The 51,901-nt window shown below is 54.2% G+C and carries 73 protein-coding genes (1 of these 73 cut by a window edge); 52 read left to right on the forward strand and 21 right to left on the reverse strand.

The window, feature by feature from the left end; genetic code table 11:
* The 4 genes from traJ to AB6T85_RS22260 form a co-directional block, all read left to right on the forward strand.
* On the forward strand, window positions 1–1,051 hold a 1,051-nt coding region (gene traJ / locus AB6T85_RS22245; RefSeq protein ID WP_369896733.1), incomplete at its 5' end, for a plasmid transfer ATPase TraJ.
* Entirely contained in the window at window positions 1,041–1,301 is a 261-nt protein-coding gene (icmT, locus tag AB6T85_RS22250; RefSeq protein WP_369896734.1) for an IcmT/TraK family protein, read from the forward strand. The genes traJ and icmT, both read left to right, overlap by 11 nt.
* A 26-nt stretch (window positions 1,302–1,327) precedes the next feature.
* Complete coding sequence (locus tag AB6T85_RS22255) at window positions 1,328–5,122, forward strand: LPD7 domain-containing protein (RefSeq protein WP_369896735.1); 3,795 nt, start codon at window positions 1,328–1,330, stop codon at window positions 5,120–5,122.
* Window positions 5,088–5,600, forward strand: coding sequence for a hypothetical protein (locus AB6T85_RS22260; protein WP_369896736.1), 513 nt, complete (start codon window positions 5,088–5,090; stop codon window positions 5,598–5,600). Before AB6T85_RS22255 ends, AB6T85_RS22260 begins: the two co-directional genes overlap by 35 nt.
* Here AB6T85_RS22260 and AB6T85_RS22265 read toward each other — a convergent pair whose 3' ends face one another.
* The gene (locus tag AB6T85_RS22265) at window positions 5,601–5,798 is read right to left on the reverse strand and encodes an Hha/YmoA family nucleoid-associated regulatory protein (protein ID WP_369896737.1); all 198 of its coding nucleotides are present in this window, start codon (window positions 5,796–5,798) and stop codon (window positions 5,601–5,603) included.
* Complete coding sequence (locus tag AB6T85_RS22270) at window positions 5,785–6,195, reverse strand: H-NS family nucleoid-associated regulatory protein (RefSeq protein WP_369896739.1); 411 nt, start codon at window positions 6,193–6,195, stop codon at window positions 5,785–5,787. Before AB6T85_RS22270 ends, AB6T85_RS22265 begins: the two co-directional genes overlap by 14 nt.
* Before the next feature lie 67 nt (window positions 6,196–6,262).
* On the opposite strand from AB6T85_RS22270, the gene AB6T85_RS22275 reads away from it, so the two are divergent.
* A complete protein-coding gene (locus AB6T85_RS22275) occupies window positions 6,263–6,976 on the forward strand; it encodes a DotI/IcmL family type IV secretion protein (protein WP_369896740.1) in 714 nt (237 codons plus the stop codon).
* Window positions 6,977–7,161: 185 nt separating this feature from the next.
* Here AB6T85_RS22275 and AB6T85_RS22280 read toward each other — a convergent pair whose 3' ends face one another.
* Complete coding sequence (locus AB6T85_RS22280) at window positions 7,162–7,350, reverse strand: hypothetical protein (protein WP_369896741.1); 189 nt, start codon at window positions 7,348–7,350, stop codon at window positions 7,162–7,164.
* Between the two features lie 39 nt (window positions 7,351–7,389).
* On the opposite strand from AB6T85_RS22280, the gene AB6T85_RS22285 reads away from it, so the two are divergent.
* The 14 genes from AB6T85_RS22285 to repA all read left to right on the forward strand — a co-directional run bounded on the left by AB6T85_RS22285 (window position 7,390) and on the right by repA (window position 21,131).
* Window positions 7,390–8,169 (forward strand): DotH/IcmK family type IV secretion protein, encoded by a 780-nt coding sequence (locus tag AB6T85_RS22285; RefSeq protein WP_369896742.1) that lies wholly within the window; start codon window positions 7,390–7,392, stop codon window positions 8,167–8,169.
* A gap of 10 nt (window positions 8,170–8,179) precedes the next feature.
* Entirely contained in the window at window positions 8,180–9,532 is a 1,353-nt protein-coding gene (traO, locus tag AB6T85_RS22290; protein WP_369896743.1) for a conjugal transfer protein TraO, read from the forward strand.
* Window positions 9,533–9,543: 11 nt separating this feature from the next.
* The gene (gene traP, locus AB6T85_RS22295) at window positions 9,544–10,248 is read left to right on the forward strand and encodes a conjugal transfer protein TraP (protein ID WP_369896744.1); all 705 of its coding nucleotides are present in this window, start codon (window positions 9,544–9,546) and stop codon (window positions 10,246–10,248) included.
* Window positions 10,249–10,271: 23 nt separating this feature from the next.
* Window positions 10,272–10,802 (forward strand): conjugal transfer protein TraQ, encoded by a 531-nt coding sequence (traQ, locus tag AB6T85_RS22300; protein WP_369896745.1) that lies wholly within the window; start codon window positions 10,272–10,274, stop codon window positions 10,800–10,802.
* A gap of 11 nt (window positions 10,803–10,813) precedes the next feature.
* On the forward strand, window positions 10,814–11,203 hold the full coding sequence (locus tag AB6T85_RS22305; RefSeq protein ID WP_369896746.1) for a DUF6750 family protein: 390 nt from the start codon (window positions 10,814–10,816) through the stop codon (window positions 11,201–11,203).
* 46 nt (window positions 11,204–11,249) lie between these two features.
* Window positions 11,250–11,744 carry a hypothetical protein gene (locus AB6T85_RS22310; RefSeq protein WP_369896748.1) on the forward strand — a complete coding sequence of 165 codons (495 nt, stop codon included), beginning with the start codon at window positions 11,250–11,252 and terminating at the stop codon, window positions 11,742–11,744.
* The gene (locus tag AB6T85_RS22315) at window positions 11,741–14,788 is read left to right on the forward strand and encodes a putative type IV secretion/conjugal transfer ATPase (RefSeq protein WP_369896749.1); all 3,048 of its coding nucleotides are present in this window, start codon (window positions 11,741–11,743) and stop codon (window positions 14,786–14,788) included. The genes AB6T85_RS22310 and AB6T85_RS22315 overlap by 4 nt, the downstream gene beginning before the upstream one ends.
* On the forward strand, window positions 14,788–15,996 hold the full coding sequence (traW, locus tag AB6T85_RS22320) for a conjugal transfer protein TraW (RefSeq protein WP_369896751.1): 1,209 nt from the start codon (window positions 14,788–14,790) through the stop codon (window positions 15,994–15,996). The genes AB6T85_RS22315 and traW overlap by 1 nt, the downstream gene beginning before the upstream one ends.
* Window positions 15,993–16,640 (forward strand): TraX-like protein, encoded by a 648-nt coding sequence (locus AB6T85_RS22325; protein ID WP_369896752.1) that lies wholly within the window; start codon window positions 15,993–15,995, stop codon window positions 16,638–16,640. The genes traW and AB6T85_RS22325 overlap by 4 nt, the downstream gene beginning before the upstream one ends.
* Complete coding sequence (locus AB6T85_RS22330) at window positions 16,637–18,814, forward strand: DotA/TraY family protein (protein ID WP_369896754.1); 2,178 nt, start codon at window positions 16,637–16,639, stop codon at window positions 18,812–18,814. The genes AB6T85_RS22325 and AB6T85_RS22330 overlap by 4 nt, the downstream gene beginning before the upstream one ends.
* 2 nt (window positions 18,815–18,816) lie before the next feature.
* On the forward strand, window positions 18,817–19,470 hold the full coding sequence (locus AB6T85_RS22335) for an ExcA (RefSeq protein ID WP_369896756.1): 654 nt from the start codon (window positions 18,817–18,819) through the stop codon (window positions 19,468–19,470).
* A 72-nt stretch (window positions 19,471–19,542) separates the two neighbouring features.
* On the forward strand, window positions 19,543–19,773 hold the full coding sequence (gene repC / locus AB6T85_RS22340) for an IncL/M type plasmid replication protein RepC (protein WP_369896757.1): 231 nt from the start codon (window positions 19,543–19,545) through the stop codon (window positions 19,771–19,773).
* A gap of 252 nt (window positions 19,774–20,025) precedes the next feature.
* Entirely contained in the window at window positions 20,026–20,076 is a 51-nt protein-coding gene (gene repB, locus AB6T85_RS22345; RefSeq protein ID WP_369896887.1) for an IncL/M-type plasmid replication leader peptide RepB, read from the forward strand.
* Complete coding sequence (gene repA, locus AB6T85_RS22350) at window positions 20,073–21,131, forward strand: plasmid replication initiator RepA (RefSeq protein ID WP_369896758.1); 1,059 nt, start codon at window positions 20,073–20,075, stop codon at window positions 21,129–21,131. The genes repB and repA overlap by 4 nt, the downstream gene beginning before the upstream one ends.
* A gap of 1,036 nt (window positions 21,132–22,167) precedes the next feature.
* Here the strand turns inward: repA and AB6T85_RS22355 are convergent.
* From AB6T85_RS22355 to AB6T85_RS22375, 5 genes are all read right to left on the reverse strand, one after another.
* On the reverse strand, window positions 22,168–24,255 hold the full coding sequence (locus AB6T85_RS22355; protein WP_369896760.1) for a conjugal transfer protein TrbC: 2,088 nt from the start codon (window positions 24,253–24,255) through the stop codon (window positions 22,168–22,170).
* 12 nt (window positions 24,256–24,267) lie between these two features.
* A complete protein-coding gene (locus AB6T85_RS22360; protein ID WP_369896762.1) occupies window positions 24,268–25,293 on the reverse strand; it encodes a DsbC family protein in 1,026 nt (341 codons plus the stop codon).
* Window positions 25,235–26,536, reverse strand: a complete 1,302-nt coding sequence (locus AB6T85_RS22365) for a secretion/conjugation apparatus DotM-related subunit (RefSeq protein ID WP_369896763.1) — start codon at window positions 26,534–26,536, stop codon at window positions 25,235–25,237. The genes AB6T85_RS22360 and AB6T85_RS22365 overlap by 59 nt, the downstream gene beginning before the upstream one ends.
* On the reverse strand, window positions 26,536–26,931 hold the full coding sequence (locus tag AB6T85_RS22370; RefSeq protein ID WP_369896765.1) for a lytic transglycosylase domain-containing protein: 396 nt from the start codon (window positions 26,929–26,931) through the stop codon (window positions 26,536–26,538). Before AB6T85_RS22370 ends, AB6T85_RS22365 begins: the two co-directional genes overlap by 1 nt.
* 105 nt (window positions 26,932–27,036) lie before the next feature.
* Window positions 27,037–27,387 carry a DUF1496 domain-containing protein gene (locus AB6T85_RS22375; RefSeq protein ID WP_369896767.1) on the reverse strand — a complete coding sequence of 117 codons (351 nt, stop codon included), beginning with the start codon at window positions 27,385–27,387 and terminating at the stop codon, window positions 27,037–27,039.
* A gap of 112 nt (window positions 27,388–27,499) precedes the next feature.
* Here AB6T85_RS22375 and AB6T85_RS22380 point away from each other — a divergent pair, with 112 nt between their 5' ends.
* The 6 genes from AB6T85_RS22380 (at window position 27,500) to AB6T85_RS22405 (ending at window position 30,902) form a co-directional block, all read left to right on the forward strand.
* On the forward strand, window positions 27,500–28,153 hold the full coding sequence (locus AB6T85_RS22380) for a CPBP family intramembrane glutamic endopeptidase (RefSeq protein ID WP_369896769.1): 654 nt from the start codon (window positions 27,500–27,502) through the stop codon (window positions 28,151–28,153).
* A 90-nt stretch (window positions 28,154–28,243) separates the two neighbouring features.
* The gene (locus AB6T85_RS22385; RefSeq protein WP_369896770.1) at window positions 28,244–28,501 is read left to right on the forward strand and encodes an AbrB/MazE/SpoVT family DNA-binding domain-containing protein; all 258 of its coding nucleotides are present in this window, start codon (window positions 28,244–28,246) and stop codon (window positions 28,499–28,501) included.
* Between the two features lies 1 nt (window position 28,502).
* On the forward strand, window positions 28,503–28,835 hold the full coding sequence (locus AB6T85_RS22390; protein WP_369896772.1) for a type II toxin-antitoxin system PemK/MazF family toxin: 333 nt from the start codon (window positions 28,503–28,505) through the stop codon (window positions 28,833–28,835).
* Window positions 28,836–28,943: 108 nt separating this feature from the next.
* Window positions 28,944–29,369: a LexA family protein gene (locus tag AB6T85_RS22395; protein WP_369896774.1), complete on the forward strand. Its 426-nt coding sequence runs from the start codon at window positions 28,944–28,946 to the stop codon at window positions 29,367–29,369.
* On the forward strand, window positions 29,366–30,631 hold the full coding sequence (gene umuC, locus AB6T85_RS22400) for a translesion error-prone DNA polymerase V subunit UmuC (RefSeq protein ID WP_369896776.1): 1,266 nt from the start codon (window positions 29,366–29,368) through the stop codon (window positions 30,629–30,631). The genes AB6T85_RS22395 and umuC overlap by 4 nt, the downstream gene beginning before the upstream one ends.
* Window positions 30,632–30,662: 31 nt before the next feature.
* Window positions 30,663–30,902 carry an Arc family DNA-binding protein gene (locus tag AB6T85_RS22405; RefSeq protein WP_369896778.1) on the forward strand — a complete coding sequence of 80 codons (240 nt, stop codon included), beginning with the start codon at window positions 30,663–30,665 and terminating at the stop codon, window positions 30,900–30,902.
* Between the two features lie 48 nt (window positions 30,903–30,950).
* Here the strand turns inward: AB6T85_RS22405 and AB6T85_RS22410 are convergent, their stop codons facing one another.
* A complete protein-coding gene (locus AB6T85_RS22410; RefSeq protein ID WP_369896779.1) occupies window positions 30,951–31,250 on the reverse strand; it encodes a chromosome segregation protein ParM in 300 nt (99 codons plus the stop codon).
* 273 nt (window positions 31,251–31,523) lie between these two features.
* Between AB6T85_RS22410 and AB6T85_RS22415 the strand changes: the two genes are divergently transcribed.
* Both AB6T85_RS22415 and AB6T85_RS22420 read left to right on the forward strand, forming a co-directional pair.
* A complete protein-coding gene (locus AB6T85_RS22415) occupies window positions 31,524–31,706 on the forward strand; it encodes a ribbon-helix-helix domain-containing protein (RefSeq protein WP_369896781.1) in 183 nt (60 codons plus the stop codon).
* 212 nt (window positions 31,707–31,918) lie between these two features.
* Window positions 31,919–32,110, forward strand: coding sequence for a hypothetical protein (locus AB6T85_RS22420; protein ID WP_369896783.1), 192 nt, complete (start codon window positions 31,919–31,921; stop codon window positions 32,108–32,110).
* A gap of 53 nt (window positions 32,111–32,163) precedes the next feature.
* Here AB6T85_RS22420 and AB6T85_RS22425 read toward each other — a convergent pair whose 3' ends face one another.
* Genes AB6T85_RS22425 through AB6T85_RS22445 form a run of 5 tightly spaced genes read right to left on the reverse strand, consistent with a single transcriptional unit; the run spans window position 32,164 to window position 35,107 of the window.
* A complete protein-coding gene (locus tag AB6T85_RS22425) occupies window positions 32,164–33,180 on the reverse strand; it encodes a M41 family metallopeptidase (protein ID WP_369896784.1) in 1,017 nt (338 codons plus the stop codon).
* Window positions 33,177–33,818 (reverse strand): hypothetical protein, encoded by a 642-nt coding sequence (locus AB6T85_RS22430; protein WP_369896786.1) that lies wholly within the window; start codon window positions 33,816–33,818, stop codon window positions 33,177–33,179. Before AB6T85_RS22430 ends, AB6T85_RS22425 begins: the two co-directional genes overlap by 4 nt.
* A gap of 4 nt (window positions 33,819–33,822) precedes the next feature.
* Window positions 33,823–34,221: a hypothetical protein gene (locus tag AB6T85_RS22435; protein ID WP_369896788.1), complete on the reverse strand. Its 399-nt coding sequence runs from the start codon at window positions 34,219–34,221 to the stop codon at window positions 33,823–33,825.
* Window positions 34,222–34,230: 9 nt separating this feature from the next.
* On the reverse strand, window positions 34,231–34,416 hold the full coding sequence (locus tag AB6T85_RS22440) for a hypothetical protein (protein ID WP_369896790.1): 186 nt from the start codon (window positions 34,414–34,416) through the stop codon (window positions 34,231–34,233).
* A complete protein-coding gene (locus tag AB6T85_RS22445; protein ID WP_369896792.1) occupies window positions 34,409–35,107 on the reverse strand; it encodes a type II toxin-antitoxin system RelB/DinJ family antitoxin in 699 nt (232 codons plus the stop codon). Before AB6T85_RS22445 ends, AB6T85_RS22440 begins: the two co-directional genes overlap by 8 nt.
* 183 nt (window positions 35,108–35,290) lie before the next feature.
* On the opposite strand from AB6T85_RS22445, the gene AB6T85_RS22450 reads away from it, so the two are divergent.
* Entirely contained in the window at window positions 35,291–35,527 is a 237-nt protein-coding gene (locus tag AB6T85_RS22450; protein ID WP_369896794.1) for a hypothetical protein, read from the forward strand.
* Window positions 35,528–35,746: 219 nt separating this feature from the next.
* Here AB6T85_RS22450 and AB6T85_RS22455 read toward each other — a convergent pair whose 3' ends face one another.
* Window positions 35,747–36,175: a hypothetical protein gene (locus AB6T85_RS22455; RefSeq protein WP_369896795.1), complete on the reverse strand. Its 429-nt coding sequence runs from the start codon at window positions 36,173–36,175 to the stop codon at window positions 35,747–35,749.
* A 680-nt stretch (window positions 36,176–36,855) separates the two neighbouring features.
* Between AB6T85_RS22455 and AB6T85_RS22460 the strand changes: the two genes are divergently transcribed.
* A complete protein-coding gene (locus AB6T85_RS22460) occupies window positions 36,856–37,599 on the forward strand; it encodes a DUF8608 domain-containing protein (RefSeq protein WP_369896797.1) in 744 nt (247 codons plus the stop codon).
* Between the two features lie 216 nt (window positions 37,600–37,815).
* Here the strand turns inward: AB6T85_RS22460 and AB6T85_RS22465 are convergent, their stop codons facing one another.
* Genes AB6T85_RS22465 through AB6T85_RS22475 form a run of 3 tightly spaced genes read right to left on the reverse strand, consistent with a single transcriptional unit; the run spans window position 37,816 to window position 39,487 of the window.
* A complete protein-coding gene (locus tag AB6T85_RS22465) occupies window positions 37,816–38,235 on the reverse strand; it encodes a hypothetical protein (RefSeq protein ID WP_369896798.1) in 420 nt (139 codons plus the stop codon).
* A gap of 23 nt (window positions 38,236–38,258) precedes the next feature.
* On the reverse strand, window positions 38,259–38,822 hold the full coding sequence (locus AB6T85_RS22470; protein ID WP_369896799.1) for a hypothetical protein: 564 nt from the start codon (window positions 38,820–38,822) through the stop codon (window positions 38,259–38,261).
* Window positions 38,819–39,487 (reverse strand): type II toxin-antitoxin system RelB/DinJ family antitoxin, encoded by a 669-nt coding sequence (locus tag AB6T85_RS22475; RefSeq protein ID WP_369896801.1) that lies wholly within the window; start codon window positions 39,485–39,487, stop codon window positions 38,819–38,821. The genes AB6T85_RS22470 and AB6T85_RS22475 overlap by 4 nt, the downstream gene beginning before the upstream one ends.
* A gap of 167 nt (window positions 39,488–39,654) precedes the next feature.
* On the opposite strand from AB6T85_RS22475, the gene AB6T85_RS22480 reads away from it, so the two are divergent.
* Genes AB6T85_RS22480 through AB6T85_RS22490 form a run of 3 tightly spaced genes read left to right on the forward strand, consistent with a single transcriptional unit; the run spans window position 39,655 to window position 40,494 of the window.
* Complete coding sequence (locus AB6T85_RS22480; protein WP_369896803.1) at window positions 39,655–39,981, forward strand: hypothetical protein; 327 nt, start codon at window positions 39,655–39,657, stop codon at window positions 39,979–39,981.
* A 10-nt stretch (window positions 39,982–39,991) separates the two neighbouring features.
* On the forward strand, window positions 39,992–40,294 hold the full coding sequence (locus AB6T85_RS22485; protein ID WP_369896805.1) for a hypothetical protein: 303 nt from the start codon (window positions 39,992–39,994) through the stop codon (window positions 40,292–40,294).
* Window positions 40,295–40,323: 29 nt separating this feature from the next.
* On the forward strand, window positions 40,324–40,494 hold the full coding sequence (locus tag AB6T85_RS22490; RefSeq protein ID WP_369896807.1) for a hypothetical protein: 171 nt from the start codon (window positions 40,324–40,326) through the stop codon (window positions 40,492–40,494).
* Window positions 40,495–40,562: 68 nt separating this feature from the next.
* Here AB6T85_RS22490 and AB6T85_RS22495 read toward each other — a convergent pair whose 3' ends face one another.
* Window positions 40,563–40,811 carry a hypothetical protein gene (locus AB6T85_RS22495; RefSeq protein WP_369896808.1) on the reverse strand — a complete coding sequence of 83 codons (249 nt, stop codon included), beginning with the start codon at window positions 40,809–40,811 and terminating at the stop codon, window positions 40,563–40,565.
* Window positions 40,812–40,927: 116 nt separating this feature from the next.
* Window positions 40,928–41,263, reverse strand: a complete 336-nt coding sequence (locus AB6T85_RS22500) for a hypothetical protein (protein WP_369896810.1) — start codon at window positions 41,261–41,263, stop codon at window positions 40,928–40,930.
* Between the two features lie 489 nt (window positions 41,264–41,752).
* On the opposite strand from AB6T85_RS22500, the gene AB6T85_RS22505 reads away from it, so the two are divergent.
* From AB6T85_RS22505 to AB6T85_RS22540, 8 genes are all read left to right on the forward strand, one after another.
* On the forward strand, window positions 41,753–42,133 hold the full coding sequence (locus AB6T85_RS22505; RefSeq protein WP_369896812.1) for a hypothetical protein: 381 nt from the start codon (window positions 41,753–41,755) through the stop codon (window positions 42,131–42,133).
* Window positions 42,130–42,726 (forward strand): type II toxin-antitoxin system RelB/DinJ family antitoxin, encoded by a 597-nt coding sequence (locus AB6T85_RS22510; RefSeq protein ID WP_369896813.1) that lies wholly within the window; start codon window positions 42,130–42,132, stop codon window positions 42,724–42,726. Before AB6T85_RS22505 ends, AB6T85_RS22510 begins: the two co-directional genes overlap by 4 nt.
* 47 nt (window positions 42,727–42,773) lie before the next feature.
* On the forward strand, window positions 42,774–43,091 hold the full coding sequence (locus AB6T85_RS22515) for a DUF7352 domain-containing protein (RefSeq protein ID WP_369896815.1): 318 nt from the start codon (window positions 42,774–42,776) through the stop codon (window positions 43,089–43,091).
* Complete coding sequence (locus tag AB6T85_RS22520; protein WP_369896816.1) at window positions 43,088–43,312, forward strand: hypothetical protein; 225 nt, start codon at window positions 43,088–43,090, stop codon at window positions 43,310–43,312. Before AB6T85_RS22515 ends, AB6T85_RS22520 begins: the two co-directional genes overlap by 4 nt.
* A 39-nt stretch (window positions 43,313–43,351) precedes the next feature.
* Complete coding sequence (locus tag AB6T85_RS22525; protein ID WP_369896818.1) at window positions 43,352–43,585, forward strand: hypothetical protein; 234 nt, start codon at window positions 43,352–43,354, stop codon at window positions 43,583–43,585.
* Window positions 43,586–43,703: 118 nt separating this feature from the next.
* A complete protein-coding gene (locus AB6T85_RS22530) occupies window positions 43,704–43,895 on the forward strand; it encodes a hypothetical protein (RefSeq protein ID WP_369896819.1) in 192 nt (63 codons plus the stop codon).
* A gap of 97 nt (window positions 43,896–43,992) precedes the next feature.
* Complete coding sequence (locus AB6T85_RS22535; RefSeq protein WP_369896889.1) at window positions 43,993–44,406, forward strand: hypothetical protein; 414 nt, start codon at window positions 43,993–43,995, stop codon at window positions 44,404–44,406.
* Window positions 44,403–44,597: a hypothetical protein gene (locus tag AB6T85_RS22540; RefSeq protein ID WP_369896821.1), complete on the forward strand. Its 195-nt coding sequence runs from the start codon at window positions 44,403–44,405 to the stop codon at window positions 44,595–44,597. The genes AB6T85_RS22535 and AB6T85_RS22540 overlap by 4 nt, the downstream gene beginning before the upstream one ends.
* A 163-nt stretch (window positions 44,598–44,760) precedes the next feature.
* Here AB6T85_RS22540 and AB6T85_RS22545 read toward each other — a convergent pair whose 3' ends face one another.
* Window positions 44,761–45,306, reverse strand: coding sequence for a hypothetical protein (locus AB6T85_RS22545; RefSeq protein WP_369896822.1), 546 nt, complete (start codon window positions 45,304–45,306; stop codon window positions 44,761–44,763).
* Window positions 45,307–45,448: 142 nt separating this feature from the next.
* Here AB6T85_RS22545 and AB6T85_RS22550 point away from each other — a divergent pair, with 142 nt between their 5' ends.
* The 12 genes from AB6T85_RS22550 to AB6T85_RS22605 all read left to right on the forward strand — a co-directional run.
* Complete coding sequence (locus AB6T85_RS22550; RefSeq protein ID WP_369896824.1) at window positions 45,449–45,874, forward strand: hypothetical protein; 426 nt, start codon at window positions 45,449–45,451, stop codon at window positions 45,872–45,874.
* A gap of 33 nt (window positions 45,875–45,907) precedes the next feature.
* The gene (locus AB6T85_RS22555) at window positions 45,908–46,156 is read left to right on the forward strand and encodes a helix-turn-helix domain-containing protein (RefSeq protein WP_369896825.1); all 249 of its coding nucleotides are present in this window, start codon (window positions 45,908–45,910) and stop codon (window positions 46,154–46,156) included.
* On the forward strand, window positions 46,149–46,736 hold the full coding sequence (locus AB6T85_RS22560; RefSeq protein ID WP_369896827.1) for a restriction endonuclease: 588 nt from the start codon (window positions 46,149–46,151) through the stop codon (window positions 46,734–46,736). The genes AB6T85_RS22555 and AB6T85_RS22560 overlap by 8 nt, the downstream gene beginning before the upstream one ends.
* Window positions 46,733–47,215 carry a hypothetical protein gene (locus tag AB6T85_RS22565; protein WP_369896829.1) on the forward strand — a complete coding sequence of 161 codons (483 nt, stop codon included), beginning with the start codon at window positions 46,733–46,735 and terminating at the stop codon, window positions 47,213–47,215. Before AB6T85_RS22560 ends, AB6T85_RS22565 begins: the two co-directional genes overlap by 4 nt.
* The gene (locus AB6T85_RS22570) at window positions 47,212–47,430 is read left to right on the forward strand and encodes a hypothetical protein (RefSeq protein WP_369896831.1); all 219 of its coding nucleotides are present in this window, start codon (window positions 47,212–47,214) and stop codon (window positions 47,428–47,430) included. The genes AB6T85_RS22565 and AB6T85_RS22570 overlap by 4 nt, the downstream gene beginning before the upstream one ends.
* Before the next feature lie 48 nt (window positions 47,431–47,478).
* The gene (locus AB6T85_RS22575) at window positions 47,479–48,231 is read left to right on the forward strand and encodes a tyrosine-type recombinase/integrase (protein WP_369896832.1); all 753 of its coding nucleotides are present in this window, start codon (window positions 47,479–47,481) and stop codon (window positions 48,229–48,231) included.
* A 229-nt stretch (window positions 48,232–48,460) separates the two neighbouring features.
* Window positions 48,461–49,441 (forward strand): plasmid segregation protein ParM, encoded by a 981-nt coding sequence (locus tag AB6T85_RS22580; RefSeq protein ID WP_369896834.1) that lies wholly within the window; start codon window positions 48,461–48,463, stop codon window positions 49,439–49,441.
* A gap of 2 nt (window positions 49,442–49,443) precedes the next feature.
* Window positions 49,444–49,878, forward strand: a complete 435-nt coding sequence (locus AB6T85_RS22585) for a plasmid partitioning/stability family protein (protein WP_369896836.1) — start codon at window positions 49,444–49,446, stop codon at window positions 49,876–49,878.
* Window positions 49,879–49,889: 11 nt separating this feature from the next.
* Entirely contained in the window at window positions 49,890–50,444 is a 555-nt protein-coding gene (locus AB6T85_RS22590) for a phospholipase D family nuclease (RefSeq protein ID WP_502092373.1), read from the forward strand.
* A 375-nt stretch (window positions 50,445–50,819) separates the two neighbouring features.
* A complete protein-coding gene (locus AB6T85_RS22595; protein ID WP_369896838.1) occupies window positions 50,820–51,065 on the forward strand; it encodes a sugar ABC transporter substrate-binding protein in 246 nt (81 codons plus the stop codon).
* Window positions 51,058–51,531, forward strand: coding sequence for a hypothetical protein (locus AB6T85_RS22600; protein WP_369896840.1), 474 nt, complete (start codon window positions 51,058–51,060; stop codon window positions 51,529–51,531). The genes AB6T85_RS22595 and AB6T85_RS22600 overlap by 8 nt, the downstream gene beginning before the upstream one ends.
* 25 nt (window positions 51,532–51,556) lie before the next feature.
* Window positions 51,557–51,901 carry the 5' portion of a hypothetical protein gene (locus AB6T85_RS22605; RefSeq protein WP_369896842.1) on the forward strand. It continues 114 nt past the right edge of the window, so 345 of the gene's 459 nt are visible here — the first part of the coding sequence; it begins with the start codon at window positions 51,557–51,559; the stop codon falls past the right edge of the window.

Here is a 51,901-nt window from a genome sequence, read left to right on the forward strand (position 1 = left end):
GGTAGAACGTCACGGGCGTCAGCTGCCTATGACGGACTACCCGATTGATAACCTTGAGCTTGAGCGCAACGTCGATAAAGTCTTCGGTCAGGAAATTAAAGGCATCCTGAAAAGCGCCCAGACGCATAACTCTGCTATCCAGCTCAAAGGCGACGAAGCCTGCACCATCGGACTCGGCCGGGGTGATACCCGCCGGTTCCGCGCAAACTTCACACAGGCCGATATCGGTGATACTGAAGCGGCAATGTCCCTGACTCTTCGCGTACTTAACGAAATCATCCCCAGACTGGAGGATATGGAGTTAGAGCCTGAGCTTTTCAGGTCGCTTCTACCGGCAGCGGGGCTCGGTCTTATCTGTGGAGAAACAGGCTCAGGCAAGTCAACGCTGATGGCCAGCACGTTTGAGTACTGCGGTGAGACATATCAGGACCGCAAAATCATCACAGTTGAAGATCCCATTGAGTACCGTCTGGGTAAAACCAAAAAATGGAAAGCCCCCAAGCCGGCACAGTCTCAGATTGGCCGCGACATCGATACATTTCATAATTTCATTACCCTCTCCGGGTTAAGACGCTCACCGAAGGTCATGGGCGTGGGTGAGTTATTAAACCGTGCGTCGTATGAAGCCGCCGTACTCGCCGGCAAGTCCGGGCACTTTGTTTTGGGAACTCAGCACGTTAAAACGTGCGGGGAATCCATTTCCCGATCGCTTCAGAACTATCCGCCTGAAATGCGTGAGGCCGCTGCTTACGACCTGCTCAGTATCCTCCAGTACATCATTGTGCAACGCCTGCTTAAAACGCGGGACGGCCGTCGTAAGGCTGTCCGTGAATACATCGTTATTGATAACAGCCTGCGCCGTAAGCTCTTCGACATCGAATACAGCCGATGGGGCCGGTACATCGACGACATTCTTATCATGGAGCAACGCAGCCTCATTCAGAACACCTGGAAGATGTATCAGGACAATCTCATTGATGAGGAAGAAGTAATTGAGGTAGCAGGCTACATGGATTATCTGGCTTTAAAAGAGGGTAAGTATGGACATTAATCAGTGGCGTTACGCCGGCAGACGGATGACCTTTTTCGGGATACCGGTTATGTCATTTCTCGTTTTCTTCCTCTGGTTTCCTTTCCCGTCATGGAACACGTTTTTCTTCTGCAGCGGCGTGGTCTTTTTTTACTTCGTGCTTTCAATGATGGGATTCACGGTGCCGGTGCTCTACCAGGTCATCCTGCGTGTGATCAGGGGGAAAAAACTGACCGGGCGCCCGTGGTGGTATCGGCGTTCACAGCGTTAGTAAAAAATTAACAGGGGGATAAGTTCATGGCTAAACCTGAAATTGCGACAGAAAGAACCCGGCTCACAATACCCTGGGACGATCGGGAGCGGGCAATGCGCGCTGCCGGTCGTCTTGCTGATGGCAGCAATGCGCTGGACTACGTACGGGAAGAAAAGGTGTGGTACGCCCAGCCAGGCGCTAACCTGACCCGCCTGAAGGAATGGATATTTGATCCAAACCAAACGCCGACGGCCGCGCCGGTCATGGATCTGACCAAGCTGGAAGAAGAGTTTAACCACTGGCTGGAATTGCAGGGTGCCATCCTGAGAGAGCCTGCCAAACTCGACGGCGTTAAGGTCTACGTTGACACGGAAGGCTCCAGGGTGGGCAGTCAAAAGGGCGCTTACCAGGGCTTTCTTGATGGTCGTCCGGCTGGATGGTTCCGGAATTACAAAACCGATGACGAGCCCCGCAAATGGGTTTCATCCGGACAGAAAATTGATCCGGCCCAGCTCGCTCAGATGCGTGCCGAAGCCGCAGCGCAGCGTGAAGTACGCGAAGGGCAAAGGCAGCAATCTCACAACGAGGTTGCCGCCCGGCTTATGGACGAATATAACCGCCTTCCGGATGCTACGGGTGAGGTAGCGTACCTGCGTGACAAGCAGGTGAAAGCCGCTGACGGTGTTAAGGTCGATGCCCGTGGAAACGCCGTTATACCGCTGTATAACGCAGACAATGAATTCAGAACGCTGGAGCGGATCTGGACAGACGGAACAAAGCACCTTGAAAAAGGTGGACAGGCATGGGGAAGTTTCTTTGTCGTGGGTGGTCAGCTGCAGGATGGTGACGACCTGCTTTACGCCGAAGGCTATGCCACTGCAGCCAGTATCAGCCAAGCTGTAGGAAAGCCCGTTATTATGACCGTCAATGCCGGAAACATGGTTGAAGTTGCCGGTCATCTCAAAGAAGCCTTCCCCGCCAGTCAGCATTACTTTCTGGCTGATAACGATATCTACAGCGATGAAAATGCCGGCCTCGAAAAAGCAAATGAAGCTGCCGAACTGACAGGCGGTCACGTCCTCACGCCTGTTTTCCGCGAACCCCGCGAAGGGCTGACTGATTATAACGACCTGCATGTTTCTGAAGGTCTGAATCACGTCAGAGAGCAAATCGAAAACTCCATTAATCAGATTAACAGGGTGGAAACTATGCCAAGCGTAACTCCCCAGGAAGATCCAGCAGTATCACAACCTGAGCAAGGCCTGAATCCGACAGCCGGTACGCCTGCAGCAGCAGAACCTGCACCCGCAGCGCCGGTGGCCAGTGCGCCTGCAGTAGCAGGTTCTGCACCCGCCGCGCCAGTGGTCAGTGCGCCTGCAACAGTTGAACCTGCACCCGCTGTGCCGGTGGCCAGCGAGCCTGCAGCCGCAGAATCTGCACCCGCCGCGCCGGTGGTCAGCGAGCCTGTAGCAGCAGAGCCTGCGCCCGCTGCGCCGGTGGCCGGTACGCCTGCAGCAGCTGAACCTGCACCCGCTGCGCCGGTGGCCAGTGCGCCTGCAGCAGCTGAATCTGCGCCCGCTGCGCCGGTGGCCAGTGCGCCTGCAGCAGCTGAATCTGCACCCGCTGTGCCGGTGGCCAGCGAGCCTGCAGCAGCAGAGCCTGCGCCCGCCGCGCCAGTGGCCAGTGAGTCAGGGGCAAAGGGTGAAGACATCAGAGATGCGCTTGATCAGGCAGTAAACGGAAGCGCCGAGTTCATATCAGAAGCGAACGTTTCTGTACTGGAAAACGAGGCCCGGCAGGGCACCGCCGGTCTGGTACAAAATTATGAGGACGGCACATATGAAGTTCTCGTCGCCATTACTGACAGTGAAAATGATGATGACGTTTTTCAGGTTGCCAAAGGTCTGCCCCTTGAAGCGGCAGAGCGGCAGGTCGCTTTTCTTAACGGCCACGATCTGAAAGATATCGCTGCCCTGATGCGCGAGCAGCTTGAGCCATTGCGGGAGGAAAAAACGCTGACTGCATCTCCTTCATCTCCTGCATCTCCTGCAGATGATGCGGCATGGAACGGCCAGTACTCTGATTCAGACGACGACATTAACAGCAGTGCCGATGATATGGAGGCTTATGCCGCCATGATGGGTGCCGCCGGTGCGGCTTCCGCTGAAGCTGCCGCTGCAGAGAAACCGGCTACGTCAGACCTTCGCGATGCTTCCTCACAGGATGGCGGTGGCCAGGCTGCAAATGCGGGCGAGGAAAAGAAGAAAAAAGCCGACGCCGAGGCTGAGGCTGTGAACGGTATCAGCTGGGCCACAGCGGCTGATGCTGCACAATCGCCAAAAGAGCGTATCGATCTGGAGGGACTGATCGCCCGTTTCACCTACAGAGCTGAGAAAGACCATACCGCGTTCATGCTCGATGGCCAAGATGCGTTCTACGACTATGCAACCCACATGCGGATGGCCAGTCCGGAGGCCAGCCAGAGTGAGGAGATGATTCTGGCCGCGGTTCTGACAGCCTCTAAACAGCATCCGAAGGGTATCGAAATTACCGGAACGGACGAGTTTAAAGATCGGGTTCTCTCACTTATCAGTGAATACAACATCGATGCCAGACTTTCTAACCCGGAGCAAAGAGTCAAACTCCTTGAGCTCAAAAAAGCGAGCGAACCGGCCGATGAAAAAATCGCGAATGCTCAGCAGGGAAAAAAAGAAGACGCTCAGCAGGAAACATCGCAACAGAGCAGCACCGCAGCGCCACAGGACGGGATGCGCTGGGCAGAGTCCGATTCGGTTAAACCTGAACATCAGAATAAAACTGGCGGTCATGCGGGCGCAGAAGACAAATCACCCGGTGATGGCTGGGAGAAGGGCGTAATTATCGCTCATGGGCCGGCAAACTATGAATGGAAAAAAGACGAATCCCTGAACTATTTCGTCAAACTCAAAAATGAACATGGAGAGAAGGTTCTGTGGGGTAAAGACCTTGAAAGGGCCGTAAAAGATGCGGGGGTCGATAACGACAGGCTGGTCACAATCAAGAAGCTGGGTTTTGTTGACGTTGAGGTTGATGCCCCGGTTCGTGATGAGAACGATAAAATCATCCGTTATGAAAAAATCCAGACAAAGCGTAACGAATGGGAGGTTAAACCCGTATACCCGCAGCCTGCAGCAGGCAATGAGCAGGCTTACAAACCCTCAGAACTCGTGCCTTATGATGCCGCAACTTTCCAGAAGATGCGTACCACGGTTCAGCAGCTGACCGGTGTTGACCTCAGCCGTGAGCCGGTGCCGGAAAAAGAGATCTACTGGTTTTTACCGAACGGTAAGCCAGCCCCGGAAGAAATGGCAAAGCCGGCAGGCTACAAACTCCCACAGGAGTCAAAGACGGCAGGAGCACTTTTACTTGTAGCACCGCATAAGAAAGGAGAAAAGCCGGACTATGCGCTGTTTGAATCCCGCAAAGGATTCATGCAGGGCGTCGTTAAAGACAAGGAATCCGGTGAGTACCATAGTGTCATCGGAAAAGTGAACACCCGCAAAGACAATAACGGTGAATGGAAAACGTATATGACACTTTCAGCAATCAATAAGAATGCTCAAAGTGGAATTGTTTTGCATGGTTACGGACATGTAGATCAGTCGGGTAAAGGACTGGTTTATAGAAATACAATTGCAAATGAAAAACAGCCTCAGCATTTACAACCAGCGTCGGATGATGTAAAAAACAAAGCTGTAATGAAGCAACTTTTTCATCCTTCAAATGCCGCAAAAAGAAAAGATGATGAAAGGAGAGAACAGACTCATGCACCAGTCGCTAAGTCAGCACCTCGGCCGTAAGACAAAAACCCTGCTGCTCGCAGCAGGGGTTTGCTTTTTTTCCGCGAACACCCTTGCTGCAACGCAAACATGTGCTGCATATGATCTGGCTAAAGCTGGCGCTGATGCTGCCTATAAGCAGGAAGTGGAAAGGATTAACAACGCGGCTAAAAGTGAATCAAGTACATCTGATTCCCTCGGGCAATGCCTGGGGTCAATGTCTGTATCGCTGAAAATTCCGCAGTTCCCGTCCATCGGTGACATTATCGATAAGGTCAAAGATCAGGTATGTAATACCGTTAAATCGAAGATAAATGAGAAATGGGGAAGCCTGACGAATACAACGCTTGACCCGTGGTCAACCATTTCGTCAAGACTGCCAGATACGTCAGGTATCCTGCCTAACGCATCTTCAAGTAATGTGCAGTTAAATAGTCCGGCCGCAGCCAGTGGAAGTGGTGAGGATGCAAACAGTGATGCATTCCCATTCCATCTCTAACTACCGGAAGAGTCCCTTCGGGATTTTGTCGAACAGTTTGCCGGTTTGGATTTCAACGCGGCGGTGTTCCGCCGCGGTCAGCAAACGCATGAAGTCTGAGGCGGGCAGTACGTCTCTTTTCGTGTCTACATATGTGTCAAGCGAATCTTCATTCATGAATCGCCTGACCGTATGCAGCCAGTCTTCAGCTGATTTCATATTTTTTGAGCTCTTCTTTGCTCATCCCTTCAAAGGCATTAGGACGGCGGCCTTTTCCGGTCCAGGTAACGGGTTTTCCGTCTACTTCAATTCTGTATTTTACCTTACCGAAAGTGGACTTGCTTTTTGTGGATGGCCCGAAGAGATTTTCAAAAATCTGCATAGCCTCTTCAGAGGAAATATTGTGCTTTTCCATAAACTGTTTCGTGGCTTCCAGTTTCTGCTCAGTGGCTTTCTGTTCTTCCTTGTAATTCTCAATCATTCCGTGAGCGATGTCGGACCACATATTAATGAGTTGTTCAAGATTTTCTGGCGGGATCTTTCGCAAAACGGCCGTCGCTTTGCGACGTTCGCACATTATCACTGCGCATGTTCCGTAATCATTATGCTCGCTCATGTCTACCCCATTGTTAATAAACGATCTGCGTGATTTTCTATCACAAACTTTTGAAAAGAGAAACTCTATGAAAACACAAAATAGTGAAAATGTTCCGCAACCAGAGGATAAAAATCAGACATCAGATGAAATTGATGATCACCTGGCTTTAGCACCGGCGCTTGCTGAAGAGAGTAGCCGAACGGTGCAGGAAATCGTATCAAAATATGGCTTAAAGATAATCCTGATCCTCAGTATCGTCGTTCTGATTCAAACAACGGCAAACGTTGGCTTAGCCTACCTGCTGCACATTAAAGAAGTCCGCTACATCGCGACTAATGGCGGGATGTTAACTGATGTACATCCTACTGAAGAACCGGCCTATTCAGCCGAAGCGGTAATGGATTTTGCAAATTCCAAAATGGTCAAAGCGCTGTCCCTTAATTTTGTGAATTACGAAAACCAGTTAACAGCCTCACGCGGTGATTTCACCACGGATGGATACATTAGTTTTCGTAAGGCCCTTACGGATAGCGGACTCCTGAAAGATATCAGCGAAAAACGACTCAACGTCAAATTATCAACCACGCCAGGCACCCTGATCACCGAAGGTGTAATCCGGGGAACCAAAATCTACGCATGGCAATTCCGTATCCCTGTCACCGTTCAGCTCGTCGGGCAGGCGCAGGACTATCGTCCTCAGCCATACGATCTGATGGTGCAGGTCCGCCGCGTCAAAGAAGACGAAGATCCGCGGGGAATCAGAATCGCGCAGGCCATCCTTAAACCCCGGAACTACTGAGGTTCATCATGAAAATTAAGCTCCTTACTGTAATTATGGCCACGCTGTTATCAGCAAACGCGGCTATGGCTGCCGATGAACCGGTAAACAGCAGTGCTAATCAGCAGCAGCAGCCTTCATCCTCCAGGCCTGGAAATGACATCGCCGAGTGGCAGCAGGCCAACTCGATGCCGGCACAACAGCAGTCACAGGCGCAGGACGCGGGTCAGCAGCAGGCTCAGCAACAGGCCCAGTTGCAGGCGCAACAGCAGGCCCAACAGCAACAGCAGGCCCAACAGCAACAGCAGGCCCAGCAACAGCAGCGTCCGACTACCGCGCTTCCTGCTGCACCACAGCAGCAGCAACCAATGCAGCCACAGCAACAGGTTACGCACGTTAATCCGCAGACGCTGGAGGAGCTGCCGGCACCCGTTATGCAGCAGATTCAGCCGTTATCGCCAGGACAGGTCAGATCTGCCAGAAGTGCGATGGAAGACATGAGTGCTGCGGCCAAAACATCACCCCTGACGGCAATTCCGCGAATTTCCAGCCAGACGGTTTCACTGTCCGCTGGTGCATCCATTCCGCAGGTGCGCGTATTCCCCAATCAGGCTACCACTGTGACGTTCTCGGACTCGACCGGCCATCCGTGGGTGCTTGGCGCGGCACCCTATAACTCAAGTCCCTGTAATTCTGGAGGGGAACTCTGCGTCGGTTATATCCCGGGCTCTGCTGTTTTTACTATTCAGCCATCAAATCCGTATGCCAGCGGTAACGTCACCGTCTTGCTTAAAGGCCTGGCAACACCGGTGATCATCAACGTCAAAGGCGCAGAGCCATCCGTTAAAAACAGGACGGTTGATGTTGACTACCGTCTCGACCTTCGCATTCCGATGCGTAGTCCGGATACGCCGGTTTACACGGCCACGCCTGAGAAGAAAATCTCGCTGTATGACAAGCAGCTTCAGAGTTTCCTGGACGGCATCCCGCCTGAAGATGCGCAACGACTGAAACTTACCAATGCTCCGGGCAGTACAAAGGTATGGCAGATAGGTGATGAACTTTACGTCAGAAGCGCCATGCAGCTGCAGGATGAGTTTGAGAAAACGCTGTCAGCGATCGATGGCACTCACGTTTATGTACTTCCTGCGACTCCCGTACTGACCTTTTCCGTTAACGGTCAGGCGCGTGATGTAGAAGTTGAGCTGAATTAAGGGGAACACAATGGCTACTGAAAAAGGCAAAGAAACCAGGAAGATGATGTTCTATGTCGGTGGGGCGGCAGCAATTGTTGCCCTCATGGGCGGCTACTGGATTTTTGGATCATCTGACAAAGGTGCCACGGGTGATTCGCAGGTAAAAGCACAGGGCCTGGAAGGCGGAACAGGGCAGGATAAGCAAAACGACCCGCAGTACAACAAACTCCTGACGGAGTGGAACGTGGAAAAGTCGGATAAAGCAGCCATGACAGGCGACAGCTTTATCTCCGCACTGTCCGCCAGTAATCCGGTCGCGGTCAATACAGGCAACAAGCAGCCACCTCCGCAGTATTCCTGGGAAAGCGGCAAAACCACCACGAAGAACAACCAGCAGGAAAATGATGCAGCGGCAAAGGAGCGTGAACGCCAGGCGAAAGCCGTTGCCGAGCTTCTGAAGAAGATTGATGACGGCAAAAAGCCGGTGACGACGGGTGTTGCACTGGCTACGGCTCTGGGCGGCGAGGGCAATGATAAAAATGGCGGTGCATTCAGCGGCTGGACCACGTCAGTCTATCCGCAGGCACCAAAGGAAGATGCAGGAAATAAACAGGGTGAAAAGGATAAGGTGAAAGACAAAGGAGCCCGTCTGGTTTCCGCCTACACGCTGATCCCTGCGGTACTGGATACCGCAATGGACAGTGATGACCAGAACAGTATTGCCATTGCTCACGTTCCTACTGGCGAACAGGCCGGCGCGAAATTCTATTCAGGACAGAACAGGCTCGCCGGCGACGGTATCCGCATTCACTTTACCGGTATGGAACTTCACGGCGTGCAGTGCAAGGTAGACGCCTATGGCGTTGCTTCTGACTCGTTACGCGCCGCAGTTTCAACCAATGTGAATAACCGCTGGTTCAGCCGGATCATCCTGCCGGCATTTGCAAATGGTCTGGGCCGTACCGGACAGCTTTATGCTGACAGCAATTCGCAAATGATTATCACCGACGGCGGCAACGCGATCCGTTCTACCGGAACGCCAGACGGAAAAGCGGTGGCCGGAACCATTATCGGCGGTATGGGTGAACAGGCTGGACGTGTAATGGCCGATGATGCAGCGCGACTGCCAATCAAGCAGGTCACCGTTGACCGTAATCAGCTTATCGGCATTCAGTTCGTTGCGCCGGTATATGAGAGCGACTGTGGTGAGAATTTCGATAAAGCCAACGAAAAATCACAGCAGGCGGATCAACAGGCAACGCCCACCCTGACCAGTGCTCCGACTCAGCAGATGCCGACCCAGGCCCCCAATTATCCCACGCAGAATTACCCAGGCTATCCCGGCTACGGGTATGGCGCCAGCAACCCGTATTACCGTTAAGGAGATAACCGATGAGCCTTTTTGATGATGATCAGAACACAGCAGTTACGCCACAGCCGGAACAGGAAAAAGTGGTAAGCACTGAAAAGCCTAAACCGACTGTAAAGCCGGCTGCAAAAGTAAATAAAAAACCGATGGCCATTGGCGATTATGCGTGGATTGCCGGCATTGTCGTGGTCGTCGTGATTCTTGTTATCTGGCTGTTTGGCGGAAGCAGCAGCGATACAGCAACGGGTAAAGGTGGAGGCCAGATCCAGAGTTCAGGGCAGCGGCCCCCGGCACAGAACGATAACAGCAACCAGTATGACAGTGATTTTCGTGAACAAATCTCCGGTATCCTGCTCCAGCAGAAAGAGAGAATGGACTCAATAGAATCGACGTCCAAGAATGGAATGATGATCCTTTCCAGTCAGCTAAAAAGTGCTAATGAGCAGATTAAAAACCTCAGCACAGAAGTGCAGCGACTGAAAATAAGATTAGCCGGAAATGGCGATTCTTTTTCTGGTTCAGGTGCAAATAGTTCTGGTCAGTATTCTCAGGCGTTGCCACTACTTAAAGGTTTTTCAATTAATGATTTATCTGGCGACCTGGCTTGGGTAAAATACAATAACCAGACTTATGCGGTTAAGGTCGGTAGTCAGCTTGGTGGTGTCACCGTAACCGGTATTGATACTGAAAACAGAATCGTAACTACGAGCAAAGGATTAATACGCTAATCCGGCTCTGAAAAGGCAACGTTATGGATTTAGAATCGGTACTAATTCAGGTCGCAAACGGCGGGCAGCAGCCTATGACAAGGCTCATCATTGGCTTTGCGGCCCTTGTTGGAATTATAGGTGTTATTGCGTACCTGATAAGTCTCAGAAACAAGGCCAGACATTCAACGAAAGGCGTTGAGGCCGGCAAGATTTTTGCCGGCATCATCTTTTCGGTATGCCTGATCTCACTTGAGGCACAGATGAACACGGGTGGTGCAACGTTAGGATTCGGTGACGTCAGCTTTGGCCCCGTCAGCTATGCGAGCGAATCGACATTTGGCATGGGCGCCTCGGCTGTGAATGCCGTGCTGGGGATAGTCAGAGTTCTCGGAGCCTACTTCTTTTACAAAGGCGTAAAGGGGTTGAAGGACTCCTTTCTTGAAGGACATACAGAGCTCTCTGCATCCGGTCAGCGGGGCGCTTCACTTGTGAAGATCATCTGTGGCCTCTTCCTGATATTCGATACACAAACGCTCGACTCACTTCAGAGCACCCTAAATCTCCATTGGTAAAAGGAAACGTTATGAACATGGTAAAGCGCATCAAAGATAAAGTGTTATCAGCCTCTGTAGCGGTCGATCAGCTGCGTGGCGCGGCTGTCAAATCAATGGTCATTCTGCCGCTTGCATTGCTGAGCAAAGAGGCTTCAGCAGAAACGACAATCTGGGAAAAGATCAATACTTTCACTGAAGGGATGGCCAGTACCCAGCCAGGGCTGATTACCGGTGCAAAAGTGGTGGGTGTTGTGTGCTTCATCGGTGGTCTGGTCGCTCTGTGGATGAAAAACAAACGCGGAGCAGACATCAAAGGCAGCTACATCTTCTGGTCAATGTTTGTGGGCGCCTGCCTGATTGGCCTGACTGCATGGATCTCTTCCGTCGGCTCAACCGTCGGCGTTGACTCTACCCTGTAATGCCCCCCTCATGGCCCCGGATTCCGGGGCCTATGGAGTACCCTCAATGAAAGACTTCAGCCTCACAAAATGTGAATTACCGACCCGGTGCAATGGATGCGGAATAAAGAGCAAAGACGTTTTCTTGCTGACGGAGAAAGGGCAGAAAGAGAGAACGCTTTGCTCTGTGTGCCTGTCAGTTGAGCATCCGGACAAAATGAAGCTGGAAACCCAAACCGGTCTGCTTCTGAAACGGAAAACAAACAGAAAGCTCTACAGCCTGCTTTTCAGGGCGATCGCTAATGCCGAAATGTCCGGAAACGAAGAGTACCGGGAAAAAGCTCAGCAGATGAAAAAGATTCTGCTCAGCACGTCTGATGTTGTGCTCAACGAAACTGAAAGCGACGACGGGTACGATCTGCTGCATCTGATAAAACGCCATCATCAGCTGATCCCTATGAATTTCGACGAAGAATTTATGCGTTCTGTGACCGATGCGGACAGCCTGCCAGATGTCGGTGACTGGAACAAAATTTACAAGGGTATGAGGGGTTTAAAATGATTTCACTGATTGAGGATATGATTGAAGGTGTATCACGTCACCTTACTTCTAACGACTCGCTGAAATACTGTGATCTGACCACGGTTCACGGCCTGACCTCACAGGACCGGCTGGAACATCCGGAAATTCATTCACCGTATATCCTGATCACTAAAAATAATGATTTTCTGTCAGTCATTGAAGTCCAGGGCTCCAAGTCAGCCTTTGACGAGCGGTCTTTTAATAACTTCATCTCTCACCTGTCGAGCTCGCTTTCAAACTCATTCATTGAAAGCGGCCATAAGCTGTCCGTTGTCTTTGAGCGTGACTTTACCAAGAATCAGGAAGAGCTCAATAACGTCTACAAGTCCCAGATTTCAGCAGCAGAGCGCCTGCAGCTTGATATCAAGGATTTGATAGCCGATGACGCCAGGAAGATCGCTGCGCATTACAGCCGTGAACGTGCCTATATCGTGCTTTACACGGCTAAAGGGCTTATCTCAAAAGACGAAATGAAAAACGAGCAGGCAAAAGCTGCTGCTGCGCTGAAAGATATCCCGCGTACACGCTTCAGTCAGAACCCGGTCGAATTTCAGCTGGAAGGCCTTAAAATCACTCACGATGCGATGCTGTGGCGTCTTGTCAGTATGCTGCAGGGTGATGATGAAACCGGCATGGGGCTTCTGGTAGACGTCCTGGACGTGAAAAAGGCCGGCGCCATGATGCGTCAGCTGATGTTCCGAAATTCCACCTCAGAAAACTGGTACCCGCGAACACCCTTCGACCGTAATCTCAGGGCCTATGGCTCGGGCAGAAAGGACAATATTGATTGTCTGCTCCCGCCGCGTCTGAACATTCAACTGATGGAGGGTGAGCTGGAAGAAGACGGGGGGCTTATTTACTGTGACGGTAAGTATTACGGATCAATCTCACTTGAATTGCCGCCTCTTCACCCTGTTAAATTTAAGCAGTTGTTCAACGCCATTAACCGCAAGATTCCGTACCGGGTTAAGTACGATTTTATGGGCGGTGGTAAAAAGGCGCTTTTCTGGCCATCGTTCATCATGTCCTTCCTGAGATTCCTTCCTTCACTCGGTAATATTGCGCGGGATATGGACTATGTTCAGGCCCAGAGTGAAACCGATCCGGCAGCCATCATGGCCATCAACTTTGCCACCTGGGGGGATACCAGAGATGAAGCCAAACGTAACCTCGCCTCGCTGACAAAATCAATTGAGGGCTGGGGAGTCTGTGGTGTTTCCAGGACTTATGGCAACCCTGCCAGCGCGCTGATTGCTTCAGTGCCAGGCCTGACTACGGCAACACCCGGAGCACTCCATTATCCACCGCTGAGTGAAGGTCTGAGAATGCTTCCGTTTGAGCGTCCGGCGAGTCCGTGGCACGGAAGCGGTAACATCAACTTCATCACGCTCGACGGCAAGCTGTTCCCCTATCAGATTGCCAGCCCACTGCAGGAGAAGTTCACGGACGTGATCACCGGCGTACCTGGTTCAGGTAAGAGTGTTCTGGCCAACCGTCTTAATCTCAGCGCCCTGTTCAGGGCTGACAAAAAACTTCCCTATCTGACCATCATCGATAAAGGTTTCAGTGCGAAAGGTATTGCAGACCTTATCTATGACGAACTGCCGGCAGATAAGCGCCATCTTGTTGCCAGCATTACGCTTAACAACGATGAGCACCACTGTATTAATATCTGTGATACTCAGCTGGGTTCCCGTTTTCTGACACAGTTTGAAGCTGTTTTCTTAAAGCAGATGCTTAACGCATTCTGCATAGATCCGGCCACGGGTCAGCCACCTAATGCAATGGCCGTTGACCAGATTATTTCCCGGCTTGTAAACAGCGTTTATAAATCGCTGGCACATACTCATGCGAAACCATTCAAACGAAACGATCCTGTGGTGAATGAGGCTTTAAGGGAAACAGGCCTTGAACAGGAGCTGGGCGAAGAGTGGTTTGAAAAAGCGTCCTGGTGGGAAGTCGTCGATAAGCTGTTTGCCAGAAAAAGATTCCACGCAGCAACCGTTGCGCAGCGTTACGCGGTGCCAACCATCCACGACTTCATTGCATTAGTGACTGACACAACGTTCGCCACTCAGTATAAAGATGTGACGGTTGATGGCAGAGAAACGGTTGTGGCTTTCATCTCACGCTGCTTCAAAGCTGCAGCTGCAGACTATTCTATTTTCTCCGGCATCACGGTTTATGATTTCAGCCCGGAAACGCGCATTGCGATTCTGGACATGCAAAACGTGCTGGGCGACAGAACGACGCCTGCCGGCCGGCTTAAATCCGGCATTATGTATCTGTTTGCGCGTCAGATGGCTGTCAGAAACTATTATCTTCCGCAGTCGGCTGACACTTTCCTGCCGGCATTGCCGGAGCAGTACAGGGCTTACCATCGTGCCCGCATCAGTGAGTTGTCGGAGGAAGTTAAGCATACGTTCTACGACGAGTGTCATAACTTCGATGGCATTGAGTTCGTGCAGAATGCGCTGAACACGGCGGACCTTGAAGATCGTAAATTTAACGTGCGTACCGCCTTCTCGTCGCAGTTCCTGAGCCATATGCCGACGAGCGTACTGAAAACGATGAACAGCCTTTTCATGATGCGTCTGAGTGAAGGCGACGAAGAGCACCTTAAGAAACTTGAAATCACAGTGCCGCCGGAAATTCTTCGCCGGTTCAGGCAGCTGCCGCAGGGTGTTTACCCGGATGGAAGCGGCACTGCATTCCTCGGTATTTTTAAAACGAAACGCGGCCTCATTTGCCACATTCTGAAAAACACATTAGGTCCTAAAATGCTCTGGGCACTTAACTCGTCTGCAAAAGACAGATCACTCAGAACGACGCTGTATGAGGAATTGGGAACTAAAAAAGCAAGAGAGGTTCTTGCAAACAAATTCCCAATGGGAAGTGCATCAAGTATCATTGACGAAATGGTTATGAATCAGGGCGGAGATAGCGAGTCTGAAGAAGAATCTCAGACAATGGCTACAAAACTCGGTAAGCAACTCATTTCTGAAGTGAGAAGGGGGATTTAATGAAATACTTCGGAAAAACAAAAAGGCCGATACTGGCCATTTCAATTCTCGCTATCAGCGTTCAGACTGCGTATGCCTTTACAGTTAACGTTAACAGCAGCATTCCAATTTCAACTCAGGTAGTGCCAGCTCTGAGCACGGCAAACGGTCTGCTGGGTAACATCCAGGCTACCCTCGTCAACATCGGTACGGCCATCAGCCAGCAGGGTGATCGTCAGGCCGCACTTATGCAGCAGGTAGCGGAAACTAACCGGCAGTTTGAGGTAGAGCAGAAGCGTAACGATCGCCTGCTGCAGGCACAGGACAAATACCGGGTGCCTGACGATATTTGCTCTCAGGCCCTGGGTGGTGGAGCATCCTCTGTTTCGTCAGCTGCAGCCGGTGGCCAGAGAACGCTGGGCAGCGCCAGTTCAGCTAAGGATGTAAAGGCAATCTTTGAGGTGCCGGCGCGCGCGGTAGATGTTGATGCCTCGACGTCTGCTGACGTTCACAGCCAGTACTGTGACAGCTCTGACTATGCGGCCTTCGGGGGCACCTCCTTCTGCCCGGCCGTTTCAGACATGCCCCGCGGTGATACTTCCCTGAGTTCAGTTCTTTACGGCGCCGGTAAAGAAGGTAAAGCGCCTGATCTTACTTTTTCAGATGACCAGGCTGATGCGGCACTGCGCTATATGAAAAATACGGCGCTGCGCAGCGCCGGCAAGCAGCTGAGCCGTGGAGAGGTAAAAGGCCCCAGCGGACGTATCTATCTTGGCATGATTCAGCAGTACCAGGCTCTGACAGACGCAGCAGCACAGCCACAGATGGAAATGATCGCCAATTCTAAGCCAAATCCAGCAACGGATTCAGCACTGGCTGACGCACGTAAAGTGCCTGAAGTTGAGTCGTACTTCCAGGCAACAGCCAGCACGGAGGCTAAGCGCCTGAACCGCATGTCAGCCAGAGAGTTCGAAGAATTTGAAGTTGGCCGGCGTTACAGTAATCCTGCCTATCAGGCGACGCTCACAAACAAAAACACCGAAGACCTGATGCGCGAGCAAATCAACATCGCCAATCTGAATAACTGGCTTGTTCTTAAAACCAAACAGCAGCTCGAAAAGCAGAATGTATTGATTGGTCAGCTGCTGGCTAACGACGCATACCAGACATACAAACCCATGCTGGCAACTCAGTTGGATAGTGTGAACGCGGGGGTATCGAAAAAATGACGGATGAAAAAATTACAGGGGAAAAAGATAAGCATCAGCCAGGCAAACTGAAAAAGAGTGTTGATGCAATCACTGGTGTTAACGACCTTCCGCAGGGGAGGGCGAAGCGAACGATATACTACCTGACCGGTGTCAGTGATATTTATTTTATCATTGCGTCCGTCAAACAAACATTCGGCCTGCTATCTCAGCGGGCTTCATTTGTTAAGAACCAAATAAAAAACCTTGAAGGGCCGCCGGTTGACTCACAGGCCAATCAGCCATTTGATGATGTTTTAAAGCGCGGCAATAAAACCATAAATGAACTGTTATTAACGGTGACCCGGCAAAAAAAATACTGGCTAACATGCTTTTTTGTCTTAGCTCTAATGCTTATTTTTCTTACCTCCGGCTATGCTCGGTTGATTGCAAACGGAGCTCCGAATGTGACTTTTTTGAAAGCAACCTTGACCGTTGGTGTGCTATTTGCAGCTGGCATGTTCACTTTCATCAAGGCTTTAAGCTGCGAATTCGTTGGTTGGCAACTTCGGAACAGGGCACATTCGGAGTCAGAATGTGGGACTTTCCGATTCTTTCTAAATGACAATGGAATTCGCAGTACATTCTACTTCTCTCAAGCTGGGCAAGAACGGGGTGAAAAATGAGTAAGTTAAAGAAATTACTCCTTTCGCTTTTAGTGACGACAACTCCTTCATACTCTGCTGATTTGGGTATTGACGGTATAACTGAGGCAGCTAAACGTTCTGGCGATCTTTCACGACAGATGTTGCACACCGTTTTTGGAGAGGTAGTGAATAATCCGTTCAGCCCATCTGGCGACGGACTATTAAACAATGTTTTCTTCACTGTTAATGAAGTGATTGCGATTCTCGCCCTTGTGTACATGGGGATAATCACGATCAAAAAATTTCATCAGGCTGGTCAGTTAGGAAGCGTGGTTGAGGGTGATAGTAACAACGCTTTTAAAATCGTTAAGACAACATTCGGTTGGCTCATGCTTGTGCCGACAGTGGTTGGATGGTCAGTAGCCCAGCTGCTTTTCTTGTGGTGTGGTTCGATCATCGGTGTCGGTTCTGCGAATGTAATCGCCGACAAAACGGCTTCTGAGTTAGCCAGTGGCAAAGCCGTATATATTGCGCCAGTTATGCCTGAAATGGCATCGATAGCAAAGGGCATGTTTGAAACTAATCTTTGTGCTCTTGGTGTTAACCAGGGTATTGCCCAAATGGAGGCATCAGGCCAGCATTATGAAAATGATGCTTTAATGCAATACAAAACCGGTAATAGCACATATTCAATTTCAGTTGATAATGGTTCTGCAGTATGCGGGACGGTCATGTTGCCACAAAGACCCACAGGATGGACCTCTATACTTTCAAGTGGTTATGCCGACTCGGTTTATACAGCACAACAGCAAGCCACTGACACCTTGTGGGGCAAGATGAAGACTGCTGCAGAGCAGTTTAATGCATCTTACATGTCAAAAATGCGATCTGGTGACGGTGAGTTACCCGATGTTGAAAGCGCGATACAACTCGCAGCTCGGGATTATCAGTTAAAGGTCCAGCAGGCAGCCGATTCAGCATCTGGCGATGATCAGATAATCCAGCAAATGCAGTCAGATATAAAAGAAAAAGGCTGGTTATATCTTGGTGTTTACTATCACACGCTTGCTACTGCAAACACTGAAATGAAAGATGTGGCAAATCTTAAGCCAGTTGTATCAGGAATGAGTAATGATGGTGATATAGGGTCAATCGATTACTTCAGGGGACTTTTTCAAGCATATCATTCACAGTTGAAAAATAGTACTTACACCCCGCCACTCGGTACAGAATCGAATGCTTTAGCGAAAAACATTGACCAAAAAAGTCTTGAGAATGCGGCAACAACTGGCGACGGGATGTCCCTCATAACAAAGATTTTTGATTTCAACGTTACAAACTGGCTCGCTACTAATAACTACGGCACGGGTGATGGCTATAGCGACGTTACGAATCCATTGTTAAAGATGAAAGCGATAGGGGACTATACCTTAGGCATAGCAGAAACTGGCTTAGCAAGCTGGACCGCTATCAACGTAGCTATAAAAGTATCGGAAGGGAAAAGTTTAACGGGCTTTGCCGCCAGCGTTGTGAACAAATTGACAGGGATTCGTGATGCAATAGCAGGCGTGTTGTCGTCAGTTTCCTTCTTGGTATATCCGCTGTTCTACAGCCTTTTTGGCATAGGTTTAGCGTTATCAATTTGGTTACCATTCATACCTATGATTTATTGGTTTGTAGCAATGGCAGACTGGTTGGTGACGCTAATGACAGGAGTCTTGGCGTCCTCACTTTGGGCGGCAACTCACATCAACATAGGTCAGAGTAACGACGAGAGAAGTACTTACGGTTATGTTTTTCTGATCGATGTAATGATTCGACCCATGTTGATGGTCATGGGGTTTATCTTTGCCTCATTAGCTATAGTTGCGTTGGGAACGGCATTGAACATGATGTTCAAATTCGCAATGGAACAAGTCCAATCAGATTCATTTACTGGGCTGCTGTCATCAATTGGTTTCTTAATGTTCTATGCGAGATTGTGTACAGGCATGGTTGCCCGCGTATTCGCATTGCCGGCACGTATGCCTAATTATGTTATCAACTGGATTGGACAAAAAATGAATGATTCTGTGTTGGGTGATATGCAGAACCATGTCCACGATATCTTTGCTGCATTTGGCCGTGGAGCCAAAAACATGAACCGTAGCAACCCTAAACAGTTCAACCCGGAAAATGTAGACAAGAGCAAGGACGGCATTAAAGGAGCTTAAACATGAATGCACAACTAAACGCTGATATCAAAACTATCAACAATGTAGCTAAGCCCAAAGGGCTTGGTTACTACATATCTCGGTTATGGATGATTTTTGTGTTCGTTTTTTTGTTCATAAGCGTCTTTGTCTTTTTAGGCAGTGTTTATTGGACGGTTAGGGACGGTTCAATCCAGGATCACTGGTTTGGCACTGTAGGAATATTTTTGATAGATGTGGTTTTTATATGGTTTCTAAAGAAGGACTTTAGAAGTCGTAAGCTATATAAGATTACCAAATCACTGAAAATTCGGGGTTTTTTTGAACCACACAATGACTGCGAACATTATGATTTAGCACGCTTAACGTACATTGGCTTAGACTTCAGCACCGGCGTGATAGGAATTGCTTCGCTTTATGCAACTTCAAGCATCAAGAGGGAAAGATTGTTCTTAGAAGCGGAGGCTGTAGAGTCTTTTGAGTCAGTAGAGCGTGAGCTAATAATCAACGTGCGTAATACCCACATTCCGACCTTGAGAATCACTGCCATTAACGTAGATAAAGCCTATAGGGACTTGGAAATTATCTGCAGGACTCACAAAAACAGAGGGGAAAGCTACAAGAACTCTAAGGCTAAGTTTCTTGAAGCTGGATGGCTAATCAGCAGTAACTATTGAGTCTAACCCGCCTAACTGGCGGGTTTTTTATGTATACTCAGATAGTTATAGTTGTGTGATGTAGGAGGGCAAGTGAGCAGAGTAGCTGATCGGCAGGAACTCAAGAGTAACCAGGAGACGCAGAGAGATTATCGTAACCGTATCCGGGAAACTCATGACCAGCTAAACCTTTATCTGACAAAGGATGCAAAAAAAATGCTGGTTGAGATCACAAAAATCAAGAAGCTGACTCAAGCCGAAGTCCTTGAATTCCTTATAAAGAGCTATCACGACGGAATTAAATTTGACGATTCCGGCGAGTGAAATTACTATGTAAGCACTGAACAGCGCGCATTGATCTGTGAAAAATCACATGATATGTTAAGCGCCGTTTACATAACCTTACGGGGTTATTACAGAATTGAGTACGGGAAGAGCGGCCCGGAGATGTACCGCTTGGGGAAGTGGCTGGAGCCACAAAGTAAAAACCCCCTGAATCACCCTCTCTAACTTTGGCCGGTCGGGGAGATGAATCAGGGGGTCGAAACTGCCTGCTGGCAGAAAGGATTATAGCAAATGGGTACTCTATTGCAATACAGCCCGGCCAATATGTGCAGGGGCTGGTGAATCAGAAAAACAAACACTCCGTAGAATTCTCAGATATTGAGTCATTTGAAGGACTTACACCGTCTTTCATTAACTGGCTTAAAAATCACACCTCTCCTGATCCCCAGGAATCGCTGACTTTACGCGACGGTTCTGCACCTGCGCGCAAGACACGCCGGCGCCGGGGAACACATTCAACGGCCTGCCAGTGCCCGAATCCCCGCTGGTTCCGTCCGGATAACTTTAAAAAGCTGCCCGGCGAGATTGGCCACGGTTACAACCGCCTGGTCAGGCGCGATCGCAAAACCGGCGAACTGAGCCTGCGCATACGCATTTCCCGCCATCCATACTTTGTGCAGCTGCGTGAGGAAGTCGGGCGCCAGCGCGACTTCCGGCCGGAACGGGAAAACCTGCTTGATGCGATCGTGCCGCTGATGGTCAGCACCGTGGATAAAGCGACTCATATCGATACCATCAACCTCAGTAAAATGGCCTGGCAGCTCAGCGACAAGGACGACAAAGGCAACGTCGTTAATAAAGTGACCGTAACGCGCGTGTGCCGGCTGCTGCAGCACATGATGGAATTCGGCCTCCTGGCACTGCCTGAAGGCGTGACATGGGACCCTTTCAACCGCAAGTGGTTCCCCAAGCACGTTGTGCTGACCGCGCGCCTCTGGGAAATGATCGGCGTCGATCTCGATAAGCTCTATGCCGAACAGGCGGAGTATGTGATGGCAGAGGCAGAAGGCTGGATCACCCGCGACGAGGATGGCCACGCCGAAGAAATCTCCGTCAGAACCGCCCGCAAACGCTGGTATGAGAGAATGCGGCATGCCACCCTGGTGCGCCGGCGTGAAGCCGCTCTGAAGGGCAAGCGCGATAAAAAGCTGAAGAAACTGGCCGAGCAGCCCTTTGATGACCGCGTATATGCCATGTCCGATCACCTGATGCGGACGCTGCCCAGAGACGAACTGCACGCGCTGTCGCCCCGTGAGTTCGCGCAGCGGGTATACAGCCACCTTTACCAGCTCGATTTAGGACTGGAAAGGGAAGCCGGACCGCCCGACTACCACTGATTTCCTCCCCCTGTAAATTTCCAACCGCCGCCGGCGGTTTTCGTGCTGGCCATCCGGCCGCACCCGTCGAAAAAACGCACACATTTTCCTTCTGGCCAGCGGCCATTTTGCACGGATTTTAACGACCGGTGGATAAGATGGCCATGCCGGCATCCTTTCCACAGTTATCCGCAAAGGAGAAAACGCAGATACAGGCAATCATCAAATCAGCAAGCCGCAAAATACTCTTAACTTCTTTAAAAAGATCTAATTCATAAAAGAATTAATTGTTTATTCAGGCGGGATTTTCTGTGAATAACGGGGAATGTCTGTCCTTTCAGCGCCGCTCACGCGGCACGACGGACAGCAACGGTCGCAGGCTCCCTTAAAGGTAGCTCCCGGCATAAACGCCGGGCAGGGCACCATAGCTGATTTCGACGCCGGTTAATTTTTTGCCCTCGCCGTGTTTTTCCCCGCCGTGCCATTGGCACGGCAGAAAAAAACAGTTGAGGATGATGTAACTAAGTACATCCCCGTAAGTCGTCCGGGCTGCGCAACGCAACCCGTCCAACAACGCTACTGCACACGCGCCCGGTGCGCCGCAAGCGTCACACCGCCCGCTCGCAGTAGCAGGGGGATAATGATGCCCGGACGTCGCTGCAGGAGGCTTAGCACGGAAATTTCGTCTGCTGGTCACTGCTGTGCCTTTCAGGCAATCAGCAACGTGCAGACTGAAAGATTTAAAATTTACAGGGAAAGGAGTGTTGATTTACGGCCGGAGCCTACACCGATGGCACCGGAATCGTTTAAAACCGGAATAAGCTACAGGTGTGACAGAAGAAGTGAAAACGCCGCAGGAAGCGTTTGAGGGCGTCTGGCGTAGTGTGTTTTCAGTGACGGCATTACGGGCATAAAAAAACCCGACTGGTGAGATCGGGTTTTTTTGTTCTGGCGCTCAGGCCGGAGTGGGGTAAACCACTATTGACCCCTTCACAGTATGCCAGCCTGACCTTTAATGCAACGCTGACTGGTGCGTCAGGAGTCAGGCAGCTCAGGGTTACATCTCGATCATCGGGAAAAAGTCTTCCTGCTGATGGTAGAGCACGTCATCGGTGTCTTTGTCCTCAAGCCAGTCAGCAAACAGCTCAAACAGGCACACCGACATTATTTCCGGCTCGATGGCACCGTACTGCAGCTCGTAAAATACCTCGATCTGTTCCAGCAGGCTGTTGGCCGATTTGTCGTAACCAAACAGCTTAACCGGCGGGAACTGCATTTCATCCGGATTGCTTTCTGCCAGCTCGTCATCGCGACGTTCCGGATAGATGCTGAAGAGCGTTGCCGGCGAGGGAGGCAGAACCTCCACGAACCGGTTGATGCGCATGGGCAGCGCACTGGAGAACTTTTCATCATCGGGGATGTAAAACGCGGCGCTTCGTACCAGGGCGTCCTGAAACGAAATCACGCCCTGTCCTTCGGTCTGCTTGCGCAGCTCGCGGATGTTGACGCGATCCTTTTCGCGGATCTGGTATTTATCGCCTTCCCGGATGCTTTTAGAGAACGTGCCCTGCTCAGCTTCCTGCCCGGACAGCTCTGAGTAATAGTCCTGGCCCACGGCTTCGCGCAGGATTTCGAAGGTTTTGCGGTCCTCAATCGACTCAAAATACTTTACGCGCGTGTTGGCAATGAGTGAGTCCACTTCACCGTTCGCACCGCGTGCCAGTGAAGGATGGTCCTGCGAAGAATAAACCCCCATTTTCTCCAGTGAGCGTTTCTGTGCGGCCAGCGTATCCATACCGCTGGTAAAATACTGGCCCAGCTCGTCATAAATCATGCCATAAGGTGCCGTGTTCTTCAGCGCATGAGTCAGCATCACTTTCTCCTGTTTACCTTCAAGCTGGTAACCAAGGTCTTTACTGATCGTCATACGCTGCAGCGTCACGTACAGGCGGCCAAGCGTTGATGCTTCGCCGCGTGACAGTTCAAGTGACGGGATCATGACGATCAGGATGCGGTCGTTATGGAAAATATCGTCCATACGGATATCGCCGCTGTCTTCCGGGAAGACGTGGCCATAGGTTTCATTAAACAGCGACAGCGTTTTCAGGAACTGACGGCTCATGTAGTTATGCTGTTCAAAGGCACGGGCTTCCCAGGTATCCGGATATTCCGCATTAACCAGCTGGAAGCCTGGCAAGTTTTCCAGGTAGGTTTCCAGTGCCGCATAACCTTCACTGTGCCAGCCGTTCTTCTTCGCTTCAACGTACAGCGCCGCCATTGCCGGCAGCGACATGTTTTTCTGGATCGTGCGCTGCGATAACAGCAGCTCGCCGCGCGCGCGCTTGTAGCACAGCGCGTTGATCAGGGCGTTCATCATGGCTTTGGCCGTGTCCTGCCACTGTGCGGAATCACCGCCGACCTGCGGCAGCATGGACTCCATCAGCTGGATGATGAACGTGGGCGGCGCCACGCTGAAGAGGTTTACGGAGTTTGACTGCGCGGGCTGCGTTTCCTGCTTCACCAGGTTCACGAACCGATCGATGCTGCCGGTAAGCAGGTTCAGGACGTAGTAATCATCCTCGCGACCAAACCGGCGGGCGAGCGACCAGGTGGCGAACGCCAGCTTGTTATCGGCCTTACCGTCAGACAGGCAGTAGCCCCGGCACCACAGCAGAAAGTTAACGACAAAGCCGTAGAAGGTTTCTGTTTTACCCGAGCCCGTGGTACCAAAAAACATCATGTGGCGCAGGAGGTCGGTCATATTGAGCCACAGCTCGCGGCCGAAAAGCCGGCCACGTTCGTAGCCGACATAAAAAATCCCCTTCGCTTTGTTGCGGTTCCTGACCTTGTACGGCAGGCGTACCGGCCCCAGACGGAATTCTTCCTGCGATTCTGTCGTCAGGGTGTCATCAAACATCTCAGAGTCTTTAGGCATCCGCAGCGGCGGCCGGAATTTACGGTCTGAAAACGTCACCATGAGTGGTGGCAGGAACAGAATGCTCAGCAGCATGGTGAAGGGGATAAGCAGGCCCAGCACCGTCAGAATGGCCAGCAGGCCAAACTGAACGTTAGGAGTAAGAAACCAGTCCATAAATGAGCCGGCGCCGCGGACGACCTTTTTACTGTCTACAGATTCCTGTTGCATGACGTCTCCGGGTTATTCACCAAGCGCCTGCTGCAGCTGCGCGTCGTCTAATACCACGGCCACAGGCAGCACATCCCCTGTGTCGGCAACGATTGACGGCGTGCCGATGAAGCCGAACTTGTTATAGGCCATGTCGTTTGCTTCCGACAGGCGGGCGCCGGTTGTCTCGGGTACCGCTTTCGGATCGTCAAATTTCGGGTCCATCGTGGTCATGCCCATGCTGATAACATCCTGCCAGCGCTTAACCCTGTCTTTTTTAGCCGTATCGAGGACCATCGAGGTACGCACAACGGAGCGTAACCCGCCAAACGCCGACACCGGGAAGATTTCCACGTTATAGCGTTTGCTCAGCTCCTGCAGGCGGGGCTCCAGGTCGCGGCAGTGCGGGCACATGGGGTCCGAGAACACGTAAAGCGTGTGTTTGTGTCCGGCGGAAAGGGAGACGGTAAAGCGGCCATCCGTGACGGCATCCTTCAGCGCAAGAATGTCGTTGCCGGCCAGATTTTTAGGGGCTTCAGGCTGTTTCTGAGCCTGTGGCTGCGGGGATGCGGGAGCCTGCTGCGGGGCTGCCTGCTGGCCGGGAACCGGGATATACATGTCTGCCGGCAGCTGAGCGGTTCTGTTCATGTTCATGAGCGCGCCATTCACGGACACGATGAACGCCAGTGCGGTAACCGGCCAGAAAACAAAGGTGGCCAGACGGCGTGCGCTGTTCAGACCTCGCTGCAGACGGAGCTTTTTACGAATGCCGGTAAGAGCTTCAATGGCCTGGTATTCATTCTCAAAGCGGAACAGCTGTGCTGCTTCGCCGTTAAGTCCGCGGTGCGTCAGCGTGTGGCCACTGGAAAGATCCTGCTCAAGGCCAAAGTGGCAGGCTGACAGGGGAAAAGTGTGCAGCGCATGTTCCTGGTAGCTTCCGTCAGAAGAGAGATACAGCGTATTCCGGTCGGTTTTTACGGTCAGTTTCATGGTTCCTCGCTTAAAGTTCCAGGTGATCGATTCGGGGGGCAGATGACGGTCTGGCCGGCTCTGATTCATCGTCGGTCAGGCGCGGGCGGTCGGGCTCAGCAGCGTGCGCTGGCGGCACGCCGGTGGGCCCGTCAGTGTCTTCTTCAGATTCAAAAGCAAACGGGGGAATAACATCTTCCGGGAGTTCAGCCGCGGGGATCGCCGGTTCGCGGCGGTCAACAAGGCGGAAATGTATGAGGTCCAGCTCAAGGCCGAGCACGGCCGCACGCACGGTAGCCGGGAACAGCGCAGCACGGTCCTCTGAAAGTGTCCGGCGATACGTCTCGCACTGGCTCCAGGCAATGACGCCGGCGCCCTCTATGAAGTATTTGCCGCGGCCAACGCTGGAAAGCGCGTACCACAGCGTGCGATCAACGCCCTTGAGCCAGCGAAAGTGCGCGGAGGGCAGCTGCAGGTCATCGTCAAACAGGGCGTGAAGCAGCGTGCGTGAGCTGCGGCGTCCGGCGGCAAAGGTGCGGAAATCCTCGCACGCGCTCGCTGTGCTCCAGAACTTATCCGCCAGGCTGTAATCCGGGAAGCCGTCTTTGGTGCGCAGGCATGAGCGGTTAAGGTCGTCCAGTATGGCTTTGGCCGTCGGTCGGTCACCCATAAAGCGCAGGTGAACGAATGAGGCGGCCAGCGCCTTTTCCCACGGCGCCAGTGACAGCGCGGCACCGTCCGGCACAAGATTCACCTGAGCCAGAAACACTTTGTGAGCGGCTTTTTTGCGCAGTCTGCGGTGTGCTGTATCAATCAGGTCGTGCTGCTCCGCGAATTCCATCGGCGAACGCGCACTGCGTGCCTCTTCCGGATCTTCGTTCAGCAGCAGCTGATCGAAATGACCAAACCGGGCAAGGATGTGTGCGATGCCGGGATAGTTCTTCACCATGACCCAGGGCAGATTACGGATGGTCAGTTTGCGGGTGAGGCGGTAGTACGGGTTGCGCGAGATAAGCCAGACAAACAGGCCAATTATCAAAATGAACAGGGGGAAAAGGACGCTGGCCGTCTCATTTACCACGCCGATAAAATCCCACAGTGATACCTGATGATTGTAGTGTGCGGCAGACTGGAGCATTGCGCGCCGTTCGCCGGCATTACCGGGCGTGATGACATCGGGCAGGACGGTGTAGAGCCAGTAAAGCAGGTAGCAAACGCCGTACACCACATAATCGCGGAAGCCCAGCCACAGGACCGTGAGCATGATAAGCACGCCGCCGGCGATCATCAGGCCGTCATCCCCGCCCCCTTTGTTTTGCTGCTGATTTTGCATCAGAACCTCAGTGAATTTTGATAGACCTGGCCGATATACCAGGCTTTGCGCGCTGGCGTATTCGAGTGATAACGGCCGACACCCTGCCAGAAATCGCCACGTTCGAGAATGATGTTGTACTTGAGGATGTAGGCGCTGGCGTAGGCCGACGCGCAGAAGTCATTTTGCAGCTGTTCGGCTTTAACGCCGAAATCAGCAAGCAGTTTGTCGGCCCAGATGGTATTGACCTGAAAAGCGCCATAGTCATAGGTGCCATTTTTGTTTTTATTTTTCATTCCGGGTTTACCGCCTTCCGTGAGCCATAAGGCAAGGAATCCGCGGAGTGGAATGTGATAGAGGTCAGCTGCTTCTATCATACAGGTAGGCAGCGGGATTGAGGGCGGGACGTCAACCATAGCAATCTCCTAATGATTTAATTTTCGCGTAAAAAATATACCATCAAAAGGAGATTTTTTTAAATTAATTCGTTTGATAAAGTCAGCGGCTTTTCGTTGTAAATATCATTTGCTTTCAGACGATAGAATTTTACCGTCATTCAGATCTTTCCAGGCGGGATAGTCGCCGTCACGGCCGCAGCGGATTGTGGAGGTGCCAACCACCAGAAGCGCACCGCCGCTGTAGTATTTGTTTTCATACACACAGGCGGTTTTTTTCTGGGCTTCAGTCAGGGTAACGGCTGAAGACGGATTTTGCGCAATCAGCGTCTGCAGAAGCTGATTCGTCTGTACCTGCTGAGCATATTGCAGTCTCAGAAGACTATCGGATGCAGGGGCCACTGTGGTTTCAGCTAAAGCGCTGCTGCTGACGGCTGAAACAGCGATAACAAAAGCCAGTTTTCTGCTTAACTTCATTTCTCATTCTCCTGTTAAAATGACCGGTATTAGATTCAATAATCATTTAAATTAACAGGGTATAAAGTCTCAAAGTCAAGTCTAAACAGTTTTCATTCAGACAGAGGTAACAATGCACTATCCACATAAAAACTTATTTTGCTACATGATCGCCTGGCTCTCTCCCTTCGCGATCATTTACGGCGCACTGTTTGTTATGGGGCAGGCGGTCATGCTGTACGGTGCAGGACAGCACTCTATGTTTGTCAGCCACGGTGCCGTTCTGATTTATCTCCTGTGCGTGTTTTTCCTTTACCGTCGCTGGGTGGCTCCGCTGCCGGTTAAGGGGCAGCTGCGCAACGTGGGTGCACCGTGGCTCGTTATCGCGATGGCCGCTGTCTATATCGCGGAATATCTCTGGGGCAAAGCCGCCGGACAGCCCGCGGAAGCGTTCGTGTCGGACTTTTACACCGGGAAAACCGCCGCCGGCGTTCTGAGCACCACGCTGACGATTTTTATCCTGGCGCCGCTGAATGAGGAAACCCTGTTTCGCGGCATCATGCTGAACATGTTCCTGTCGAAGTACCGCTGGACCGGGTGGCTGGGTGCCGTGCTGATCTCCCTGCTGTTTGCTGCGGTGCATACGCAGTATCAGAACGTCAGTACGCTCGCAGAGATGTTTCTGGTCGGATTCATCACGTCTGCGGCACGTATACGCAGCGGCGGACTGCTGCTGCCGGTGCTGCTGCATATGGAGGCAACAGCGCTGGGTCTGCTGCTGGGCTGATGTTATATATTTATATAATATTAAGGCATCCGGCATAGCTTTCCCCCCTGTACGATGTTATATTTATATATAACTTTTAAGGAGGTAACCATGCACACCACTCGTCTGAAAAAAGTTGGCGGATCTGTCATGCTGACGGTGCCGCCGGCACTGCTTAACGCGCTGTCGCTGGGCTCTGATAATGAAGTCGGCCTGATCATCGATAACGGGCGCCTGATAGTCGAGCCGCACAGGCGCCCGCAGTATTCGCTGGCTGAACTGCTTGCGCAGTGTGATGCCACAGCAGCACTCAGCGACGAGGATCATGCCTGGCTGAACGCGCCGGCTGCCGGCAGGGAGGAAATCTGACATGGAAAGAGGGGAAATCTGGCTCGTTTCGCTCGACCCGACCGCCGGGCATGAGCAGCAGGGCACCCGCCCGGTGCTGATCGTCACGCCGGGTGCGTTCAACCGCGTAACCCGCCTGCCGGTTGTGGTTCCCGTGACCAGCGGCGGCAGATTTGCGCGCACCGCAGGCTTTGCGGTTCCGCTTGAAGGGGCCGGCACGCGCACAACCGGTGTGATCCGCTGTGACCAGCCCCGCACCATCGACATGAGCGCCCGCGGCGGAAAGCGTCTTGAAAGTGTGCCGGCCGCCATCATGGATGACGTGCTGGCGCGCCTTGCCGTAATTCTTACCTGAATCAACCAGCTAGCGCTATTGCCGGCATAACCTTCTGCGCCGGCATTGCCAGCAGCCGAATCTCAGTCATATACTGTTTAAAAATACAGTATATAAAGGTTGACAATTATGGCGCTGGAGCGGATCACTCCCCTGCCTTCTGACGAAGGTATTTTGCTGCCGATATTTGCCGAGCCCGTTGCGGCCGGCTTTCCCAGCCCTGCAGCAGGCTACGAAGAAAATGAGCTTAATCTCCATGATTACTGCGTGCGCCGGCCTTCTGCGACCTTCTTCCTGCGGGTCACGGGGGATTCAATGCGCGATGCACGAATCCATGACGGCGACGTGCTTGTTGTCGATCGTGCTGAAGAGCCCTGTCACGGCAGCATCGTGATCGCGAGTATCGACAATGAGTTCACGGTCAAGCAGCTGCAGCTGCGCCCCTACCCCTGCCTGATGCCCCTGAACCCCGCCTTTTCACCCATCCGTTTTGATCCGGATTCGCTGCAGATCTGGGGCGTGGTGACGTTCACTGTAATGAGCCACGCCCCATGATGGCCCTGATTGACGTGAATTCCATGTACTGCAGCTGCGAGGAAGCCTTCAGGCCCGATCTGCGCGGGCGGCCCGTTGTCGTCCTCAGCAACAACGACGGGGCGCTCGTCGCCATTAACCGGGCGGCGAAAGCGCTGGGCCTGAAGCGGGGCGAACCTTATTTCCGCTGCCGGCCACTGCTGGAAAAGAACAACGTGGCCGTTTTCAGCTCCAATTACACCCTCTATGCCTCCTTTTCTGCGCGTTTTGCGGCCGTGGTGGAAAGTCTGGCGCCCCGGACCTTCGTTTACTCGATTGACGAACTGTTTGCCGATGCGTCGCACATGAGCCAGGTCATGTCGCCGGAAGCGTTCGGGCGCCAGCTGCGTACCGAGGTGCAGCGTCAGACCACCCTGACGTGCGGCGTTGGGGTATCCCTCAATAAAACGCTGGCCAAGCTCTGCAATCATGCCGCCAAGACCTGGCCTGCGACCCGTGGCGTCGTCGCCCTGAGCGATCCGGACAGGCTGAAAAAGCTCATGAGCCTGGTGGGGGCCGGTGACGTGTGGGGCGTCGGACACCGGACCGAAAAGGGGCTGGCCGGGATGGGGATCACGACGGCACTGGGGCTGGCGCAGATGGATATCCGTCTGGCGCGCCGCCTGTACGGCGTAACGCTTGAGCGCACCATCCGCGAACTGCGTGGTGAAGTCTGTTTTGCCCTTGAGGAAGGTGCCGGGGCCAAACAGCAGCTGGTTGTGTCACGTTCATTCGGCGGGCGCGTCACGCAGCTGGAAGAGATGCAGCAGGCCGTCACCCGCTATGCCACGCGGGCCGGTGAAAAGCTCCGCCAGGAGAAGCGCTGGGCGCGCGTGGTGTCCGTGTTTATCCGCAGCAGTGCTTATGAGACGCAGGGGGTGCCCTACGGCAACCAGGCAACAGAGGTGCTGACGCTGCCCACTCAGGATACGCGCGACCTTATTCAGGCGGCTCAGACCGGGCTGGCGCGGATCTGGCGTGACGGCGTGCGTTACGCTAAAGCGGGCGTGATGCTGGCTGATCTGCAGGACCGCGAAACGCAGCTGGACCTCTTCACTCCGCCGTCGCTCCGTCGCGGCAGTGAAAGCCTGATGGCGACGCTGGATAAAATTAACCGTGACGGGCGATCGCGCGTGTTCTTTGCCGGCGAGGGGATCGATCCGGCATACGCCATGCGCCGTGACCTTCTCTCCCCCGCCTATACCACGCGATGGAAGGATATTCCGGCGGCTTTTCTGCGATAATGCAGGCAGATAACCGGAGGAAAACCCCACTATGAGTGAACGTCGCTACCGTCATCCGCAGGTCAATCTGCGACTGCCTGAAGAGCTGAAGGAAAAGCTGTACGCCCTGGCCGGACGCCACCACAGGTCAGCCAATACTGAAATGGTGGCAGCGATCACTGCATGGATTGAACGGCACGAAGAGGAACTGCCGGACGTGCCGCCGGCAACAACAGAAGAACGGCTTATGGCCCTTGAAGAGCGTGTTGCAATGCTTGAGGAAAAAGACTGAGTGATCCGGACGGCCCTGCAGCCGTCACCGCCCTGACGCCGTTCCGGCTCAGGACGGTTGAGCCTCTTCCAGGCGCGCGTTGTAGATGTCTGCCGCCAGTGCCAGCCCCTTCGGCGTCAGATCAAAGCCCAGATTCAGCGACTGCTGATAACGATAGCGCTTCAGCAGCCCGTGGCCTGCCAGCGTATGACAGGAGCGGCGGAAGTTCGTGTCGGCAACCGGCTGCAGTCTGGCCTGATTGAGGATGGTCAGCAGCTGCATCGCCGGCAGCGGATTACTCATCTGGCCACGCTGCGTGAGCCCGTAAAGGACAAACAGCACGTCTTTTTGTACGGAAGACAGGCGCATACCCGGTCATCTCCTGTTGAAAGTAAATGATGTGTCACATCATTAAGGGTGATTTGTTCAGAGTGTAGGTCAGCTGAGGTGTCACAGCAACACGCTGACCTGCCGCGGGGGAAAAGAAAAAGCCGCTCTTGATGGCGGCTGGGGTTTTCTCTGGTGTTGGTCGTTCGCGGTTGCTATGTACTATATAGCACTACATAGTGCCTATGTGCAACCACTTTAATCTATGCGCCAGCTATCTACACTGTCCGTCTGATAATTTATGGACGGAAACCAATGGCTGAGCCCTTTTTGAAAAACCGGAAGCGATTTACTTCATCCCTTGAAAACAAACTTGTGCCCCTGTTTGACGAGCTTGCCCGCACAAGCCGCATTCCGAAAAGCCGCCTGCTCGATGAGGCCATTGCGGACCTGCTCACCAAGCACGGCGTGGCTGTGCCGCCAGACGACGGCCGCTGATTTTCGCCGGCATCCGGTCCCGCCGCCTGTTTCCCCTGTACGGTTTATTGCCATTTCAGACCCTGGAAGCGCGCGCGCGGGCGGCAAGGCGTTCGCTGCCGTGTCCTCGCGGTGCTGCGGGCCGCACCAGCCGCTCACTTCCTCCCTGCCTCCCTCGCTTGCCCGCCTCCTGTTCGTGCCTGAGCAACAGATACCCGTACAGGAGAACGAACATGGCCATCCGTAAATACGTCACTGAAAATGAATACCGCGCCTACCTTCGCCAGTTCAGCCGCGTCCGCAATGCAGAGAGCCTGCACCGCGATGACACGGACTTTCATACCTGGGGCGAAGTGGACGGTAAGGAAGTGCTGATTGGCTGGGCAGACTATTACTGGAAGTTCTGGTACATCTTTCTGCACTGAGAAGGACGGCTGCGCCGCCCTTTCAGTGAAATGAGACAGGGAAAAGAGATTGCTCAGGCCTGCGTGTTCACGTTCTGCGGTCGCGGTATATCGTCGGGCAGCTGCACACCGGCAAAGAACGGATGGAGATCGGCACCGGTCAGCGTGCTGCCGGCAAGCAGCGCCTCCGTCAGGCGGGTATGCACCTCACGGTTATGCTCAAAAAATGCCTCAAGCAGGGCATTCTGTGCGGCCCTGAGCGCAGAGAGGTGGCGCTGATTAACCTCAATTTCAAGCTGAGATGCCGGGTCCGTGTAGAAAATACCGCTCTGCGGATAGCAGCTCAGATACGGCGTGGCCACGGAGAGCCAGCGCTGGTTGTCATTGATCGCGCCCAGCGACATCTCGCCCGTGTAGCAGCGCTCACCTGCGCTGCCCGCCAGTGACATGAGCATGTCCCACTCGGCAAACGTCTTATCCGTCAGCAGGTGGCGCTGCTGGCCATCGTTGACGTAACCCAGCGAATTACTGCCGTCAGAACCGGCTTTTACCACCACCCTGAGAGCGTCCGGATACGGCGACCAGGCTGCATAAAGCAGCGCGTGCCCGGCCTCATGAGCGGCAATAAAGCGCCTGTCACGTCCGGTTGCCACACGCGCCTGAAGGGTAACGGGGATGCCCTGTCGGACGTCATAAAAGCGCTGAGCGTCAGGCTGGCTGCTTGCCATCTGGCAGCTCAGTTTTACGATCTGGCAAAATGCCACCGCGCCGATAAACAGCGCCAGATAGCCCGGCTCACGTACCATATCGTCACCGAAGTTACCCACCACGGCGAGAACCGAAACCAGCGCAACGGCGCCGTACAGCATGACGCGCGGATTCGGTCCGGTGCGGGAATAGTCTTTGTACATCTGATACAGGATGATTACAGCCCCGATGACCACGATGAAGTTGAACATCAGCTGCGCCTGCGCCGTGGCCGGCTCCTTTAAATGCTTCAGGGCTACCCAGGCGATCAATACAAGCCCCATGCCTTCAATGCAGGTGAGCAGCAGTGTTACCAGGCTGGCAGGTTGCGAAAATTTTTTCACGATTTCGGGCTCCTTTCTGTGCGCTGTGCGCTGTCAGTAAGCGTATCCAGTACGGTCGTCAGGTGCCGGCTGCGGCCGCTGTGATAGTCAGGCCAGGGCACGAAGGGGCGTGATGAATCAGACATCAGCGCAATACCTTTCGGGCAGCGCCAGTCTGCCGGCTCGCCCTTTGAGTAGTGGATCAGCATGGCCGGCTGCGGGCAGTCCACGTCGTTCCCGTTTCCCTCTGCCAGCACGAACGTGGCCATCACGCCGGCATCCTGCCGCGAGACAAACTGCAGGCTGTCGGCAAAGATGAACGTCAGCAGTGCGCCGGCCACGACAAGCCCCGAGTACCAGAACCGGTGCGATGCTCGCCAGGCGCGTCGGGCATACAGCACGGTCAGAATAGCGGCGGCCGCCAGACCTGCCCACTGTGCGTATGATGAGACGCGGGATAGCTGATCAAGGGTCATGGCACGGTCAAGGGTATAGAAACCTGCGAGGAACGGTGATCCCAGCGCCAGCGGCAGCATGGCCAGCGCAACAACCTCCAGGCGATTACCGGTAAAACGGCCCTCGCCAATCTCGGTCACGGTACGGAACATCAGGCGAAACGACATTCCCATAAATAAAATGCAGAGCAGCATGTAAAGCATGCGGTCAGTCCTTTTTTTCCTGAACGGTCAGCGGCGGATATATTTTACGGAACTGCTCCGGGGTAAGCCTCTCCGGGTGCGCCTCAGCTTCAGCGGCTTCGGCCTCGCGCTGGTATGCGCTTCCGGAATAGAGAAAGGCGAAGGCTGCCACGCCGACAGCAATGCCCCCCGCGAAGCCGGTGAGCCACCGTTTCATCATCGTGTGTCCCGAACGCCCGTCGCAGAGGCATTCTGCCCCGCCCAGCCCGTATCCGGTCGTCAGCACAATCCAGGTGGGCGGAAAGGCAATCAGGTGGTGGTAGTCCAGGGTCAGCGCAACGACGCCGGCGACAAGCACAATGAGCAGGTAAACCATAATGGTCAGCTGCACCGAACGCGGTCCGGTTTTTATCTTTCTGGCCATGCCTGCCTCTCAGTATCCCAGCCAGCGCAGTACGGCCTGCGCCTGATAAATATCGCAGTCGCCCACGTCAGCGTAGAATTCCGCCACGTCTTCCGGTGCATCCTGCTGATGGCGCCGGAGCTCTTCCAGGGCGCGCCGGCGGGAAATGGCCGTATTTTCGGCTGACTCATAGTAGTCACGGCAGGTTTCATCCATTGGTGTGATCCTCTTTTTTACCGGTGGGGCGGACCTGCGCCAGTACGGCCTGCGCCTGTTCGTCGCTGAAGCCAAACTCTGCTTTCAGCTCGCTGATCAGCGAATGGGGCGGCAGGGCCCAGTTGGTGTCGCCGCTGACGCTGAACGTCAGATCGTGACCGTGTAAGTTCTGCAGAAGGGCGACAATCTGTGCCTGCAGGGATTCCGCCGGCGACCTGCCGTCATGATCGCTGATGAGTCCGACAAAGCGCTGCGGTTCGCTGCAGCCGATGCCCTGTCCGCTCATAAAGGCCAGAAAGCGGTAGGCGAACTGCACGCCATCCTCCGCCAGGAAGGCGCGGCGCCTGCCGCCATCAGCAAACTGTATGGTGACGTTTGTGTTGTTCAGCAGGGTCCGGATCTCGCCGGGCTGATAAACCGATTCGAGTTGCGAGATATCTGACATAGCGAACACAACCGGTTCTTCTGTGGTAATGATCCGCTGCTGTACCGGTAAACGGCCATGTTCAACGATGAACCGGTACAGGCTGGTGACGGCATCGGTGGCAGAGATGTTCTGGCTGGCCAGAATGGCTTCGGCCCGCTTTTTAAGCTCTTCAGCGATGCGGATATTAAGCATGACTTTGCGCAGCGGGAGAGTTTTACCGGGGCCGGATTCGCCGGCAATATCGGCCGTTTTTTTATCAGGCATACAGGTTCCGTGTCTGGGAAGGTGTTGCTGAATTAATTACATCTTGTAAAGCTGAATGTAAAGCTATAGTTTAAATTGCATCCAACAACAGCTGACCGGACAGATCCAGCGTGACCGCCGGCGCGCGACATGTCAGCGTGAGTACGGCAGCCACTTCCGTAGATAAATCAACAGGGTAACGAAATGACTGAAATCATCGCGGCCTGGCAGGCGCTGATAACCGCCTGGCAGCACGCTGACGGCCTGAGCGGAATGTTAATCTGGCTTTTTTCCTCTGCAGGTATCCGGGCGCTGTGGCTTTGCATCATGAGCCTGATGATGGCCGTGGTAATGGCCGCAGCCTGTCTGTCAGGCCTGACGGAGCTGGCCGCCGATGTCAGCGCGTGGCGGCGTAGCCGTCAGCTGAGAAAGATGCGCTGAAGACCGCGGAGACAATCTTATTAAAAGTTGCACTGATCCCCGCCGTTAAATAACAGCGCAATGCTCAGAAATATATGAACCCGTTAAAATCAGCCGAAATCTAAATTATCATTATTTTCATGATGAAACCCCGTGTTTATTCTTTTGCTGACTGCCGGGCTTTGACCCCGGCAGTCAGGCTGTGTTATTATTTACACAGTAAATGAGCGACCACTCTTATTACTGTTTCCTTTTACCCGCAGACCTGCGCTTTCTTTTTCCTGCTGCCCAGACCACGAATCTGCGCAGGTAGAAAAGGAGCAGCGCCCCGGTGATATAGGCCACATAGCCCGCTGCAGCCGAGAACACAACCGGCGGAAGCCACGGCACCAATACCATCAGTCCCGGAAGGTAGAGCTGAATAAATCCATACACCGCGATATAAATCGGGGTATGCCACACCTTATTGAATGACGCTTCAATGATCGTGTTTCTGATTTCTTTCAGCTCTCGCCTGAACCAGCCTTTATTTTCCGGCTCAGCCGCTTCCGGCGGTTCTTCTTTATCACGATTACGGCGGTCCGGAATACGCTCTAAAGTGTAAATGGTGGTGCTGGTATCGCCGTTTCTGGTCTTGCGGTTGACCCTCTTTTTCATCAGTTTTAGCATTATAAATCTCACTCTTATTATTTTGGTTCTGGGTTCTGATAAACGTTTCTGGCGTTTTCATAGCCATTTCTCCAAATGATGGTTAAAAAAATACATATCCAGTTTTTACTGCTTTACTGCCTGTCGGTTATCGTCGTCGCATAGTTCACCCCCGTATCCTTAAATATCGTTTACTGCGTTAAGACAAAAAAATACCCGGAGTGTCTGACACACGCCGGGCATAAACTGGTTCCGAACCGGATCACCGTTATCTGCGTTACGCTGTGCTCATTTCATATCTTCCGGACCCTGATTACCAGTTTTCACCGCTGAACCCATCAGCGATTTATGCAGTTACTTTAACAGCTTACGGCGTGAAAGTCAAGTTTTTTTGTAAATGTTCTTCCTTTTTCGTTTTCAGTGTGGTAATGGGGTTTCAGCCCGCATGGTATAAGGCTTTGCGTTTTTCACGACTTTTAACGAGACAATATAAAGACAGAAATGCCTGAATATATTTTTACAGGTCGCACGATTTTTAATAAAAATATTTTTCCCCCGGTAATCTTTTGAAATTTTAATAAGCTGTTTTCGCTTGTCTGATTATATTCAGAGGCTGAGGGCGGGTCAGCGAAATCACGTAGCCTGAAATCGTGGCGCGCGTGTACACTTCTCTCACCACTCCCCTGCTGCGATGAAACCAGATGCCCGGTCCCTTCCCCTATGAAAGTTTTACCTCCGACAGGCTGCCCGCGTGGCGCTGCCCGGCCTGCCTCAACGCATCGCTGGTTCTGGTGCCAGGTTCTTTTACCACGCGGGACACGGCTGACTCCCTGCGCCACCGCGGCGAGGACTGGTACACCGAAGAGGACGACCGGGAAGTGTTCTGCTGCATGCTGGAGTGCAGCCGGGCTGACTGCCGTGAATCGGTGTCAGTAGCCGGAACGGGGCGTGGCATGATTGATTTCGATGAACAGATGCGCAAGACCGGCTGGTATACGCTCTATCGCGCCATCACCTTTGTCCCGCCCCTGCCGCTGTTTCGCCTGCCTGACGCCTGTCCGGAGGACGTGAAAAATCAGCTGGAGACAATCGCCGCGCTGATACCGGTCAGCCTCAATGCGGCCGTAAACGCGCTGCGGGTGACGCTGGAGCTGCTGCTTGACGAGCTCAGCGTGGCCCGCCTGACCGACGGCGAGCGACCAAAAATCATTCCGCTGGCCACACGCATCCGGGACAGTGAAGCGACTCTGGGCGAACACTTTGCGGCGTTTGATGCCCTGAAAGACCTGGGCAATCATGGCAGCCATACCAACGGGCGAATCCGGCGTTCCCACGTCGAGGGGGCCTGCCTGATCCTTGACGAACTTATTCAGCAGCTGTTTGCGCTGCGGCCCGATCACGCAAAAATGGTGGCCACGCTGAAGGCGACATACGGTAAAAAATAAACGGACAGGGTAAAAAGGACGCGGACGCAAAAAAGCCCGCCTTTGCGGGGCGGGCTGTTCTGCCGGAGCAGTCGGCTGATTCGCGGTCAGCCTCGTGCAGCGGGGTGAAATTCTCTTTTGGCCCATTCAGTATAGCGCACGACAGCGTGCAAATGGAACACAGCCGCCCTGGCTTTTCTCAGAAGCCGGACAGTCATGTATGAGGGCCTGCAGCTGTTACAGCCTTCCGCGGGCAATCCGTAAGAACCGGCGACCCAGAATGAACAGCACCGCCAGCGTCAGCAGCTGCGCAGCGGTAAACAGGGTCAGCCACACAGCAGGCCAGGGTCTTGAAAAGCTGACCAGCGTGTCTAAAAAGGCATTAAACTGAACGGTTCCAAACAGTCCTGCCGCACAGTGCATGGCCGGCAGCATACGGGGATCGCGCAGGAAGGGGCGTGCCGCCCTGACAAGCCGCCAGTACAGAAGTACCGGGATGAAGACGTTAAACAACAGGCCGCTAACCGCCTGCTGCCACGGTAAGGCACCGGATGCCGCCACATGAAGATCTGCGCACTGGCATAAAAAGTACAGGGTAAGCGAGATGAAGAAGATGGCTTGGGGCGATCGTAATACATCACGGATGGTTATTTTCATGGGTGCTCCTTGTATGCAATGAATCAGATAAAACCGGGCAGGCCGCGACAGGCATCATCCCAGAACGAACCCCGGTCAGGCCTGCTCACTGTTTCCGCCAGCTGTTCAGGCGACATGCCCCAGCGCGCGGCCAGCAGTCCGGGTGGCCAGCTTTTCTTTTCCGTCAGGGCCCGGAATGCCTCTGCGGGAAGCGGTGGTGCGTCCTCACTGATATGGGGCACGCCGCGAAACGCATCGTCCCATACTAAAGGCCGGCCGCTGTTTCTGAAAATGTGGCCCACCGTCTGCTCCGTCATGTTCCACCGGGCAGCCAGTGTCCGGGTCATCCAGCCGCCTTTTTCCTTTTTAAGTGTGCGAAGCTCCTGCGCTGAAATGGCCGCAACGCCGCAGCGCAGGTCCGGCAGCCCGCGGCAGGCGTCATCCCACTGCGCGCCCCGTCTGGTGTCGTTTATCAGCTTACTCATCCAGGTGTCGGAAATCTGCCAGCGTGCGGCCACCGCTTTGATCATCCAGCCCTTATCCTTTACCAGCGTGCGGAACGCCTGCACGGAGAGCCGTTCTGCACCGGCTGGCCATTCGTCACTCATTCCGGCCTCCGCGCGGGCTGGATCTGGTTCAGTACCACGGCGGCTTCATCGGCCGTAAAACCGAAATCCGTCATCAGTTCGCGCGGCAGCGATTCTGCCAGGCGCGGCAGCTCTGCCAGGGTTTCGTTGTGGAAGACAAACTTTGCATGCGACATGCCTCTCTGCGTCATGACCCGCATAACGGTCCGGCGGATGCCCTCAACCGATTTGTACTGACAGACCTCAGCCGTAAAGCGCGAAGAGTCACTGCAGCTGATCCCCCGCGCCGCCAGAAAGGCCACAAAGCGGCGGGCGAAGCCTGTCGCGTCGCTATCCGCCTGGCTGTCTTTATGACCGGCTGATGAGGCTGAAGCTGTTGCAGCAAAGTGGGCGCCATGCGGCACACGAAGAACGTTGTCTTCCGGGTCTTCACTGTTCAGATTCCTGAGACTGAACGACGTAATCTCACCCTGCCGGAAAAAGGGGTCATCGGTCGTCACCACCCTGGTTGCCAGCGGCATGCGGCCATGCTCAGCGATATAGCGGTAAAGCTGCTCCACCGCGTCAGTGGCGGTCATACCCATTGCCTCCATGCGCAGCTCCGCGCGCTTTTTCAGCTGCTCGTCGAGGCGTACAGTGAGCTGGGCGCTTTTGGCGCGCTTTTTCCGGTCAAACAGTCCGCTCATGGCGTCATCCTTATGTACAGTTAAATGTATGTATTTATTGTACAGCCATTTATACCGCACTATAATGAATCGTGCCACTTTTAGCGGCCTGGATCAGGGTCTGAGAAGGTGAGACGATAACCGAACAATAGCAGGCAGGTTCTGCGTTTACAGGCCGGAGGGCTGCAATGGAATCGGAAAAATATTTTCAGGGTTATTCATCCGGGCTGGGTGACTTTCTGTTTCCCGGCGAGGACTTTTACGACTGCGAAGCCCGTCATTTCGTGTCGGAGCTGCTTGCCGGTGAAGGGGATACCAGTACGCCGCAGGCGTTTCTGAACCTGCTGGACACCTTTACGCCGGAGATGGTGCAGCACAAGATCGATAACCCGGACTGGAGCACGGCGCAGACGGTCAGCCGCTGGGAAAACATGACAAAGAAACGGATACGCCAGCGGACAGAACAGCGGTTCGCGGCCGAGCTGGCGGCGGCGCACACTGCCGGCCAGAAATAAGGAAAACACTATGGACAGATCAGACAGGGAAAACGGTGATCCGATGCGCGGTGAGGTGTATGCCGTGAACAGGCAGACGGTAGCGGCCGTATGCGGGCTGTGGGGCTTCGGCATTTTCGGGGCGCTCATGCTGTTTCAGGCCGCCTTCAGGCTGGTTATCTGCCTGTGGGGTTACACCCTGAACGGACTCGATCCGGTGCAGGCCGGCGTGGCGTTTGCGTTTGCGACGCTCTGCTTCATCGCGGCCGCGCTGTGCTACCGGGGCTTTGACCGCTGCCGGAACACGCTGCAGCGCCATAAGCTGCCGCAATGACTTTCAGCTGAAACAGCGGAATAAAGACGATGAAAACAGAAGTGGAAAAACTGATCGATAACTGCAGCCAGGCGTTTGTGGCGTGGATGCAGCAGAGCGACATGATCGACGTGACGGCCGTCATTGTTTACGCTGTCTTCTCTGTCGGCGGCCTTTACATGATAGGGCATGCCCTGACGCCGGCGCGGTCGTCTGATTAAGTGCCCCCCGCCGCCTGCCCGGCCCGTCAGCCGGGGATGTAAAGGCTGACGGGAAGCCCGGCGTCAGACTAGTCCTCAGCCTGGCCGGCCCGGACGGTGTAATTATTAACGTCGATGTAAATCACCGGTTCGCCGCCGCCGCTGTAGTCGTAATGGGGCGGGTATTCATCGCTGACGATGAAGGAAATCAGCGTGCCGGGCTCCAGTCCCTTTTTATACGTCCCGGTTCTGATCGTCACCTCATCGCCCACGGAAGGCACGCGGTCCGAAGAGGATTCTGCAAGGGTTGTTCCGCTGAACACAAATCGTATGGTCATGGTTATCTCCGTTCCGGTACGGGTTAAAGAGCTGCACCTCCGTAGTGTAGCAGTACGCTGCGCGGGCGCAGCCTGACGGCCTTCTTCCGGCGGCGTCAGGCGCGTCACGCCGCGGGTCAGGCCGTTCTCAGCGCGGCCGCCATCGCCTGCAGACGGGCGCGATCGGCGTCCTCGCGCGGGTCCTGCGTGCCGGCGATGCCCTGTTCCCACCATTCACACATCATGCCGGCAACCGCCATCACCGCAGGCCGGATGCGCTCACCGTCGCTGTGCAGGCGGGCAGCCAGCTTCTCCAGAACGGCCGCTGCCTGGGCGGTCTGGGCGGCATAGTCACCCGGCCGGGCGCTGGCCGGCGTAAAGCCGGACTCTGAGGTGCATCGCCGCACCGCGTGGCTGACTGTCATGGCGTCTCCTTTTATATCGCTGTATGGCAATGCAATGCGTACAGCCATTTATACCGCACCAGGCTGATCCGTGCCATGTTTTCCGCCATTGCGGTTTTCCGGCAGAAGACGCAGTGCCGCACTTATCCCCATTTTCTGTGGATAACGCTACATTTTGTGTCTCTGTCAGCTGCCTGTGGCACAACATGTAGTCTCCGCACCCGGACCGCCCCCGACTTCCTCTCCCGGTTAATTTTGCCTTTCGCGTGTATTTCGTTTTTTCCGCAATCCGGGCGCAGGCAAAAACGTATTTAATTTCTGTACTGCGATGTTGCAGTACGTGAAGCCGGGGTGTAAGGTGGAGGTATACTGCAATGTTGCAGTACACAACAGTGGAGCGGCAGGATGGATAAAATGACACTCGGCTGGATTATCTTCGGGATGTGTTCAGCGCTTAGCGCCTATGGTGCATTTCAGATGCTGGCGCTGCTGCTTTCCGGCAAACCTGTTTAACCGTCAGCGCATCCCGATCGGCTGACCCTTATAAGGAATACCAGCATGACTTTTAACAAAACCCTGCTGACGCTGCTTTTTGTCTCCGCGCTGCCGGCAGCAGCGGCAGATGGCAGTAATGGCCAGGTTCTGCCCCTTGATGGCGTTACCCGGCTGGCTGACGTCGCGCCCCGGCTGCCAGATGCGATAGCCTGGTGCGACTCGAATCTCAGAACCCTTAAAGCCGACGCGAGGCTGAGCGTTCAGCAGCGTTACGATCTGCAGGACTGTCTTTATGCGCGCTATGTTTCGGGGCAGCGTAAAAAGAATGAAGGCGTTATGGTGCGTTCCTTCTGGGAAGACGTAACCCGGCTGAATGATGTCGCCACCGACGGCCAGCTTGTTGCCGCATGGAAGTATCCGCGCACAGTTAAGGGGCCGCAGTGAAGACCATTAATGTACGCATTGAAGACCAGCTTAAGGCCGAGGCTGAAGAAGTGCTGGCCCGGCACGGCGTCAGCCCGACCGAGGCCGTCAACCACCTTTATCTGTATCTGGCCCAGCACGGCCAGCTGCCGTTCCGGGTGTCAAAGCGCGCTGAAGCACCCGCTGACGTTTTCCGGGACACGCTGATCCGTATACGTCTGGCCATCGATGCGCTGCAGAGTCTTGCGGCCCTGCCTGATGGTGCCCCCGAACGTGACTATCTGGCCACTCAGTGCCGGCTGCGCTGCGAGCAGCTGCGGCAGGACATTGCCGGTTCGGCCGCGTTTATGGCTCTGGCGGCCTGCCGCGATCCGCTGCCACGCGATCCGGATGAAGATACCGGACTTTACTGGCAGTGGATGCAGGATCATCTGGCGCAGGCAGAGGACGTGCTGGAAGACGCAGCCGGAAACATGTCAGCGTTACTGAGTGCCATGACCGGGCAGATCAACGCTGTGTACTGGCAGCTGGCAACCTTTATTGACCTCTATGGCCCGGTTGATACCGGTCCCTTCAGACCTTCACGGCAGACGGATAACAGCAGCAAGGCCTGACTGCCAGGCAGGCCCGCAGCGCGGCCGCTTAATACGACGGAGTGATCATGAATACTATCTGGAAATACGTACTGGACGCGGAACTGAGGCAGACAATCAGTATGCCCGACGGCGCAGAGATCCTGTCTGCCGGTGCAGTCGGACGCGATATCTGTCTGTGGGTGCGCGTTGATAACGCGGCACCGGAAACCCCGCGCCGCTTTCTGGTCGCGGGTACAGGCGACCAGCTGCCACCGGAGAACAGCCTCACCTTTATCGGCACGGTGCAGATGCCGTTCATTGCCGGCAAAAACGTGGTGCACCTGAATTCGCATCCGCTGGTTTTTCACGTCTTTGAGATCACCGGCGCGCGGAGGGGCCTATGAGACTCTATGCCTGGCTCTGGTCGGTTGCCCTCCTGGGTGCTTACGTTGCGGCTGACTGGCTGTACCGGACGTTTCTGCCGGACTTGTACAACCCGCTGGCGGCGGCGGCGGGCGTTGTCCTGCTGTGTGTGGTGATCGTCGTCAGGTGGGTCAGGGGTGATTTTCATAAGGCGTGGCTGGAAAGGCAGGCGCGCAGCGCAAACAGGAACAGCCGGCGATGATGGCGGCCGGCGGGTTCATCATGCAAAGGGGGGCGGAACGTGAATACAAATTTTTCTGAGCGGCTGCAGAGCCTGATACCCATCGATGACGGCACCTGGTTTGTGGCGGGTGCGTTATTGCTGGGTATTGTATGGTGTTCCTGGGCCATCATAAGGCAGGTGGAAAGAGAGGAAAAGGAACGTCAGGCGGCCAGCTGGCGTGAACGTGAGGTCAGGGCGCTGGAAACACTTGCCCGGCAGGCAGAGAAAGATGAACAGGGGAAAAGGTCATGAAACCCCGGCCTGAGCTGATTACAGTGAACGACGGCAAACTTAACGCGCAGCGGCCGGAACGCTGCCTGCAGACAGACCGGTTCAGAACGCTGAACCTGACTCACCCGGAGGTGTTTACATGAGTGCGATGGATAAGATGAACAACTTAATGAACGGCATTGATTTAGTTGCGGTAGGACAGTTCGGCGCGGCCATCATTCTTGGCGGCGTGATAGGTCTTTTTATCAGTTACCTTATGAAGTTCAGGCTTCCTGCTACGGCACTGTCGATGCTGGCAGTGATCGGCTTTTTTATTTTCCCTATCTGGTAGCCGTGACACAGTTATCAGTGACCGTATGGCTGATGCCGGCACGCGGCAGGTCAGGCGGTCACGTTTTGGCGGATAATAACTGCAGGAGAAGAGTGTGATGACTGAACAGCGCGTACTGCTGGGCGCAGAGCATCCGGAAGCGGGTATGCTGTATCTGGAGGTGATCCCGGACAGTGAAGTTGGCTATGCGGATATCTATCAGATAACCGGCAGCCTGTACGGCAACTTTCTGGTCAGCATGGCACCGGACTGGCGACTGCATGAACCCACCTTTGACGGCAGGCCGTGGGATGAGTGGGTGATCCGTCAACACCTGTCACGCATTGACTGGTATTCAAACGACGAGATCCAGGAAATATGTCAGAAGCACGGTCTGTCCTGTTCTGATCTGGAGCGCTGGGGTGAAGACGCGGGGCGCTGGAAGGACGTACCGGTAATGGTCGGGCGTGAGGAGGACAGCATACCCTTTGCACTTCTCTCAGGGCATATAAGCGGTGAGGAGAAGATATGAGTAAGAAGCCTCGTTATATTGTCATGATCAAAGGAGGCAAGACCCTTTATCGTGGAGATAGTCGCTTATTTGCCTGGGCGATATGGCTGGTTAACCGCCGTCATAAGGCGATGGCCTATGACTGCGGAGTCTGGGTTGTCGAGCCTGCTTACTGGATTAGCGTTCAAAGCAACCATGACTGTCACGATTAAGCGAGAGCAGCATTCATTTTCAGACATAAAAGGCGTCCAGCTTCTGAAGAAGGACACCTTTCAATTATGGACGTTTTAACGACTTAATTTTTCGGAGTGAACGAACAATTAAACGTTAACCCCTGTCAATTTAAACCCCCGGTAAGCGCGATGCAGTTCGGTATCAGAAATCGCCGCCGGTGGTTGAGTTCAGGGCCCTGAAAAGGGTGTCATGCGCGCTTTCCAGCAGGCGTCCGGGCAGGCGGAAGTCATTCACGCGGTAAGTCTGCCCGCTGCGCGTGGTCACGCTAAGATAATACTGGTCTTCAAACTGCATTCCCGCGCCGATGTACTCAATGGCCGCAACGTCGATCCAGATAAGGTTATTTCCCTCAGCATTCTCGAAAGGCTCAATACGGCCTTTAAGCCACCTGTGCGGCTTTCCCGGCACGCACTTAACCGTGATACCCGTCTTGTAACGGCGCGATCTGGCCACAAACGCGGCAATCTGGTCCTCATTCAGCGTCTGCGCCGGGTCCAGCTCGCTGAAGGATTCGGGGCTGAAGTTATACTGCAGCTCTTCAAACAGCTGGCCATAAACGGATTCATCATCCAGTGTGTCTCCGTTCTTTTTAAGAGAATCCCCCCAGATTTTTTCCATCTCTTTTTTCAGCGTCTGCGTGATCGTATCGAACTCGCCAGAATGCTCGTCGTAGTACTTGATATCCATCGTCTCTCCGTTCTGTCAGCGAAATATAAGCCCGATAAATGTATTATAAAATTGTTCATATCTGAACATTTTTAACGTATATTTTTTTCAAGAGGGTACGCTATTCTGGCGTGTCCGGAAGCAGTTAACAGACGAGGCGGATATGAAAAAATCACTGATGGCCGGCATCCTGCTGGTTATGGCGCAGGGGGCATACGCGCAGAATGACAATCAGGAGATGCAGCAGATGCTGACCGAAGCAGGCGTGCAGGGCCTGTGCAGTGCGCTCAGACAGTCGGTGCCGATAAATAACAGCGCACTCAGCCCGGCGGCGCCGGAAACCGGCGGGGGCGTTAAGCTCGGAACGGACGAACGGAAAAATCTGGTCAGCTGCGCCTACTTCGATGAGCAGCAGGCGCGCAAAGGGGCCGGGATGAAACCGGAATCCTTTGACACCTGGTCAGCACGTCACACCGCGCTGACAGATTATGAACTGCCTGATTCTGCCTGGCAGAGTGTCTATAAGGAATTTTCACTTCAGCTACGTCATCGCTATCCGGACAGCAAATTAACCGGGGAAAAAGGATGATAAACCATGTAACGCCTGCGGGAGAGTCCCGGATTGACCGGCTTTGACCTGATTCTGTGGCGCAGAGGGCTGAACTGGAACCAGGAGCGGGCAGCCTCGGAGCTCGGGATCAGCAGGACCAGCCTGGTCAAGTACGAGGACGGCGCGGCCGTGCCCCGTACCGTCCAGCTCGCCACCGTTGCCCTGACCCTGAAAGCCGAGTGGCCTGCCCTGAAAAACATGAATAAAGACAAACTGCTGCACCTGCTTAAGCATGAGGTGATGAGGACACGGGATGAATGACCCGCTGCACGCCGCAGGCTATCTGTTTGCTGCCGTTATTACCCTTTTCATCCTGTGGCGGGGTACGCGGCGACGCAACCGCCGGCATGAGCGCAAGCAGGCCAGCGCCGGCCGCGTGATTGACAGAATCAACGCCTTTCCGCATTTTGGGCAGAAGATTGCCTATCTGCGTAAAATTGACCCGTTTGTGTTCGAAGAGCTGCTGCTTGAGGGCTTCGAGCGGCGGGGCTTTAAGGTGATCCGAAACCGCCGCTATACCGGCGACGGCGGCATTGACGGACGGGTGATCATTGACGGCAGAACGTGGTTCATCCAGGCGAAGCGCTATGCCAGCTTTATTGCGGTTGGCCACGTCCGTGATTTCGACGCACTCCTGAACGAGGCCGGTGCTCATGGCTTCTTCTGCCATACCGGCAAAACGCGCGAGGGAACCAAATCGCTGATCCGGAGTAACAGCCGGATGGTGCTGATCAGCGGTCAGAAACTGCTTGATCTGATTGCCACCGATGCCCCGTTTGTACCTTATCCGGGCTACCGTCCGGCCCCTATGCAAACTGAGATCGAGAAGGAAACAACATGAGCCACAGAAGATTTATTACGGTGTTGCCGGTACTGCTGCTGACCGGCTGCGCCATGCTGCCGGGCCAGTCCGATTACGATCGCTTCTGCAGCGTATCGGGTCTGGCCAGCAGGGGTGAAACCTACCGCGTAACGTCCGGTCAGGATTTCTGGCTGACGCAGAACGGCCGCTATCTCAGTCAGGCGGAATACAGCAGCCCCACAGACACCTTCCAGAAGCTGACCGGCCTTGTCAGCGGGGAAGATTCCGACCAGGTGCGCAGCAGCGCCGTTAAAGTCAGGGTGTTCCGCGTTGACAGCGAAAGCGCTGACAAGGGGGCCTGCCTGCCGGTCCGCTACGATGACAAGGACGCACGCCGGAAAATGGATTCACTGCGTAACGGTCGCCGCATGATGGTGTACAGTGAGGATGCGGGCCAGTCGGGCCAGCAGATTTACAACAACAGCCGGGGTGCCGGCTTCAGCTACAGGTTGCTATGAGTGGATTAAAAGGTCACCGCATCAGTGCAGACATGTTCGCCGACATGCTGAAGCTGCCGGCAGGTCAGCTGGTCTTTGCCGCAAGGCATGGCCAGCCGCTTCGTGGGCTCACGCTTCCGGCTTTCGCCATTGCCGGCGGTAAGAGCTGGAACTCAACGACAACCACGCGCAGTATGACGTTCGATATGCAGGAAGCCATCGATTTCAGTGACTAATATCATAAAAATCAGGGCAGTAAACCCTGATCAGCGGATTTTAAAAAATTGACTACTTTCCCCCTGCAGATCTCCCAGAATTCACGTAGCGACGCCATCAGCGCCGATCGCGTGACCTATGCCTACTTTGATTACGCTGACGCGCTGGCACTGCGGGAAATGGCGGCCCAGGCCGATCTGCCCCGATACCTGCTCGCCCCGGAGGTTTCCGCCTTTCTTCGCTACGTGCCTGACCTGCGCCAGCAGGTGCTGTTTGACACGCTCTGGAACACCGGCGCCAGAATAAACGAAGCGCTGGCGCTCACAGGCGGCAGCTTTCAGCTTGATGGCAGCCGGCCGTTCGTGCGGCTGAAGACGCTGAAGCAGCGGCAGCGCGGCCGCGGTCGTCCGGGCAAGGACGACGCCGTTTTCCGGGTGGTTCCGCTGACCGATCCTCACTACGTCCGCAAGGTGCGGGAGTTTATGACGACGTTCCGCATCGGCCGTCAGCAGGCGCTGTGGCCCGTGCTCAGCGATAACACCCCGCGTAACTGGATCAGGAAGGCCGTGGAGCTCGCAGAAAGTGACTCTGTCACTTTTAGTATTCCCATCAGCTGCCATACCTTCCGTCACAGCTTCTGCATGCACCTGGTCCAGCACGGTGTGCCGCTTAAGGTTATCCAGGCGTATGCCGGACACACACGCCTGGAGAGCACGGAGAAGTATACCCGCGTGTTTGCCCTCGACGTCGGGCGTCAGTTCGGCGTGCGCTTCAGCGTACCCGACGATTTCCAGCCCCTTCCTGACAAGCGCCAGATTTAGTCATCATAAATCCCTTTTGATTCGTTATTAATCTAAATTATTTCTATATTCATCCGAAAAGCCGGCTGCCGGACCGATCTGTGACGTGTTTTATCCTCTTTTTTTCTATATTAATCTAAATTAAATCACTTTCGTGTCTTTACACGCGGATCGGCTTACGCAATAATCCATATGTGTCTTATGTTTTTCCTGATTGATTCTTTTTTTTTCTAACAACGTGAGGTTCAGAATGCGCATTTTTGTTGACGACGGCTCGACCAACATCAAACTGGCATGGTCAGAAAACGGTACGGTGAAGACGCTGATCAGTCCGAACAGCTTCAAGCCCGAGTGGTCCATGAAGCTGCCGGGGATTTCCGGTGCGGGCGTCGGTGCCTCTGAGAATTATGAAATCGACGGCGAGAAATACAGCTTTGACCAGCTGAGTCCGGATGCCGTGCGCACGACGGAAATCCGCTATCAGTACAGTGACGTTAACGTTGTGGCCATCCATCATGCGCTGATGCAGTCCGGGCTGACGCCGCAGCCGATCGATATCGTGGTGACGCTGCCGCTGAGCGAGTATCTGGACGAACACGACCAGCCGAATCTGGCGAATATCGAACGCAAGAAAGCCAACGTGAAGCGCCCGGTCAGCGTGCAGGGCCAGGAGAGCTTCACCGTGCGTAAAGTCAGCGTGCTGCCGGAATCCGTGCCCGCCGGCTTTGACGTTCTGAAAGAGCTGAACGAGCTCGAATCGCTGCTTATCGTGGATATCGGGGGAACCACGCTCGATATTTCCCACGTCCGCAGCAAAATGTCAGGCTTCGTTAAAACCTCGTGCGATCCTAAAACGGGCGTGTCCATCATCACCGAAGCCGTCAAGCACGCGCTGGATACCAGCGTCAGCACCCGTACCAGCTCCTATGTAGCCGACCGGCTTATCCAGGCGCGCAACGACAGCGAGTTTCTGGCCAGCTACCTGCAGAATGCCGATCAGCGCGCGCAGGTACTGCAGGTGATGCAGGAACGAGAAAAGACCCTGACCAACCGCGTCATCAAAGAGGTCGGCCGTTTCTCCGGCTTCACGCACGTTATGGTGGTCGGCGGTGGTGCCGGCATCGTGGCGGAGGCCGTAAAAGCGGCAACCGGCGTGGGCGAAGGACGTTTCTTTGTAAGTGAAAACCCGCAGTTCGATCTGGTGCTGGGTATGGTGGCAATGAAGGGCTGATCATGACTGATAACCGCAAGTGCTCATTTTACATCTACCCGGATCGCAACGCTGCGGACCGGGTGGCTGACGGACTTCTTGAAAAGCTGCCGCAGAAAGAGCGCGGCCGGGCCATGCGCGCCATGATGCTCTGTGGCGCGGCGCTGATGAAGCAGGATGAACGTCTGCCGTTCCTGATCGCCGAATTCATGACGGACAGGACCTCGATGCAGGACATTCAGCGCATTATCAGCAGCACGCTGCCACAGCAGGAGCAGGATGATATAAACCGGCTGGCGGAGCTGCTTCGTCAGGCCACGGGCGGCAATGCCAGTGCGGTACAGCTGCTGCAGCTGCAGCCGGGCAGCGGGGGCGTTGCGACTGCGACGCCGGCCGAAGACAGCAACGGGGAAGAAACCCGGCGTAACAGCCAGAATATGTTCCCGGACGACGACTGAAGGAGCCGCCAGTGAGATACGTTCTGTTAGTTGCAGCGATGCTGGCCACGAACGTCATGGCCAGCCCGGTCGCGGAGCCGGGCAGTTCCCCCGACCCGGCGCTGAGCGGCGTTGAGGTTCAGACCGGGTTTTCGCCCGGCGGAACCGCACTGCGCCTGGTACTGGATTCCATTCAGGGTGCCCGGCATGAGGTCCTGGTTGCGGCCTACAGCCTGACCAGCCGCCCTGTCGCCGGCGCACTGCGCGCCGCTAAGGAGCGGGGCGTCACGGTCGCGGTTGTGGCCGATCGCAAGGCCAACGATAACCGCTACACGGCCGTCAACTTTCTGGCCAACAATGGCGTACCGGTGCGCATAAACGACCGCTACGAGGCGATGCACAATAAGTTTCTGGTCATCGATCGCAGCATTCTGGTGACGGGTTCGTTCAACTACAGCGCCAGCGCAGACAGCCGCAATGCTGAAAACGTCGTGAGGATCAGCGGTGCTCCGGACGTGGCCGGCGCCTACGTGAAAGAGTTTTCCAGGCTGTGGCAGGAAAGCCGGGACGTGGCACCACGGTACTGATCGGGCCGCCTGATAAATCGTGGCCACGAAGTAATACAGCTTGATTGATATGGCTCATTCGCCGTATAATTAAGCACAATCAACGGTAGCGCCCCGAATGGCGAAGGAGTGAACCCCATGCAATTTTTTCCCCTGTTAATTTCCCGTGCCGGTCAGCCGGCGCCCGCTGCTGCAGACGGTTTACACCGTCACAACCTGCGTGCTTTCAGGCGTATCATCACGCAAAGACCGTCTTATATACCCAGCTGCCGCGCGGGAGTCAGGCAGGAGAAAACGGACCGGCCACCGGGTTTGCCCCGCGGCAGCTGGTTGATGTATTGCAGCCGGGATTTCTGCCCACCGGGCGTAACGGGGCGCGTTGATCCGGATAACCGTATGAAACAGGTTTATTACAACGAGGGCTGGCGTTCCGCCAGCAAGTACACGTTTGAGGTCTATCAGCTGGAGAACGGTACTTATCAGGCGCTGGTCCGTAAGTGGAACGGCAAAATTAACAAGGTGATGCAGGAGAGCCAGTTTCTGTCCGAGACGCGCGAAGCGCTCAGGCACCATGACTATCCGCGCACCCGCCAGGTGCAAATTTTTCTGAATTCTGACTTCTGGGAGAAAGGCGATGATTAAGGTGGTCAGCGTGGTTCCGCAACCGGAGACGGTGAAGGCGATCCGCGAAAAAACCGGCATGACTGAAACTGCGCTGGGTGCGGTTATGGGGTACGAGCTTCGCGCGTGGCAGCGTAAGGAAGCCATCAGTGACGATCTCAGCCAGTACAATAAAACCAGCCTGCGTCCGGGCGAGTACAACATGCTGATGCTCATTGCTGGCGTGCATCCGCACTACCGCCTGGATAAAGCATTCACCCCGGAGGATATTGTCAGGACGCCCGCCACGGCCGCTGACGTGCGACGGCTGCGCATGGCGCTGGGCCTGAAACATGCCGAAATTGCCACGCTCTTCGGCTACAAGCCGGCGTCCTGGCAGACCAAAGAGAAGCCCGCTCAGCGCGGCGTCAAGCTCAAGACCGGGGAGTACAATTTTCTGCTCCTGCTGGCAGGTGAGCACCCGTCACTGCATCTCACTGAAAAGTAAAATTAACCTGCGAAGAGGTCAGAACATGCTGGATTACATCGACAGGGAGAATCTGATGCGTGACCGCAGCTCATACCCAGGCCGGCCGCCCGCCCTGAAACGCTTTTTCGCGCTGTTTGCGCTGGCCTGCGCGCCTGCCGTCCTGACAGCCTGCGACCTTGCTGACTATTTTCCTGATGCACCCCAGCCTGTTTCCGTGATCTCGCCAGGCTATCAGGTGCGCATCGACGGGCAGGCGGTGCCGGTGTCGGGATTTGATAAATGCCCGCCTTCAGGCGGCGACACAGAGCACGCCACGCAGACCGATGCAGGGCGCTGCATCGTCCTGGCAGAGGGGCGTAAAACGGTCAGGGTGAGTCTGCACCGGCCG

Source organism: Erwinia aeris (genome assembly GCF_041224955.1).
GTDB classification, from domain to species: Bacteria; Pseudomonadota; Gammaproteobacteria; order Enterobacterales; family Enterobacteriaceae; genus Erwinia; species Erwinia aeris.

Bases quoted from the DNA above. Each gene is read 5' to 3' on its own strand.
- icmT (WP_369896734.1), top strand. From the start codon at position 1,041: ATGGACATTAATCAGTGGCGTTACGCCGGCAGACGGATGACCTTTTTC.
- AB6T85_RS22255 (WP_369896735.1), top strand. From the start codon at position 1,328: ATGGCTAAACCTGAAATTGCGACAGAAAGAACCCGGCTCACAATACCC.
- AB6T85_RS22260 (WP_369896736.1), top strand. From the start codon at position 5,088: ATGCACCAGTCGCTAAGTCAGCACCTCGGCCGTAAGACAAAAACCCTG.
- AB6T85_RS22265 (WP_369896737.1), bottom strand. From the start codon at position 5,798: ATGAAATCAGCTGAAGACTGGCTGCATACGGTCAGGCGATTCATGAAT.
- AB6T85_RS22270 (WP_369896739.1), bottom strand. From the start codon at position 6,195: ATGAGCGAGCATAATGATTACGGAACATGCGCAGTGATAATGTGCGAA.
- AB6T85_RS22275 (WP_369896740.1), top strand. From the start codon at position 6,263: ATGAAAACACAAAATAGTGAAAATGTTCCGCAACCAGAGGATAAAAAT.
- AB6T85_RS22285 (WP_369896742.1), top strand. From the start codon at position 7,390: ATGCAGCAGATTCAGCCGTTATCGCCAGGACAGGTCAGATCTGCCAGA.
- traO (WP_369896743.1), top strand. From the start codon at position 8,180: ATGGCTACTGAAAAAGGCAAAGAAACCAGGAAGATGATGTTCTATGTC.
- traP (WP_369896744.1), top strand. From the start codon at position 9,544: ATGAGCCTTTTTGATGATGATCAGAACACAGCAGTTACGCCACAGCCG.
- traQ (WP_369896745.1), top strand. From the start codon at position 10,272: ATGGATTTAGAATCGGTACTAATTCAGGTCGCAAACGGCGGGCAGCAG.
- AB6T85_RS22305 (WP_369896746.1), top strand. From the start codon at position 10,814: ATGAACATGGTAAAGCGCATCAAAGATAAAGTGTTATCAGCCTCTGTA.
- AB6T85_RS22310 (WP_369896748.1), top strand. From the start codon at position 11,250: ATGAAAGACTTCAGCCTCACAAAATGTGAATTACCGACCCGGTGCAAT.
- AB6T85_RS22315 (WP_369896749.1), top strand. From the start codon at position 11,741: ATGATTTCACTGATTGAGGATATGATTGAAGGTGTATCACGTCACCTT.
- traW (WP_369896751.1), top strand. From the start codon at position 14,788: ATGAAATACTTCGGAAAAACAAAAAGGCCGATACTGGCCATTTCAATT.
- AB6T85_RS22325 (WP_369896752.1), top strand. From the start codon at position 15,993: ATGACGGATGAAAAAATTACAGGGGAAAAAGATAAGCATCAGCCAGGC.
- AB6T85_RS22330 (WP_369896754.1), top strand. From the start codon at position 16,637: ATGAGTAAGTTAAAGAAATTACTCCTTTCGCTTTTAGTGACGACAACT.
- AB6T85_RS22335 (WP_369896756.1), top strand. From the start codon at position 18,817: ATGAATGCACAACTAAACGCTGATATCAAAACTATCAACAATGTAGCT.
- AB6T85_RS22355 (WP_369896760.1), bottom strand. From the start codon at position 24,255: ATGCAACAGGAATCTGTAGACAGTAAAAAGGTCGTCCGCGGCGCCGGC.
- AB6T85_RS22360 (WP_369896762.1), bottom strand. From the start codon at position 25,293: ATGAATCAGAGCCGGCCAGACCGTCATCTGCCCCCCGAATCGATCACC.
- AB6T85_RS22365 (WP_369896763.1), bottom strand. From the start codon at position 26,536: ATGCAAAATCAGCAGCAAAACAAAGGGGGCGGGGATGACGGCCTGATG.
- AB6T85_RS22370 (WP_369896765.1), bottom strand. From the start codon at position 26,931: ATGGTTGACGTCCCGCCCTCAATCCCGCTGCCTACCTGTATGATAGAA.
- AB6T85_RS22375 (WP_369896767.1), bottom strand. From the start codon at position 27,387: ATGAAGTTAAGCAGAAAACTGGCTTTTGTTATCGCTGTTTCAGCCGTC.
- AB6T85_RS22380 (WP_369896769.1), top strand. From the start codon at position 27,500: ATGCACTATCCACATAAAAACTTATTTTGCTACATGATCGCCTGGCTC.
- AB6T85_RS22385 (WP_369896770.1), top strand. From the start codon at position 28,244: ATGCACACCACTCGTCTGAAAAAAGTTGGCGGATCTGTCATGCTGACG.
- AB6T85_RS22390 (WP_369896772.1), top strand. From the start codon at position 28,503: ATGGAAAGAGGGGAAATCTGGCTCGTTTCGCTCGACCCGACCGCCGGG.
- AB6T85_RS22395 (WP_369896774.1), top strand. From the start codon at position 28,944: ATGGCGCTGGAGCGGATCACTCCCCTGCCTTCTGACGAAGGTATTTTG.
- umuC (WP_369896776.1), top strand. From the start codon at position 29,366: ATGATGGCCCTGATTGACGTGAATTCCATGTACTGCAGCTGCGAGGAA.
- AB6T85_RS22405 (WP_369896778.1), top strand. From the start codon at position 30,663: ATGAGTGAACGTCGCTACCGTCATCCGCAGGTCAATCTGCGACTGCCT.
- AB6T85_RS22410 (WP_369896779.1), bottom strand. From the start codon at position 31,250: ATGCGCCTGTCTTCCGTACAAAAAGACGTGCTGTTTGTCCTTTACGGG.
- AB6T85_RS22415 (WP_369896781.1), top strand. From the start codon at position 31,524: ATGGCTGAGCCCTTTTTGAAAAACCGGAAGCGATTTACTTCATCCCTT.
- AB6T85_RS22420 (WP_369896783.1), top strand. From the start codon at position 31,919: ATGGCCATCCGTAAATACGTCACTGAAAATGAATACCGCGCCTACCTT.
- AB6T85_RS22430 (WP_369896786.1), bottom strand. From the start codon at position 33,818: ATGCTTTACATGCTGCTCTGCATTTTATTTATGGGAATGTCGTTTCGC.
- AB6T85_RS22435 (WP_369896788.1), bottom strand. From the start codon at position 34,221: ATGGCCAGAAAGATAAAAACCGGACCGCGTTCGGTGCAGCTGACCATT.
- AB6T85_RS22440 (WP_369896790.1), bottom strand. From the start codon at position 34,416: ATGGATGAAACCTGCCGTGACTACTATGAGTCAGCCGAAAATACGGCC.
- AB6T85_RS22445 (WP_369896792.1), bottom strand. From the start codon at position 35,107: ATGCCTGATAAAAAAACGGCCGATATTGCCGGCGAATCCGGCCCCGGT.
- AB6T85_RS22450 (WP_369896794.1), top strand. From the start codon at position 35,291: ATGACTGAAATCATCGCGGCCTGGCAGGCGCTGATAACCGCCTGGCAG.
- AB6T85_RS22455 (WP_369896795.1), bottom strand. From the start codon at position 36,175: ATGCTAAAACTGATGAAAAAGAGGGTCAACCGCAAGACCAGAAACGGC.
- AB6T85_RS22460 (WP_369896797.1), top strand. From the start codon at position 36,856: ATGCCCGGTCCCTTCCCCTATGAAAGTTTTACCTCCGACAGGCTGCCC.
- AB6T85_RS22465 (WP_369896798.1), bottom strand. From the start codon at position 38,235: ATGAAAATAACCATCCGTGATGTATTACGATCGCCCCAAGCCATCTTC.
- AB6T85_RS22470 (WP_369896799.1), bottom strand. From the start codon at position 38,822: ATGAGTGACGAATGGCCAGCCGGTGCAGAACGGCTCTCCGTGCAGGCG.
- AB6T85_RS22475 (WP_369896801.1), bottom strand. From the start codon at position 39,487: ATGAGCGGACTGTTTGACCGGAAAAAGCGCGCCAAAAGCGCCCAGCTC.
- AB6T85_RS22480 (WP_369896803.1), top strand. From the start codon at position 39,655: ATGGAATCGGAAAAATATTTTCAGGGTTATTCATCCGGGCTGGGTGAC.
- AB6T85_RS22485 (WP_369896805.1), top strand. From the start codon at position 39,992: ATGGACAGATCAGACAGGGAAAACGGTGATCCGATGCGCGGTGAGGTG.
- AB6T85_RS22490 (WP_369896807.1), top strand. From the start codon at position 40,324: ATGAAAACAGAAGTGGAAAAACTGATCGATAACTGCAGCCAGGCGTTT.
- AB6T85_RS22495 (WP_369896808.1), bottom strand. From the start codon at position 40,811: ATGACCATACGATTTGTGTTCAGCGGAACAACCCTTGCAGAATCCTCT.
- AB6T85_RS22500 (WP_369896810.1), bottom strand. From the start codon at position 41,263: ATGGCTGTACGCATTGCATTGCCATACAGCGATATAAAAGGAGACGCC.
- AB6T85_RS22505 (WP_369896812.1), top strand. From the start codon at position 41,753: ATGACTTTTAACAAAACCCTGCTGACGCTGCTTTTTGTCTCCGCGCTG.
- AB6T85_RS22515 (WP_369896815.1), top strand. From the start codon at position 42,774: ATGAATACTATCTGGAAATACGTACTGGACGCGGAACTGAGGCAGACA.
- AB6T85_RS22520 (WP_369896816.1), top strand. From the start codon at position 43,088: ATGAGACTCTATGCCTGGCTCTGGTCGGTTGCCCTCCTGGGTGCTTAC.
- AB6T85_RS22530 (WP_369896819.1), top strand. From the start codon at position 43,704: ATGAGTGCGATGGATAAGATGAACAACTTAATGAACGGCATTGATTTA.
- AB6T85_RS22535 (WP_369896889.1), top strand. From the start codon at position 43,993: ATGACTGAACAGCGCGTACTGCTGGGCGCAGAGCATCCGGAAGCGGGT.
- AB6T85_RS22540 (WP_369896821.1), top strand. From the start codon at position 44,403: ATGAGTAAGAAGCCTCGTTATATTGTCATGATCAAAGGAGGCAAGACC.
- AB6T85_RS22545 (WP_369896822.1), bottom strand. From the start codon at position 45,306: ATGGATATCAAGTACTACGACGAGCATTCTGGCGAGTTCGATACGATC.
- AB6T85_RS22550 (WP_369896824.1), top strand. From the start codon at position 45,449: ATGAAAAAATCACTGATGGCCGGCATCCTGCTGGTTATGGCGCAGGGG.
- AB6T85_RS22560 (WP_369896827.1), top strand. From the start codon at position 46,149: ATGAATGACCCGCTGCACGCCGCAGGCTATCTGTTTGCTGCCGTTATT.
- AB6T85_RS22565 (WP_369896829.1), top strand. From the start codon at position 46,733: ATGAGCCACAGAAGATTTATTACGGTGTTGCCGGTACTGCTGCTGACC.
- AB6T85_RS22570 (WP_369896831.1), top strand. From the start codon at position 47,212: ATGAGTGGATTAAAAGGTCACCGCATCAGTGCAGACATGTTCGCCGAC.
- AB6T85_RS22580 (WP_369896834.1), top strand. From the start codon at position 48,461: ATGCGCATTTTTGTTGACGACGGCTCGACCAACATCAAACTGGCATGG.
- AB6T85_RS22585 (WP_369896836.1), top strand. From the start codon at position 49,444: ATGACTGATAACCGCAAGTGCTCATTTTACATCTACCCGGATCGCAAC.
- AB6T85_RS22595 (WP_369896838.1), top strand. From the start codon at position 50,820: ATGAAACAGGTTTATTACAACGAGGGCTGGCGTTCCGCCAGCAAGTAC.
- AB6T85_RS22600 (WP_369896840.1), top strand. From the start codon at position 51,058: ATGATTAAGGTGGTCAGCGTGGTTCCGCAACCGGAGACGGTGAAGGCG.